Annotated in this window: 52 protein-coding genes, 1 tRNA gene and 5 pseudogenes (1 of these 58 cut by a window edge); 27 read left to right on the forward strand and 31 right to left on the reverse strand. The window is 68.7% G+C overall.

Annotated features, from left to right (window positions below; translation table 11 throughout):
- Positions 1-94: 94 nt before the first annotated feature.
- The 14 genes from ADL01_RS26610 to ADL01_RS26675 form a co-directional block, all read right to left on the reverse strand.
- Positions 95-1,138, reverse strand: a complete 1,044-nt coding sequence (locus ADL01_RS26610) for a YaaC family protein (RefSeq protein ID WP_053744557.1) — start codon at positions 1,136-1,138, stop codon at positions 95-97.
- A 76-nt stretch (positions 1,139-1,214) separates the two neighbouring features.
- Complete coding sequence (locus ADL01_RS26615) at positions 1,215-2,027, reverse strand: hypothetical protein (RefSeq protein WP_053744558.1); 813 nt, start codon at positions 2,025-2,027, stop codon at positions 1,215-1,217.
- Between the two features lie 270 nt (positions 2,028-2,297).
- Complete coding sequence (locus tag ADL01_RS26620; protein ID WP_053744559.1) at positions 2,298-3,467, reverse strand: hypothetical protein; 1,170 nt, start codon at positions 3,465-3,467, stop codon at positions 2,298-2,300.
- 38 nt (positions 3,468-3,505) lie between these two features.
- A complete protein-coding gene (locus ADL01_RS26625) occupies positions 3,506-3,727 on the reverse strand; it encodes a hypothetical protein (protein ID WP_053744560.1) in 222 nt (73 codons plus the stop codon).
- Between the two features lie 128 nt (positions 3,728-3,855).
- The gene (locus ADL01_RS26630; RefSeq protein ID WP_199834931.1) at positions 3,856-4,218 is read right to left on the reverse strand and encodes a glutamate ligase domain-containing protein; all 363 of its coding nucleotides are present in this window, start codon (positions 4,216-4,218) and stop codon (positions 3,856-3,858) included.
- A complete protein-coding gene (locus ADL01_RS26635; RefSeq protein ID WP_053744561.1) occupies positions 4,218-4,739 on the reverse strand; it encodes a C39 family peptidase in 522 nt (173 codons plus the stop codon). The genes ADL01_RS26630 and ADL01_RS26635 overlap by 1 nt, the downstream gene beginning before the upstream one ends.
- 37 nt (positions 4,740-4,776) lie before the next feature.
- Entirely contained in the window at positions 4,777-5,868 is a 1,092-nt protein-coding gene (locus tag ADL01_RS26640; protein WP_053744562.1) for a D-alanine--D-alanine ligase family protein, read from the reverse strand.
- Positions 5,865-6,665: a diaminopimelate epimerase gene (dapF, locus tag ADL01_RS26645; protein WP_053744563.1), complete on the reverse strand. Its 801-nt coding sequence runs from the start codon at positions 6,663-6,665 to the stop codon at positions 5,865-5,867. The genes ADL01_RS26640 and dapF overlap by 4 nt, the downstream gene beginning before the upstream one ends.
- A 60-nt stretch (positions 6,666-6,725) precedes the next feature.
- Positions 6,726-6,971 (reverse strand): hypothetical protein, encoded by a 246-nt coding sequence (locus ADL01_RS26650; protein WP_053744564.1) that lies wholly within the window; start codon positions 6,969-6,971, stop codon positions 6,726-6,728.
- Between the two features lie 83 nt (positions 6,972-7,054).
- Positions 7,055-7,597, reverse strand: a complete 543-nt coding sequence (locus tag ADL01_RS26655) for an NUDIX hydrolase (protein ID WP_053744565.1) — start codon at positions 7,595-7,597, stop codon at positions 7,055-7,057.
- Positions 7,594-7,869, reverse strand: a complete 276-nt coding sequence (locus ADL01_RS26660; RefSeq protein WP_234354801.1) for a hypothetical protein — start codon at positions 7,867-7,869, stop codon at positions 7,594-7,596. The genes ADL01_RS26655 and ADL01_RS26660 overlap by 4 nt, the downstream gene beginning before the upstream one ends.
- Positions 7,870-8,089: 220 nt before the next feature.
- Complete coding sequence (locus ADL01_RS26665) at positions 8,090-8,935, reverse strand: helix-turn-helix domain-containing protein (protein ID WP_053744567.1); 846 nt, start codon at positions 8,933-8,935, stop codon at positions 8,090-8,092.
- Positions 8,936-8,959: 24 nt separating this feature from the next.
- Entirely contained in the window at positions 8,960-9,484 is a 525-nt protein-coding gene (locus ADL01_RS26670; RefSeq protein ID WP_199834933.1) for a DUF6879 family protein, read from the reverse strand.
- Complete coding sequence (locus ADL01_RS26675) at positions 9,462-9,692, reverse strand: hypothetical protein (protein ID WP_053744568.1); 231 nt, start codon at positions 9,690-9,692, stop codon at positions 9,462-9,464. The genes ADL01_RS26670 and ADL01_RS26675 overlap by 23 nt, the downstream gene beginning before the upstream one ends.
- A 422-nt stretch (positions 9,693-10,114) precedes the next feature.
- On the opposite strand from ADL01_RS26675, the gene ADL01_RS26680 reads away from it, so the two are divergent.
- The gene (locus ADL01_RS26680) at positions 10,115-10,801 is read left to right on the forward strand and encodes a DUF317 domain-containing protein (protein WP_078960768.1); all 687 of its coding nucleotides are present in this window, start codon (positions 10,115-10,117) and stop codon (positions 10,799-10,801) included.
- A 112-nt stretch (positions 10,802-10,913) separates the two neighbouring features.
- Here the strand turns inward: ADL01_RS26680 and ADL01_RS26685 are convergent, their stop codons facing one another.
- From ADL01_RS26685 to ADL01_RS26700, 4 genes are all read right to left on the reverse strand, one after another.
- Positions 10,914-12,629, reverse strand: a complete 1,716-nt coding sequence (locus tag ADL01_RS26685) for a relaxase/mobilization nuclease domain-containing protein (protein ID WP_053744570.1) — start codon at positions 12,627-12,629, stop codon at positions 10,914-10,916.
- Positions 12,626-12,967 carry a hypothetical protein gene (locus tag ADL01_RS26690; RefSeq protein WP_053744571.1) on the reverse strand — a complete coding sequence of 114 codons (342 nt, stop codon included), beginning with the start codon at positions 12,965-12,967 and terminating at the stop codon, positions 12,626-12,628. Before ADL01_RS26690 ends, ADL01_RS26685 begins: the two co-directional genes overlap by 4 nt.
- A gap of 1,015 nt (positions 12,968-13,982) precedes the next feature.
- Entirely contained in the window at positions 13,983-14,684 is a 702-nt protein-coding gene (locus tag ADL01_RS42580; RefSeq protein ID WP_078960769.1) for an ATP-binding protein, read from the reverse strand.
- Positions 14,681-15,601 (reverse strand): hypothetical protein, encoded by a 921-nt coding sequence (locus ADL01_RS26700; RefSeq protein WP_053744573.1) that lies wholly within the window; start codon positions 15,599-15,601, stop codon positions 14,681-14,683. Before ADL01_RS26700 ends, ADL01_RS42580 begins: the two co-directional genes overlap by 4 nt.
- 512 nt (positions 15,602-16,113) lie before the next feature.
- Between ADL01_RS26700 and ADL01_RS26705 the strand changes: the two genes are divergently transcribed.
- From ADL01_RS26705 to ADL01_RS26720, 4 genes are all read left to right on the forward strand, one after another.
- Positions 16,114-16,371 carry a helix-turn-helix domain-containing protein gene (locus ADL01_RS26705; RefSeq protein ID WP_053744574.1) on the forward strand — a complete coding sequence of 86 codons (258 nt, stop codon included), beginning with the start codon at positions 16,114-16,116 and terminating at the stop codon, positions 16,369-16,371.
- A 534-nt stretch (positions 16,372-16,905) separates the two neighbouring features.
- The gene (locus tag ADL01_RS26710) at positions 16,906-18,147 is read left to right on the forward strand and encodes a cation:proton antiporter (protein ID WP_053744600.1); all 1,242 of its coding nucleotides are present in this window, start codon (positions 16,906-16,908) and stop codon (positions 18,145-18,147) included.
- The gene (locus ADL01_RS26715; protein ID WP_053744575.1) at positions 18,131-18,589 is read left to right on the forward strand and encodes a CBS domain-containing protein; all 459 of its coding nucleotides are present in this window, start codon (positions 18,131-18,133) and stop codon (positions 18,587-18,589) included. Before ADL01_RS26710 ends, ADL01_RS26715 begins: the two co-directional genes overlap by 17 nt.
- The gene (locus ADL01_RS26720) at positions 18,586-19,884 is read left to right on the forward strand and encodes an SLC13 family permease (protein ID WP_053744576.1); all 1,299 of its coding nucleotides are present in this window, start codon (positions 18,586-18,588) and stop codon (positions 19,882-19,884) included. The genes ADL01_RS26715 and ADL01_RS26720 overlap by 4 nt, the downstream gene beginning before the upstream one ends.
- A 68-nt stretch (positions 19,885-19,952) precedes the next feature.
- Here ADL01_RS26720 and ADL01_RS26725 read toward each other — a convergent pair whose 3' ends face one another.
- Entirely contained in the window at positions 19,953-21,014 is a 1,062-nt protein-coding gene (locus ADL01_RS26725) for a PucR family transcriptional regulator (RefSeq protein WP_053744577.1), read from the reverse strand.
- A 422-nt stretch (positions 21,015-21,436) separates the two neighbouring features.
- Here ADL01_RS26725 and ADL01_RS26730 point away from each other — a divergent pair, with 422 nt between their 5' ends.
- The 4 genes from ADL01_RS26730 to ADL01_RS26745 all read left to right on the forward strand — a co-directional run bounded on the left by ADL01_RS26730 (position 21,437) and on the right by ADL01_RS26745 (position 29,651).
- Positions 21,437-21,871 carry a hypothetical protein gene (locus ADL01_RS26730; RefSeq protein WP_053744578.1) on the forward strand — a complete coding sequence of 145 codons (435 nt, stop codon included), beginning with the start codon at positions 21,437-21,439 and terminating at the stop codon, positions 21,869-21,871.
- Between the two features lie 155 nt (positions 21,872-22,026).
- Complete coding sequence (locus tag ADL01_RS26735; RefSeq protein WP_053744579.1) at positions 22,027-24,072, forward strand: hypothetical protein; 2,046 nt, start codon at positions 22,027-22,029, stop codon at positions 24,070-24,072.
- Between the two features lie 76 nt (positions 24,073-24,148).
- Entirely contained in the window at positions 24,149-29,044 is a 4,896-nt protein-coding gene (locus ADL01_RS26740; protein ID WP_053744580.1) for a DNA repair ATPase, read from the forward strand.
- Between the two features lies 1 nt (position 29,045).
- A complete protein-coding gene (locus ADL01_RS26745; protein WP_234354802.1) occupies positions 29,046-29,651 on the forward strand; it encodes a hypothetical protein in 606 nt (201 codons plus the stop codon).
- A 22-nt stretch (positions 29,652-29,673) separates the two neighbouring features.
- On the opposite strand, the gene ADL01_RS26750 is transcribed toward ADL01_RS26745, so the two are convergent.
- The 3 genes and pseudogenes from ADL01_RS26750 to ADL01_RS26755 form a co-directional block, all read right to left on the reverse strand.
- The gene (locus ADL01_RS26750; RefSeq protein WP_053744582.1) at positions 29,674-30,150 is read right to left on the reverse strand and encodes a CBS domain-containing protein; all 477 of its coding nucleotides are present in this window, start codon (positions 30,148-30,150) and stop codon (positions 29,674-29,676) included.
- Between the two features lie 728 nt (positions 30,151-30,878).
- Positions 30,879-31,016 (reverse strand): annotated as a pseudogene (locus ADL01_RS46655) (cation:proton antiporter); the annotation flags it as partial.
- A 6-nt stretch (positions 31,017-31,022) separates the two neighbouring features.
- Positions 31,023-31,505, reverse strand: coding sequence for a cation:proton antiporter regulatory subunit (locus tag ADL01_RS26755; protein WP_053744583.1), 483 nt, complete (start codon positions 31,503-31,505; stop codon positions 31,023-31,025).
- A gap of 77 nt (positions 31,506-31,582) precedes the next feature.
- Between ADL01_RS26755 and ADL01_RS42590 the strand changes: the two are divergent.
- Positions 31,583-31,822, forward strand: a pseudogene (locus ADL01_RS42590) (flavodoxin family protein); the annotation flags it as partial.
- Positions 31,823-31,993: 171 nt separating this feature from the next.
- On the forward strand, positions 31,994-32,563 hold the full coding sequence (locus ADL01_RS26760; RefSeq protein WP_053744584.1) for a DM13 domain-containing protein: 570 nt from the start codon (positions 31,994-31,996) through the stop codon (positions 32,561-32,563).
- 414 nt (positions 32,564-32,977) lie between these two features.
- Here ADL01_RS26760 and ADL01_RS26765 read toward each other — a convergent pair whose 3' ends face one another.
- The gene (locus tag ADL01_RS26765; protein ID WP_078960771.1) at positions 32,978-34,486 is read right to left on the reverse strand and encodes a SulP family inorganic anion transporter; all 1,509 of its coding nucleotides are present in this window, start codon (positions 34,484-34,486) and stop codon (positions 32,978-32,980) included.
- Positions 34,487-34,908: 422 nt separating this feature from the next.
- Between ADL01_RS26765 and ADL01_RS26770 the strand changes: the two genes are divergently transcribed.
- Both ADL01_RS26770 and ADL01_RS26775 read left to right on the forward strand, forming a co-directional pair.
- Positions 34,909-35,313, forward strand: coding sequence for a MerR family transcriptional regulator (locus ADL01_RS26770; protein ID WP_053744585.1), 405 nt, complete (start codon positions 34,909-34,911; stop codon positions 35,311-35,313).
- A 760-nt stretch (positions 35,314-36,073) separates the two neighbouring features.
- Positions 36,074-37,279: a lactonase family protein gene (locus ADL01_RS26775; RefSeq protein ID WP_078960772.1), complete on the forward strand. Its 1,206-nt coding sequence runs from the start codon at positions 36,074-36,076 to the stop codon at positions 37,277-37,279.
- A 49-nt stretch (positions 37,280-37,328) separates the two neighbouring features.
- Here the strand turns inward: ADL01_RS26775 and ADL01_RS46660 are convergent.
- Positions 37,329-37,846: pseudogene (locus tag ADL01_RS46660) on the reverse strand (nitroreductase family deazaflavin-dependent oxidoreductase).
- 16 nt (positions 37,847-37,862) lie between these two features.
- Here ADL01_RS46660 and ADL01_RS26780 point away from each other — a divergent pair.
- From ADL01_RS26780 to ADL01_RS26790, 3 genes and pseudogenes are all read left to right on the forward strand, one after another.
- Positions 37,863-38,486, forward strand: a pseudogene (locus ADL01_RS26780) (PP2C family protein-serine/threonine phosphatase); the annotation flags it as partial.
- A 52-nt stretch (positions 38,487-38,538) separates the two neighbouring features.
- Positions 38,539-39,075, forward strand: coding sequence for a MarR family winged helix-turn-helix transcriptional regulator (locus ADL01_RS26785; RefSeq protein ID WP_053744586.1), 537 nt, complete (start codon positions 38,539-38,541; stop codon positions 39,073-39,075).
- 216 nt (positions 39,076-39,291) lie between these two features.
- Positions 39,292-40,014, forward strand: coding sequence for a hypothetical protein (locus ADL01_RS26790; RefSeq protein WP_234354803.1), 723 nt, complete (start codon positions 39,292-39,294; stop codon positions 40,012-40,014).
- A 28-nt stretch (positions 40,015-40,042) separates the two neighbouring features.
- On the opposite strand, the gene ADL01_RS26795 is transcribed toward ADL01_RS26790, so the two are convergent.
- Positions 40,043-40,789 carry a DUF4142 domain-containing protein gene (locus tag ADL01_RS26795; protein ID WP_053744588.1) on the reverse strand — a complete coding sequence of 249 codons (747 nt, stop codon included), beginning with the start codon at positions 40,787-40,789 and terminating at the stop codon, positions 40,043-40,045.
- Between the two features lie 293 nt (positions 40,790-41,082).
- A complete protein-coding gene (locus ADL01_RS26800) occupies positions 41,083-42,768 on the reverse strand; it encodes a chloride channel protein (RefSeq protein ID WP_107091003.1) in 1,686 nt (561 codons plus the stop codon).
- Positions 42,769-42,997: 229 nt separating this feature from the next.
- Here ADL01_RS26800 and ADL01_RS47310 point away from each other — a divergent pair, with 229 nt between their 5' ends.
- Positions 42,998-43,123, forward strand: coding sequence for a hypothetical protein (locus ADL01_RS47310; RefSeq protein WP_267889943.1), 126 nt, complete (start codon positions 42,998-43,000; stop codon positions 43,121-43,123).
- A 180-nt stretch (positions 43,124-43,303) separates the two neighbouring features.
- Complete coding sequence (locus ADL01_RS26805) at positions 43,304-45,058, forward strand: copper resistance protein CopC (RefSeq protein ID WP_199834934.1); 1,755 nt, start codon at positions 43,304-43,306, stop codon at positions 45,056-45,058.
- Here ADL01_RS26805 and ADL01_RS45490 read toward each other — a convergent pair.
- Both ADL01_RS45490 and ADL01_RS47890 read right to left on the reverse strand, forming a co-directional pair.
- Entirely contained in the window at positions 45,048-45,479 is a 432-nt protein-coding gene (locus ADL01_RS45490) for a GIY-YIG nuclease family protein (protein WP_053744590.1), read from the reverse strand. The genes ADL01_RS26805 and ADL01_RS45490 overlap by 11 nt on opposite strands.
- 57 nt (positions 45,480-45,536) lie before the next feature.
- A complete protein-coding gene (locus ADL01_RS47890) occupies positions 45,537-45,620 on the reverse strand; it encodes a three-helix bundle dimerization domain-containing protein (protein ID WP_420719740.1) in 84 nt (27 codons plus the stop codon).
- A 42-nt stretch (positions 45,621-45,662) separates the two neighbouring features.
- Here ADL01_RS47890 and ADL01_RS26815 point away from each other — a divergent pair.
- Positions 45,663-45,848 (forward strand): annotated as a pseudogene (locus ADL01_RS26815) (SAM-dependent methyltransferase); the annotation flags it as partial.
- A 689-nt stretch (positions 45,849-46,537) separates the two neighbouring features.
- Here the strand turns inward: ADL01_RS26815 and lgt are convergent.
- Positions 46,538-47,422 (reverse strand): prolipoprotein diacylglyceryl transferase, encoded by an 885-nt coding sequence (gene lgt / locus ADL01_RS26820; protein WP_053744592.1) that lies wholly within the window; start codon positions 47,420-47,422, stop codon positions 46,538-46,540.
- A 300-nt stretch (positions 47,423-47,722) separates the two neighbouring features.
- Here lgt and ADL01_RS44895 point away from each other — a divergent pair, with 300 nt between their 5' ends.
- The 4 genes from ADL01_RS44895 (at position 47,723) to ADL01_RS26835 (ending at position 50,853) form a co-directional block, all read left to right on the forward strand.
- Complete coding sequence (locus ADL01_RS44895) at positions 47,723-47,920, forward strand: hypothetical protein (protein WP_159049636.1); 198 nt, start codon at positions 47,723-47,725, stop codon at positions 47,918-47,920.
- 3 nt (positions 47,921-47,923) lie between these two features.
- Positions 47,924-48,673 (forward strand): CNNM domain-containing protein, encoded by a 750-nt coding sequence (locus ADL01_RS42610; protein ID WP_078960775.1) that lies wholly within the window; start codon positions 47,924-47,926, stop codon positions 48,671-48,673.
- Between the two features lie 468 nt (positions 48,674-49,141).
- The gene (locus tag ADL01_RS26830; RefSeq protein WP_053744593.1) at positions 49,142-49,342 is read left to right on the forward strand and encodes a helix-turn-helix transcriptional regulator; all 201 of its coding nucleotides are present in this window, start codon (positions 49,142-49,144) and stop codon (positions 49,340-49,342) included.
- On the forward strand, positions 49,339-50,853 hold the full coding sequence (locus ADL01_RS26835; RefSeq protein WP_078960776.1) for a tyrosine-type recombinase/integrase: 1,515 nt from the start codon (positions 49,339-49,341) through the stop codon (positions 50,851-50,853). Before ADL01_RS26830 ends, ADL01_RS26835 begins: the two co-directional genes overlap by 4 nt.
- A gap of 77 nt (positions 50,854-50,930) precedes the next feature.
- Here the strand turns inward: ADL01_RS26835 and ADL01_RS44900 are convergent.
- Positions 50,931-51,010 (reverse strand) — tRNA-Arg (locus ADL01_RS44900).
- 296 nt (positions 51,011-51,306) lie between these two features.
- On the opposite strand from ADL01_RS44900, the gene ADL01_RS26840 reads away from it, so the two are divergent.
- The 3 genes from ADL01_RS26840 (at position 51,307) to ADL01_RS26850 (ending at position 53,502) form a co-directional block, all read left to right on the forward strand.
- Positions 51,307-51,870 carry a tyrosine-type recombinase/integrase gene (locus ADL01_RS26840; RefSeq protein ID WP_078960777.1) on the forward strand — a complete coding sequence of 188 codons (564 nt, stop codon included), beginning with the start codon at positions 51,307-51,309 and terminating at the stop codon, positions 51,868-51,870.
- 276 nt (positions 51,871-52,146) lie between these two features.
- Entirely contained in the window at positions 52,147-52,353 is a 207-nt protein-coding gene (locus ADL01_RS26845; RefSeq protein ID WP_053744595.1) for a helix-turn-helix domain-containing protein, read from the forward strand.
- Positions 52,354-52,413: 60 nt separating this feature from the next.
- The gene (locus ADL01_RS26850; protein ID WP_053744596.1) at positions 52,414-53,502 is read left to right on the forward strand and encodes a tyrosine-type recombinase/integrase; all 1,089 of its coding nucleotides are present in this window, start codon (positions 52,414-52,416) and stop codon (positions 53,500-53,502) included.
- 64 nt (positions 53,503-53,566) lie between these two features.
- On the opposite strand, the gene ADL01_RS26855 is transcribed toward ADL01_RS26850, so the two are convergent.
- Positions 53,567-55,003 (reverse strand): hypothetical protein, encoded by a 1,437-nt coding sequence (locus tag ADL01_RS26855; RefSeq protein WP_053744604.1) that lies wholly within the window; start codon positions 55,001-55,003, stop codon positions 53,567-53,569.
- A 612-nt stretch (positions 55,004-55,615) separates the two neighbouring features.
- Here ADL01_RS26855 and ADL01_RS26860 point away from each other — a divergent pair.
- A protein-coding gene (locus ADL01_RS26860; RefSeq protein WP_234354804.1) for a sacsin N-terminal ATP-binding-like domain-containing protein crosses the window boundary here: on the forward strand, positions 55,616-56,860 show its 5' portion. It continues 3,072 nt past the right edge of the window; 1,245 of the gene's 4,317 nt are visible here — the first part of the coding sequence; its start codon is at positions 55,616-55,618; its stop codon lies off the right edge, out of view.

Raw genomic sequence — 56,860 nt, forward strand, 5'->3', positions numbered from 1 at the left:
TGCGCTGGTCATGGTGGAGACGCCTCAGCCAAACCCGGGCCCGCCGCAGCCACTACAAACGCCGAGGCCACATCCTGCAACTGTGATTGCAGTACTAGAAGGCCATCGGCTTGGCGAGCAGCAGAGGTTCTTGATCCAGTCCCTCAAGTACCAGGTGGGGGATGACTTCGAGAGCGATGTCCAGGGCGTACTCCAGAGCTGCGGCGCTGGGGGACTTGTCGACGTCCAGGGCCTCGGACCACTTGCGGGGCTGGTAGCGGGCCAGCATCGAGAAGCCGTACAGGATCAGCCACCGGGACATGAGAGGCGTTGGGGGTGCCTTGGCGGGCTCGAACGACGGTCGTAGGAAGCGGTCGGCGTTGAAGCGGTAGGCGGGGGCCCTGCTGTCGAAAAATCCGGCAATGTCTGCTTTCTCCATGTCCCGTTTGGTCGCCGGCCAGCAGAACTCGACGGAGAAGCGCCGAGAGTGGATCTCGCTGAAGGAGTCCTCCTCGCTGCCCCAGAGCTGTGCGCCGTGGAGGCCCGGGTATTTCGGAAGGAAGGCTGCCAGCCATGCCTTCCTGTCCGTCGGCATTTCCTCGTTCACGCAGACCGCCGCGCGCAGGTACTCGGCTGGGGGAGCGGAGTTGGTCGACCACCTGACCACCTCGCCTTGGACGGATGTCTGGCTGTCGGCGATGAACGTGACCGCCGGATCGCTCGTCATCCCGTCGAGGGGCGCCTCGGTGAGTTCGGGAATCGAGTTCCACAGGGATCCGATGGTGATCGCATCTGTGGTTCGCTCGGAACCTGTGGCGTCGGACACTGCCTGGAAAGCGCCGACCCCGTCGGGCCTGACGGCCACGTGGGGGATGTCCGGTTCCATGTCAAGGATCTTCAGGCCGTGCTTGTTGAATGTCCACGTGTCCGGTACGTGGGCGGCGGTCATCGCCAATCCGGCCTGGACGAGGCCGTAGTACAGGTTGATGGGGCGCGTGGCGGCGGTGACGACCTTCGCCGCGTTCATCTGCTCCTCGAACTGCTGCAGTGCAGCGGCGAACGTCTTCCTTCTGGACGCCGAGTCCTTGAGCTTGGTCTTGTCAGTCAGGCTCGTACGGCGGTGCCGCAGTCCCACCCGAATGGCCGTTGTTCCGTCCATGTCTCGGCTTTCTTCTGTGCAGGTGCGTGCTCTCGGTCTGGTGCGCTGGGGCGGGAATGCTGGGCAGTCTGTCGGGTCAGCGGTGGCAGGTGGCGCGTTCCTCGAAGAGGTCGAAGCCGCGCTGCAGCATTGCGACCGTGCGGTCCGTGGCCCAGAACAGCACCTTGGGGGAGCTGGTGATCTGCGTGAGGTTCACGCGTCCTTGGGTGTCCACGATGTTGCGCTCCAGGACGCTGAGGGTGCCGTGCATGTCGCCGTGTGCCAGTGAGCTGCAACTGCTCCACACGACCTCGGCCTGGTCTGAGCCCATGGGCGTCAAGGCGCCCGCCTCGCGCACGATCTCGGAGTAAGTCGTTGGCTTGAGGGCCTTCTTGGCGTCGGCCGGGGCCGTGCCCGCGGTGACCACAAGGTCCGTCAGCTGCTGCATCCGTACCTCTAGCGGACGCCGGGGCTGCTGCTTGAGGAGGGCGGCCATGCTGTCGGCGTGCTTATGCTCGCCGGCCTGCATGCGGAGCCGCCTTTGCACGCGTACGAGTCGCTGGGCGGGGCCGAGCATCCACACCGCGCGGGCGCTGTTCTCGAAGGCTCCGCGCAGGAGCGAGTACTGCCCGTGCGTGTGGAGCGTGACGGACACCGAGTTGTCCTGCGGGTCGCCCGCGAACGTGGAGCGGAAGCAGTGGAGGTGGTCGACGGCCACGCTTAGGGCGTTCCAGACGTTGTGCGAGACCTGGTAGGGGTCGGTCTTGGCGTCGTCCCCGGCCAGGGCGCTGCCGGGCTGGACCTGCCACTGCTTGGAGTCGGACTGGGTGAGGCTCTCGTACGGCCGGGCGCTGTCCAGCAGCGCCAGGATCCGCCTGAGGAATTGGTCTTCCTCGGTCGTGGTTGTCACGTCCTGAGCGTATGGGCGAAGGTCACGACGGTGCGCGGCATTTACGTGCATCCGTGAACTGTCAATCCAGAGAGGGCAGGGACAGCCTGGCGCCGACGGTGGGTAGGCCACCCCGGCATCCTGGGTGCGTCAGGCCGGCGCGGCGGCCGAAGTCATTTCGGTGCTGCTAACGGCGAGCGCGGCAAGGTACCGCTCGGGGAGGAACGCCCGGTCGTTCAGTCCGAGTTGCCCCAAGGGTTGCTGCGCAGGCTGAGTAACTCGGACGTTCACTTAGAAGGGGCGGTCAGTTTCTACCCCCAGGACGCGGGAGGCGATGAGCCGGTTGGTCAGCTCCACCGTGGACAGGTACCACCAGAAGATCCAGTCGAGGAACGCTTCGTCGTACTCGCGTTGCTGACTGGCATTGCTGTGTCGCAGGTCGAAGCTGTTGGCGATCTGGAACAGGGCGCCTTCGTCCTTTTTGTGGAGGTGCTCTTTGATCAGGGCACGACGTTCCTCAAGGATGCGGGCGAGGTTGAAGATCGCCGATCTCTTGCTCTCAGCCGACGTATCACGCCCTCGGAAGAGCGCGATGGCGTGGCGAACGCCGGCGGTTGTGTCGGGCGGGCTGTCGTTGAGAGCGTGGTGTACCAGTTGGCTGCGAGCATCGTCAGTGACGGCGACCAGACGCCCGAGGTCCTCGCCTTCCGCGGCGAGTTCGTACTCGGTGCCGGCCTCGCGCAGCAGCTGGTTGACCTTCCACCGGTACAGGACGCGTGCCGGGCCGTTGTGGAACTCCGAGTGGTGCCATCCGCAACCGCTGTAGGAGTGGTAGTGCCGTATGCGGGGCCGGCTTACGAGGTCATGGAACACCTCGATCAGCCCGTAGAAGGCATCTTCATCCCACGTCTCCGGCGCCAGAGGCCATAGATCCGGGATGCCCAGGCGCCTTTCGATCGCCTCGGAAGCGTCGGGCAACTCGCTGTGATCGTCGACGCATTCCTCGCCGAACACCTCAACCAGGTAGCCCCTGTCGGCGAACTCGCCGATGAGCCGCGCGAAGTCATGCCGAGTGTCCCGCGCCGTACTCCCGTCGTGGGCGAGCCCGCTGCCGCGGCGCTGCGGCCAGTATGGCCGGGGCGTGGCTGCGAACCTGAGCTCGGTCGCCCGGTTGATGAGCTCCGTGAACCAGTCGTGCTGGTCCATCACGGCCCGTTTGGCGCCCCGGCCGGTGGCGGTGGTTGCCCATGGATCGGCTGTCGGCGCGGTGTGGTCGGGCAGGTCCTCGAAGTCGGCCACTGCGGTTGTGCCGGCCAGGGCCTCCGTCATGAGCCATATCGCCCGGGTCTGCCAGGAGCCCGTGGACCGGAGCAGGCGCTCCCCCTCGGACACGAACAGCGGTGCGGGCCAGAGGAGTTCGTAGTTACTCAGGTCCAGACTCACCGCAACATCATCACCCATCGGGGATGTGTCCCGGCCCTGAGTGATGAATTCCCGCCTCAGTCTCGGATGAGTGCCTGGAACTGTGGACACCCGACGGCACGCCACTCCCTGACGAGGACTTCCCCGGCAACGACCACGACTTCCGCGTGCCACGGCAGACAGTCGTGGCAGGCATGGATCTCGTACGAGTTGCCGTCGTCGTCGAACGCCTTGAGGTCGACGGAGCCGACCGGCGCTCGGTAGGTGACGTTCTGCTGCGGATCGGAGGCTTCTGCCATGTCGGCCAGTATCTACGAGTACTCGGACGGTCCTTCGGGACCGGGATCACGCGCTGGGATTTCGCTGCGCCAGTCCTTGCACCCGACCAGGCCCTGTCCTGGTGCGGCCAGCGAAGCCGACCATCCGCTCACAAGCCCGTGACGGGCTGCCCGGTGAGTGCTTGGGCGACCTGCCACAGCTGTCCGCCGCGAGACGCCTTCACGAGCACGACATCGCCGGGGCGGAGGATGGAGGCCAGGTAGGCGGCGGCGGTGCCGTTGTCGCCGACCATCGCGATGTCCGGTACGCCCGCTGCGCCCGCTGCGAGGGCGAGTTGCTTGGCGAGTGTGTCGCCGACCGCCACGATGAGATCGACGCCGTTCTCGGCTGCCATACGTCCGACCTCGCGGTGGGCTTCCACGGCTTCGTCGCCCAACTCCAGCATCTCTCCGAGTACGGCGATCCTCCGGCCGCCTGTGGCCTCGGTCGTGTCGCCGTCTGTCTCGGGCATCAGGACTCTCCGTTGTTCAAGGGCGCGAAGGCGATCGCGCGGCCGGTGTAGGAAGGGGACAGGCGGCTGAGGGGGACTCGATCGTGTGTCTGGCCCCAGGCCGATGGGTCCCGGATGAAGACCGTTGGGTCGGGGCCGTCCTCGTAGCCGCGGAGGATGACGAGGTGGCCTCCGGAACGTCCGTCGTCGGGGAACTGCTCGGTGACGGACACGATGATGGGTGCGTCGTCGAGGTGGGCGAGTAGGTCTTCTACCGGCACGGGCTCTGCGTTTGCAGGGACGCCCAGGTCGGTGGCCAGGCTCGCGATCCCCGCGTGGAGTGCTCCACGCGGGGTCAGAACCTCGTTCTTGACCGCGAGTTTCAGCAGTTCCGTGACCGTGGGTGCCTCGCGCCCGTAGGCGAGCAGGATCATTCTCAGTGAGGCCAGGCCGCACGCCCGGTTGGACCATTCCACCCTGTCTCCGAGTGCCCAGCCTCCGTGCAGATCCCATTCCGCGGGGGCGATGAGCTGTCGGCACATGGGGACATCGTGGACGCGCGACACAGCGGGCGGGCTCCTACGGTGAGACGGCAGCCTCCCGAGCCCGTGTGGTGCTGGAGAACGCGGGAGTGGGCAGGGGAACATCGTAGGGCGGGCGGGCCAACGCCTCGTGCAGCATCGCCACCACGACATCCGTGTGCGCGAGTCCGACCATCGCGGCGCCCACCACGAAGTTGCTGTCACGGGACATGCCCGGCGTGCTGTTGACCTCCAGCACATACGGCTGGTCGTCCTCGGCGAGGATGAAGTCGACGCGCGCCGAACCACGCAGCCCGAGCCCGTCCCACAGCGTCGTGGCGTACTCGGTGACCTTGGCCAGAACCTCGGGCGGCAACTCGGCGGCCAGCACGGCTGCGGCGCCTCTGGAATCCACGTCGAGCTTCGTGTCGGCGTCGTAGAACTCCGCTTCGGTGGCTTCGGTGGCCAGCGGGGGAAGTACTACGACTGCGCCTCCGGGCAGCTCCAGCAACCCCACGGTCAGCGGTACGCCCGTCAGGTAGTCCTCGACCAGCACGGCTTCGCCTTTTTCGCCGGCAGCCTCCGCCAGCGCCCGGGGGAGGTCTGCCTGTTCGCGGACCAGGCTCATGCCTACGCTGGAGCCGCCGAAGGGTGGCTTGACCATTGCGGCCCGTCCGTTCCAGTGCATCGGGCCGCCGGACCAGACCCACCATCCCGGCGTGGGCACGCCGAGGCTCAGCATCACCCGCTTGCAGAGGATCTTGTCGGCGGACACCGCGGACGCGGCGACTCCGCTGCCGCAGTACGGCACGCGCAGGTAGTCGAGCAGGCCCTGCAGCCTCCCGTCCTCTCCGTACGGCCCGTGAAGGTTGGAGAGGGCTACGTCGTACCCGGCCAACTCCATGATGAAGTCGGGCTCGCACGGGTTCAGCACTTTCCAGCGGGCTCCGATGTCGTCTAGGGCCTCGGACAGGGCGGTCACGGAACGCTGGTCCACGGGGCACTTCGAGTGGTAGAGCCGGTCCTCCGCTGATACCGGCCCATAGACGAGGGCGACGCCCAGGCCCGCTCGGTCGCGCTGCCAGTCGCGAAGGTTCTGGGCGGTCTCTCGCACCGCGAGGGCAGAGTCGGAGTTGAGGAACACAGTCATGCGAGGACCCCTTCGAAGGTGTTGGTGACCGGCCCGCCGACCCAGTGGGTCCGCTTCGGCCGACCGGGATGTGGCCGGACCGTGAGCGGTTCTCCGGCGCGGTTGTGGACGGTGACGGCACGCGCCGATACGAGGCCGCGCAGGGTGGCGATGAAAACGGCCGCGACGGCTCCGCTTCCGCACGACAGGGTTTCCGCCTCGACGCCGCGCTCGTAGGTGCGGATCTTCAGCGTCTGGTTGCCGGCGGCTTGTACGAAGTTGACGTTCGTCCCCAGCGGGGCCAGGTCCGTGTGGTGGCGGACGAGGCGTCCGACGAGCACCGCGTCGATGGCGTCCACGTCGTCCACGACGGCGACGACGTGTTCGGTCCCGGTGTGGACGCTGTCGAACCAGGTCGGCCTGCCGTTGATGACTGTCTGCACGCGTCGGGGATGGACCACGCCGACCTCGGCCGTGACCCACACGGAGTCCTCGCTCACGATCGCCTCGTGCATCACCCCCGCCATGCGGAGACTCATCTCGCGGAAGCCGTGGTCATAGTGCGCGGCCCAGGCCGTACACCGCAGGGCGTTGCCGCACATCGTTGCGATCGAGCCGTCGGCGTTGAAGCAGCCGACTTCGAGGACGACCGGGCTGATGCTGATCAGGCTGCTGATGACAAGGCCGTCCGCACCTACGCCGGTCCGTCTGGCACAGAGGCGTTCCGCCTCCTTCGGCCAGTCTTTCTCGACGTCCGGTGCGGGGTCGGATAACAGGACGAAGTCGTTCCCCGCTCCGTGGATCTTGCGGAAGCGCATGGCAAAGCTCCTCGCTGGGCTGAGGTGACAGTTCTTGTGATGGCCGAACAGGGCCTGAGGTCAGAGGAGTTCGATGGGCCGATAGGTGGTCGTCGGCTTGTTCATGACCCACGGGGAGTGCCCGTCGAAGATCAGAACCCGGTGCCCCGCGGTACCGGCGGACCTCATGTCGCAGACCCGCAGGTACTGCCCGTCGAGGCATACGAAGTCGCCTATGCGGATATCGCCTGGCTGCCTCTGGCCGCCGATGGTGCCGAGGGGAGGAGGGGGCGCAGGAGCCGGATCGGTGGTGCGACGCTCGTACATTCAGCCTCTCCAGATGGCCAGGAGGATCGAACCACCGAGGGCCAAGACGCTTGCCACATAGGCGAGTTGTTGGTCGCGGGGGTTCACCGGGCGCCGACCAGATGGCTGTGGAGACGACTACGGATCGACGGGATACCGATCTCTCCGAGTGGCATCCAGGCCGCCGCGCCCGCTTCGATCACCCCGGGGGCGACGGCCCCGGAGTGGGCCCGGAAGAGATAGCGGAAGCCGATACGGAGGCGGGGGCCATACCTGTGTTGCCCCGCTCTGGTCACGTCGATCAGGAAGGGGCCCTCGCTGTCGGGCTCCGTCCACACCTCGCGGATGCCGACCGCCTCGGCCAACAGGCGCAAGGCTGCTCCGCTGAGCGAGTCGTCCTGTTCCTCTGGCTCCGCCTCCGCGAGGGCGAAGGCCCCTTCGTGCCGCAGAGACAGGACGCAGTTGCGTTCGTCGACGACGACCGCTCCCGTCGTCACCAGAGGGCAGCGCCGGCTATGAGTGCAGGCCCTACGCTGCGCGTGGTCGCGGGCGGCGTCGTACACCGGCATCAGCGCCATCTTCTCGTCAGGGTGCTCGTGGATGTAGTGGGACAGCTCCCGGATGATCTGGTCCTCCCGGATGCTCACGGGGCACCAAGCCCGTGGCGCTGCGTATAGACCCACAGGAGCCTGCGCGTGACGTCGGCGGCATCCCGGAGGTAGATGAAGGCGCCGAAGGAGGGGGTCTCCACGGTCGGGCGATTCCGCAGGTCGATGAGCCGGTACCCCCTGCGGAACAGTTCCCGGACGTCCTCGTCCTGGTCTGCTCCCAGATCCTCGCCGAGGAGGAGGTTGAGGTGCCCGATGATCTCCGGCAGGGACCCGTCCATGTCCTTGCGGGTGGAAGTGGCCATCTGCATGGAAAGGACTGCGTCGGTGCTCTCCGAAATCGTTTCGACGTCGACCGGGAGAACGTCGGGAACCTCGGTTCCTGCGCTGTCGGTTGCTCTCGATGCCTTGCCGATACTTGCCACAGTGATCACCGTTTCGCCCCTTCAGCGCACGTCTTCCAGCCGTGCCGGTAACGCTAGGAAGAGCGACGGGAGGGGCTCTATGAGTGTGCCGGAACTTGCCCGGCGTTCACCCCAGGGATTCGATGGCTGCCGTGATGATTTCGCGTGCCGCCGGGCCATAGACGGCAAGTTCGGCCAGATCCGTGAACGTCTGGGCATACATGGCAAGCTCGTGCTTCTGCGTGACGGCGAGGTGGGCCGAGACGAGTTCGACGTGGACTGTGTGGTCGTCGTACAGGAAGAAGCCCTCGACAGGCCAGAGGCTGGAACGGTCGGCCTCCTCGGGGATGATGCCGAGGCTCACCGAGGGAAGCGCCATAACGCTGAGCAGGTAACCGAGTTGACCGGCCATCACCTCAGTTCCGCCTATGCGCTTTCGGAGTGCCCCCTCTTCCAGGAGGACCGCGAACGTGTGGTTGCCGTACACGATCTGCTGCTTCTCCACGCGTACCTTGACGGCCGCCGGCACGTCATCGATGAGGCCGCGGCGGTCGCGAATGGAGGTGAGCAGCGCGGTGATGTACGAGGCCGTCTGCACGGGACCGGGAATGAGCCACGGCGAGTAAATACGGAAACGCTGCGTGCGTTCCCACAGAGGGACAACGGACTCCTGGGCCTGTTTCAGGCCGGTGCGCTCCAGCCGACGCCACTCGACATACATGCCCTCGATGCCACGGGCCGTCGAGACGAGATCCTCGGCCGCGTCCTCCGCGCCGCAAGCAGTGGCCCACGCACGAAGGTCGCGCTCCGAGGGCGGGCGCGTGCCGCTCTCGAAGCGCGAACACTTCGACTCGTGCCAGCCGAGGCTGCCGGCCAACGCCCGCTTGGTGAGCCCGGCTTCGAGCCGTATTTCGCTCAGGCGTTTGCCCAGGGCCCTGCGGGCTTCCTGAACGCTCGAAGATGGCGATGTCATGTCGCTGCGATGATGCTGTTCGAGTTATCGGGCCGACGGGGTCGGCTGGAACTCTGCGTGCGGTGTCGCCCGCGCCCATACGGCCTCGAAGGCCGACTCGCAGAGCTTTGCGACCTCCGGGTCTTCGGTGAGTTCCATCTCCATGTTCTCGCCTTCGCCGTCGAAGTGGTTGACGAGGACGAGGCTGGAGTCGAAGAGCCAGAAGTCGTTGCCCGGAAGAGCGAGGTCCGTGGCGTTGCGCCGGGAGAGCCAGCGGACGTCCTCGCCGGCGGCGATGTTCAGGCCGTCCGTCACGTCGTACTCGAAGCGGATGTACTCGCTGACGGGCGTCGACACGACGCGGGCCCGGCGGACCTCGACGCCTCGCGAGGTCGCCTCCGTGACGATGCCGTGCCAGTCACCCCAGCGCTCGGCCGGGTCGAGTGCCGTACCGGCCTGCCAGTCGGCGAAGGCCGGGTCCGACTTCATGTAGGCGTCGCGCATCTCCAGATGGACAGCCGTCCGCCGGCAGTCGCGGAACAGCTCCTCAAACGTCGGGGTCCTCATCAGCCTTCTTCACCTCCAGGAAGAACTGCACCATGCGCCGGGGGATCTCCACCACCGACTCATGGCCGGGGATGTCCATCTGCCCGAGGCGCTCGATGTCCTCCACCTTCAACCCCTGCACGAGGTAGCTGTCCTTCTCCTCGTCGAGGTAGATCGTGGGGGAGCCGCCACTGGGACTCTCCGGGTCCTTACCGAGCTTACGCAGGGCCATGATGTCCTCCTCGGATACCGGTAACGATCTCTGTGCCAGAGCTTGCCCGCGACGGGGCGGTGGAGCGAGGAACTTGCCGAAACTTGCCAGGATGTACGGGAGCTGGCCTTGCGCGGCCGAGGCCGGAGTAACGGGCAGCGGACCAACCGCCGCACTCCACGGGTGGCCTGATTCGACTGCCGCCCGTCCTTTCGACGCACACAGACACGTGGGGACGGTTCACTTCGACGGTTACCAGTTCGCCGGAGGCAGACAAGGAAGATCCCGAATGGACTGGATACTCCGCGGAGGTGCATGTCAACGTGGATGACCTTCCGAAACCCCAGGTCAACGAAGGTCGTTGACCCATCCCCGAGCCCACGGAGGCGCTCCTGCACCCGCACCACCCCAGCGATCCTTCCCGTCCCGACTTGTCGGACCCCGTGTACTGGGTCACCCCGCGTCACCTCGCCGGTGACGACGGCGCGCTCGCCGAGCGGATCGGCGACACCTTGGCCGACCTCGACTGGCGCATGTGGCCCACCTCCCGCCACACCCTGCTGTACGTGAGTCCGGACGAGCTGCGCGGCGCCGAGTGGATCCTCGCGGCCTATCCGTTCGAGCTGGGCGGTCTGCCCGTTGCCTGGCAGTTGAATGCCCGTCCGCACGTCGACTCCATGATGACGGAGTGGAACGCGTACTTCACCACCGGCGTCCCGTACGAGGCACTCGCCGATCTCATCGTGGCGATCGACGTCCGCGAGGCGCCCGCCACCGACTTCGAGGGGCCCGAGACGGTCCTCAACGCGCTTGGCGCACAAGGGTGGATCCGCGACGTGGACCGGCCTCGCACCACTGCCACGGATCCTGGGCTCTCCTCCAGCATGTCTCTGGAACCGGTGCCGCCGCTCATACAGGACGCAGACCCGCGCCCGGACCTGGTGGGCTGGCAGGCGTGGGCGGAACCTGTTCTCGGCGCCCCGTACCTGTGGTGCGCCAGCTTCAGCGCCAGCGTTCCGAACGATTTGGTCGCCGCGTTTGCTACTTCGCTTGCCTCACCGGTTTCGGTGCCCCGCCGCGCTGTGCCTGAGAACGCTGTGGGTCGGCTCACGGTCGTCTGCTGCGGCTGACGACCTCTGCCTCAGCGGGGTCGACTGCTCACCAAGGTCCAGGTTGCCTCCTGACCGCCCTGCTCTACCGGTGCCCTCTGTCTCGGCAGAGGGCACCGGCATATGTGCTGCATCACCGTGTCTTGCTGGGCTGGCTGTCTCGGTTCGGGGCGGGCGGGGCAGCGCGCCCGCTGCCCTTGGCCGCAGCGGGGGTGTGTTTGGGCATTGTGGTCGCGTCGGCGGGCAGGTTGGCCAGGTGGCGTAGCCGCCATACCAGTACGTCGCTGATCGAATCGGCGGTGCCCAGTTCCCGTCGTCCGGCAGCCTCGCCCAGCAGTGCAGCCGGGTCGTGGCCAGCGCGCTCGGTATCGGCGAGGGTGGCCGCCAGGGCGTGCCAGCCCGGCTCGGCCAGGATCTGCTCGGCCAGCTCAGGCACGGCCGCCCGCAGACGGGCGGCCTGCTTCTGGCGCAGAGGCTGGGACAGGCGCCGGCCCTGCTGGTACAGCACGCTCAACGGGACGCCGGCAGCGGCCTCGTAGGCGGTGCGCAGGTGTTCGGCGGCCTCGCGGGCTGCGGCGGCCTGCTGGGCGTGCTCCTTCTTCGCGTGCCAGTGGGCGGCGGCGGTGACGAGGAAGAACAACATGTCGATCGCCATCGCGGTGGTGGCGCCGTCTTCTGCGCGGCCGAGTGCCGGCCCGCTGTGGATCAGGTCGCGGGCGGCCTGGCGTAGGGCACGGTCGTGGCCGCGCTCGGCCTGGATGTGGGAGCGGGTGGCCCGCTCGAACACGAAGGCCGCGTCTCGCAGTTCATTGCGGGTGTGTGCGGCGGAGGTCTTGGCGAGCGCGTCCAGGACCTCTCCGGCCGCCGCGATCTGCGCGGCCACCTGGCCGTCCTCACCCTGATCGATGATCAACAGAGCTTGCCATGCTGAGGTGGCAGCACTGCGCCGCGCGGCGGCCGGACCGGGGGACCGGGGGGATGGTGTGCTGTCGCTTTGGATGGAGGCGTCGCTGTCGCCGGAGAAGCGTTTGCGGATGCGGGGCAGGGACAGGTCGGGGGCGAGGGTGGAGCCGGCGTAGAACACGGGCTCCTTGTCGCCGTTGCGGTTGTCCGGGAGGGCGACCTTGTAGCCGAGCAGGTCGCCGGAGGGTGCGGCACGTTTGCGGATCAGTAGGCCGGCGGCGGCCAGCCGGTCGAAGAACTCCTCCTCGCTCATGGCTCCGGCCACTGCCCGCCGTACGGCTTCCCGCAGCTCCTCGCGTGCCGCCTGCTCCCTGCCCTCGCGTTGCGCCTTGTGGCGTTCGGCGCTGGTGGGGGGCTTGGCGGCGGTGCCGTCCCCGGGCGGGACGCGACGCAGCCCGTAGTCGACTTCGATGCGGCGGCATTCGGCTTGGGCGCGGCGGGCCTCGTTGTGGCGGCGGGGTCGGCGGCCGTCGTCGCGGACGAGGGTGGCGATGATGTGGATGTGGTCGTCGGCGTGGCGGACGGCGGCCCACCTGCAGGCTTTCTCGTCGCCGTCGGGGGCGATGCCGGTGGCGGCGACCATGCGGCGGGCGATGGCCGCCCAGTCCTCGTCGGACAGGATCGGGTCCTCGGGAGCGGCCCGCACCGACAGGTGCCACACGTGCTTCTCGGGGCGTTTGCTGGCAGGCAGGGCGTTGACGGGCTGGTCGAGCAGGTGCTCAAGCTGCTGGTAGGTGGCGTTCGGGCCGCGGCCGGGGTCTGGGGTGAGTGGGTCGAAGGCGGCCACCAGGTGCGGGTCGGTGTGCACCTCGTCGGTGCCGGGGCCGTAGAGGTATTTGATGAGCCCGAACGTTTCGCTGCCGCGCTTGTGGATGCTGGGGATCACGCAGGGGCACCGCCGTCACGGTGGGCGAGCAGGGCATCGGCGGCGTCCTCCATACGGCGGGCGGCGCTGCGGACGGCTTTGGCCGAAGGATCCAGGTGGGGTGCGTCGGCGCCGGAGTTGAGGGCCTTGGCGACCTGGTTGAACAGGCCGTGGATGCGGCCCAGGTGCCGGCGGGCGGCGAACAGCTCGTCGATGACCTGCCGTTCGGTGGCGATCTCGGCGGCGGTGCGGTTCAGGTCGCGGGCGGCCTTGTCGACGGCGTAGGCGAGGAAGGCGGCGTTGGACATCTCGCAGTGGGAAGCAGCGTCGGTGAAACGCTTGAACTCGGCGTCGTTCATACGGCAGCTGGGCTGGTGCAGACGCTTGCGTGCTTTTGGCTGACGCGGGCGCTGACGTCTTTTCGAGAAGGATTCGGGCTGACGGTTCCCTCCTGGCTGCGGTCCGCCCTCGGTCGCTGCCTGACGGTCCGGTGCCCCCAGGCGCCGGGCTGTTCCTGCCACCCCTGGGGCGGGAACTCCGGGAGCATTGCTCCCGGTACAACTTGCTGTGCCGTTGTCTGGGGCAGTGGTCGTCTCCTGCGGTGCGGTGGGGCGTTCGTGGTGCTGGTTGTGCACGCTCGGTTCTCCGTGGGGTCTGCGTGATGAGGGGTGCTGGTGCTGTTTTGCCAGGGCGGGCCGTCGTTCCGGGCGGGTGAGGAGCGCGGAACGCGCCGGATCTGCTCTCGGCCGGCCGTCGGAGATGGTCCGACATCGTGGGTCGGCGGGTACGGGCGGGCGGGACTCTTGGGGACCGGTCCCCGAAGCGACGTGATCCACGGTCCCGGGATCGTTGGGGACCGCGCTGCGATGGTCGTTGGGGACGGTCCCCCTGACGTTGAGTCAGGGGGACCGTCCCCGTCCCCGTGTCGCCGCACCAGACGGTCCCCAAGGTGTCAGGGCCGGTCGGGGACCGGTCCCCGAGTTTGGGGACCGCTGCGGGGACCGGCCTCATAGCGCCCTGAGCAGGGGTTTCCCAGAGTGAACCGGCCCCGTCCCGCCACTGTCCATGTCGGTCCCCGACAGCTCTGTCGCAGCGGTCCCCGGCCCCGTCCTTCTCGGTCCCGGTGGACGCTCCTGCGTTGCTCCGCGCGGGACGGTCCCCGTCTCGATCTTGGTCCCGGGGAACGTCGGGGACCGAGGCGCGGTCCCCCATCTGATTGTGTTCGGTCCCCGGTTCGGCGTGGTGCTCGTAGGTACGGTCCCCGTTCGCCGCGTACAACCGACCGGGGACCGACGGATGTCTGACCGGGGTGGTGCCACGTCGCTGTCTGACGATGCGAGGTGGAGGTGGAGGTGGCAAGGATGAGTGGGGCGGTCAGACGGTGGGCGCGGTGCGGCGTCGTCGGTCGGGGCCGGTGAGGACGACGCGTTCGGTCATCTCGGCGAGGCGGGAGGTGACGCGGTCGCCGAGCGCGGTGCGCAGCTCGGGGATCGGCAGGTTGGTGGTGATGAGGGTGGGGAGCATGTGCTCGTACCGGTGGTTGATCAGCCGGTACGTCAGTTCCTCGGTCCACTCGCTGGTCTTGGCCGCGCCGAGGTCGTCCAGGAGCAGCAGCGGGCAGCGGGCCAGCGTCTGGAGGTCGCGTTCGGCGTCGTGGCCGGCGCGGGGGCGCAGGCGGGCGTAGAGGTCGGCGGTGGTGGTGGCTTCCCAGCGCAGGCGGACGCCTCGGCTCAGGAGGGCGCGGACGGCGCCGTACGCCTGGTACGTCTTGCCCGTGCCGGTGGGGCCGGCGATCAGCAGCGACGGTCCTTCGGCGATACCCGGACCGCCGGGCCCGGGGCGCCCTGCTCCGGAGATCTGGTCGGCCCAGGCGGTGATCCGGGGGTGGTCGGCCAGGGCGCGGCGGTAGCGGGCGGGGATGCGGGCGTCCGCGAGTTCCAGGGCGGTGACGGGCTCGGCCGGCGGCTCCCCGGCAGCGGCGGCGGTGGCGTCGATACCGCGGCGGGCCAGGATGCTGTTGAGCCGGTCGGCGAGTGGGCCGACGCACTGGGGTTCGCGGGTGAGGGTGGCGGTCAGAGTTCACCTCCGTAGGCGGCGGCGATGTCGGTGGGGTTGGTCCAGGGCCGGTGCACGGCAGGGGTGTTGGGCGTGGCGTTCATGACCTCGTTCACGAGGCTGGGCAGGGAGCTGGGGTGCATGCCCTTGGCCCGGTGGCGTTCGAGTGCGGCTCGGAGGTGGGCGGGTGAGACGCCCTCGTCGAGCAGCTTGCGCACCTGTCGGCCGAGATGGCCGAGGAAGTCGCCCGGTGGGCGGTGGTGGCACGCGGCGACGTACTCGGTGATGAGTTGCTGCGCCGAGACCGTGTTGGGCGCTGGGGCGCTTGCGCCCCCCGAAGGGGTATTTCCTAGATCCATGATCCTAGGTCCTAGATCCGGGCAGTGAGGCTCCACCGACGGCTCCGGGAGTCCTCCGTGAGTCCTCGCGGAGGATTGCGTGAATCCGTCCTGACCTGCGGATTCGTCATCGGTACCCTGATTCAGTGCGGGCTCGCGCATCTCCGGTGTGCCCTCACGGAGGGCGCCGTGAGATGGCGGTGAGGGCTCCGTGAAGCCGGCCCCGGCTGCGCTCGGATTGGCTCCGGCCGGAACGTCGTGGTGCGGGCAGGCGGGGAGGCGGCTCACGCTGGGCCGGTTGATCTTCTGGTGCTGGTGCCAGGTGACGATGTGCAGGTACCGCTTGTCGTCCGGCCCCGTGTAGCGGCAGATCAGACCGGCGTCGGAGAGCTGGGCGAGGTCCGTCTCGACGCCAGAGGGCCCGTGTTCCGGGCGCAGGACCCACAGCTGTCCGGCGACGATTGCGGCGTGGTCGCGGTGGCGGCCCTGGTCGTCGGCTTGGGTGAGCAGGCCGAGGAAGGTGCGCTCGGCGGTCAGGGTGACGGCGGCCAGGGACTCGGAGACGAAGGCTTCGGGCTTGATGGTGCGGATTCGTGCCAAGAGGGGGCGGTCCTCACTCGGTTGCTGGTGGGCGGGCACCCACGGCTCACCGTCGATCGTGGCGGTACGGGCGTCAGGGGCAGGGGAGTTGGCCGACCGGCGGCGCGGGGCGCGCTGGTGGCCGCTCGCGCTTTCCGGGGGTGTCGTCAACATAGCCACACCCAAGCCGCGCAAGTCCAGCCCCATCCCGCGCAATCTCTTACGGCAGAAGGGCGGCCGAAAAGCAGGCGGTAAAGGACGGTCCCAAAACTGTAGGGCACGATCGGCCGTTGACGAAATAGTTGCCCTGGACGCCGAGCCAGAAGCATCACATCGGGAAGCCGTTGACGTGCCGCCGACGGGGAAGCTACAACACAACACCCCACGTCAGAAGTGCATCGAGAGGTGTGATTCGAGGCCGCGAGCCCGGGGCCGGGGGATGGGAAAACCACCCTTTTCGTTGTCCGGGCGGAGGCAACATAGCCGACGATCCCCGGTTTACCAAACCGGGGAATGCAAGCGAAACTGGAGTCATGGCAGCACGTTCTCTGGAAATGGGTCCGGCAGGAATACGGACCGCCCGCACCATCGAAATCCTCCGTAACGAACGCGGTCTCGCCCAGCGTCAGTTGGCCGACCGAGTCACGGCCATTGGCCGTCCGATGTCCAACACGATGCTGTCCCGAATCGAACGCGCCCAGCGGCGCTGCGACGTCGACGACCTCGTCGTCATCGCAGAGGCCCTTCTCGTCTCGCCCCTCGTGCTCCTGCGCGGGCCGAGTACTTCGTGAAGAGTTCGTCCGAGGACTCGGGTCTCCTCCGTTCAGGAAGACTCCGACGTGCGCTGAGCCAGGTGTCCCGGCAGACCGAAGAAAGTGACGATTCTTGTCCCCTCCTACCTCGAAGCAGTGGTCGAAAGAAATGGGGCAAGGAGGCCGGCCGACCGGGAGTCACCCTCCGGGTGAGCACCTCGGTAGGGCCCCGGCAAGGTGCCCTCGGCGTCAGAGCTGCCGCCCATCGCCACAGCGGGACCGCGCTCCAGACGAGATGTAGGTCCATAGCCGCACCCGCGCAGTGCGGGGCGTCGCCGTAGCAGCGAGAGGGGGCGAAGACGCGCTCCTCGCCCACGCCGGGGACGCCAAGGCCACGCCCAATCACCTGACGGCTGCCTCGTGTTGCCGGGTTCCGGCAACACCCGCGACTCCTTGGTGCCCATCAACGATCTGTCAAAGACGCATCAAGGGAGAGTAAGGTTCCCGTTGGTGTGCCGGGAAGCCTGGTCGGCGAGTAGGGGACAAATCTCTCTTCCGATCGGGGTGGCCGTCATGGTGCTCGTGGTGGTGTTCGGCGCCGCGCTGTTGGTGGCGGTGCTGTTGTCGGGCCTGGCGGCGCGGACGGTGCTCTCCACGTCTTTTCTGTTCCTGGTCGGCGGAGCGCTGGTCAGCGACGGGTTCCTCGGCCTCATCCACATCACGCCGGACAGCGAGATCGTGTCCCTGACGGCCGATCTGGCGCTGTTCGCGGTGCTCTTCACCGACGGCATGCACGTGTCGCTGCCCAAGCTGCGTGCCAACTGGAAGAACCCGGCGCGCGCTCTGGGCCTGGGCATGCCGCTCGCGTTCGTCTTCATGGCCCTGGTGACCCACTACCTGGTGGGGCTGGACTGGACGACGTCGTTCCTGGTCGGCGCCGTCCTGGCACCGACCGACCCGGTGTTCGCGTCGGCGATCGTCGGGCGCGCGGAAGTCCCGGCCAAGTTGCGGCAGTTGCTGAACGTGGAGAGCGGCATCAACGACGGGCTCGCCCTGCCCGTGGTCCTGATGCTGATCGCGGCCGCCGGCCCGACAGCGGACAGCGCGGAAGCCTCCGGCTCCACCATTGCGATGGAACTGCTGCTCGGCCTGGTCTTCGGCGTCGTCCTGCCGCTGCTGGTCAACGGACTCGTCCGCTTCCGGCTGCTGGGCGCGGAGCCCAAACTCCAGCCGCTCCTGCCGCTGGCCACCGGAATCATCCTGTACGCGACCTGCCACCTCACCCACGCCAACCCCTACCTCGCCGCCTTCTCGGCGGGCGCCACTCTGGCCCACGTGTCGCCGGAGGCGAAAACGTCCTTCGAACCGCTCGGCGAGGCGCTGTCGGAGCTGGCGAAGTTCGCGGCGCTCCTGGTGTTCGGCGCGCTGCTGACCCCGCAGTTGTTCGGCGACCTGTCGTTGGGCGGCTACGTGGCGGTGATTCTGGCGATCGTCCTGATCCGTCCGGCCTCGCTGCTCATCTCGCTGCTGGGTACGACGATCTCCCGCAAGGAGAGGCTGGTGGCGGCCTGGTTCGGCCCGAAGGGCTTCGCCTCGGTGGTCTACGGACTCCTGGTCCTTCAGTCCGGCATCCCGCAGGCCGAGGAGGCGTTCACACTCGTCGCGGTCTGTATCGCCTTCTCGATCATCGCCCACAGTTCCACGGACGTTCCGATCGCGCGTGCCTTCGACGTCGACGACCTCGTCGGCATCCCGGACAGGGACCAGCCCGGCACCGTCCCGCCGGAGGAGGGCCGCTTTGACGCTCGCGCGTGACCTGGCCCGCCCCTATCCGACGGTGCGGGTCGACGACGACGCCCAGGAGGCGGCGCGGCTGCTGGTACGCGAACGGTTGCCCGCCCTGCTGGTTCTCGACCAGCTGGAGTGCCCGTACGCGATCGTCCCCGCCGTCCAGCTGCTCGGCGCTCTGGTGCCCGAATACGACTGTCAGGACCTGCTGCCGGCCATGATCGGTGATCGCTTCGACGAGGATGTCCGAGGGGTACTGTCCGGACGGCCCGTGGCCGACTGGCTGCCCCGGCACCGCGTCACACCGGGCCTGGTGGGTCCGGAGGAGTCGCCGTCGGAGGTCGCCGCTCTCATGGCACGCAAGGACTGTCCCGTCGTCGCGGTGATCGAGCGCGACGGCGGTGCGGTCACCCTGCTCGGCGCGATCACCGGGGACGTCTTGTTGGAGCACTTCATCGGAGGACCGTGAACGACTGGCAGAGCTGGGCGGCGGTCGTCGTCTTCGTCGGCGCGTACGCCCTGATCATCAGCGAGAAGATCCACCGTGTCGCCGTCGCCCTCGGCGGTGCCGGGCTGATGCTGGCGATCGGGGCGACCGACGACAAGTCGGCGTTCTACTCCGAGCACAGCGGCATCGACTGGAACGTCATCTTCCTACTCATGGGCATGATGATGATCGTCGGCGTGCTGAAGCAGACCGGCATGTTCGAGTACCTGGCGATCTGGTCGGTGAAGAAGGCCCGGGCGAAACCTTTCCGGGTGATGGCCATGCTGGTCGTGATCACGGCGCTGGTCTCGGCCCTGCTGGACAACGTCACCACAGTGCTGCTGATCGCGCCGGTGACGCTGCTCGTCTGCGAGCGTCTCGCCCTGCCGGCGGTTCCGTTCCTGATCGCCGAGGTCATGGCGTCGAACATCGGCGGCACGGCGACCCTGGTCGGTGATCCGCCCAACATCATCATCGCCAGCCGGGCCGGGCTGACCTTCAACGACTTCCTGGTCCATCTGGCGCCGATCGTGGCCGTCCTGGTGGTCGCCCTCCTCGTGCTGTGCCGGGTGATGTTCCGCAAGTCCTTCGTCTACGACGGGGACCGGGCCGCCGAGATCATGGCGCTTGAGGAGCGTGAGGCCATCAAGGACCCGCGGCTGCTCGTGCAAGGGATCGTGGTCCTGGCGCTCGTGGTCGCGGGCTTCGTCCTGCACCCGGTGCTGCACTACGAGCCCAGCGTCGTCGCCCTGCTCGGCGCCGGGCTGCTCATCGCCGTCTCCACGGCGGAGACCGGAGAGGTGCTGAAGGAGGTGGAGTGGCCCACCCTGGCCTTCTTCGCCGGACTCTTCATCATGATCGGCGGCCTGATCGAGACCGGTGTGATCGAGGAGATCTCCAAGGCCCTGGCCGACGCGATCGGTGACCACGAACTCGGCGGATCCATGACGATGCTCGGCGCCTCCGCGGTCCTGTCCGGCATCGTCGACAACATCCCCTACGTCGCCACCATGGCCCCCATCACCAGCGACCTCGTCCAGAACATGGGCGGCACCGGCGACCACGTCATGTGGTGGGCTCTTGCTCTCGGCGCCGACCTGGGAGGCAACGCCACCGCCATCGGCGCCTCCGCCAACGTCGTCGTCCTCGGCATCGCCGAACGCAACCGCCAGCCCATCTCCTTCTGGCAGTTCACCAAGTACGGCCTGGTCGTCACCGGCGTGACCGTGGCTATCGCGCTCGGCTACGTGTGGCTGCGCTACTTCGCGCTCGGCTGACGCCACCCGAAGCGGGCCGGAGCCCTGTCCCTCACGTGCGAACCGCACCCGTGGTGACTCGTCTGACGTCAGACCTCGTCGTCGGGCCACCCGAGGAGCCGGGCACCGATCACTGCGGTCTGCAGGGTGTAACGGTGGACGGGATCGCCGGGGTCGGCGCCGGTGAGCTTGTGGATGCGCTCCAGGCGATAGGTGAAGGCCCGCACGCTCAGGCTCAGGCGCCGGGCCGCCTCGGCGGCGACGCAGCCGGAGTCGAAGTACGCCGTCAACGTCTCGACGAGGGGACGGGCGCCGCCTCGTGCGCTCAGCAGGGGGCCGAGGGTGTTGTCGACGAGGTCGGCCATGGCCTGCCGGTCGCGGGTCAGCACCGGGTAGACGAGGAGATCGGCCGCGCGCAGTACGGGCTCGTTGATCTGCAGCCGGTCCGCCAGGTCGAGGGCGTTGAGTGCCTCTTCGTAGGAGTGCACGACGCCGCCGGCACCGGGGTGGGGACGTCCGATGGCGACCCGGCCGCCCTCGGTGACCGCGTACGCCTGCTTGGCGAAGAACGTCAGGACGTCGTCCTGGTCCCCGGGAGCGATGCAGACCAGTCGGCCGTCCTTGGTGGTGAGTAGAATGCGCCGCTCGCCGAACCGGCTGACCACGGCCCTCTCCACCTGTCGGGTGGCCGGGTCGGTCTCCTCGACGGGCTTGCCGCCCTGCGCGACGGCGACGGCGTGGGCGCGGGAGAGGAGCAGACCGAAGCGTTCGGCCCGCTCTGCCAGGCGGCCCAGGTCGCTACGGCCGTAGAGCAGGTCGTCGATGAACTCCCGCCGTACGGCCTCCTCCTGTCGAACGGCGAGCTGCTGTGCCCGCTCGTGTCCCTCGGCGAAGGCGTCGATCGCCTGCTCGACGGCGGCGAGCGCGGCTTCACCGGCCGAGGCATACAGGACGGGCCAGTGCTCACGGGCCACGGCCAGGTGCCGACGAACGACGGCCCGCACGCCGAAACCGGCCTCCGCCGCGCGTTCCCCCTGGGTCCGCAGGGATTCCAACTCGTCCCTGGTGAAGCGGCGACCCGTCGCGCACACGTCGGTCAGTATCTGGACATACCCCTCCAGATACTGGTCGGGGACCTTCCGCCCTGTCACACGCCCTCCTGACTTCCTGATGCTTTGCCTACACGTTCCTGACGCATGCTGAGCAAGACTGGCAGATCAGGGGCTGGAGGAGGAGCTCGGCCTCAAGGGCGCTCGCGATTTCCGGGTCCTGGCGAGGTGATGACGGCTGCTGTGGCCGGGGAGCACACACTCACGCCCCTCACCGGAGAGGGTTCCCTGCCGTCTTTTCCAGGCGTCGCTGACGCATCTTCTTGGGAGTGAGCCGCCCCGGATCTGTTTCCGGCCGCGGATGAGCGACACATGGACCGGTGCCCACCGCGTTGTGTCGACCCCTGGCATAAAGAAGGCGTCAAGACTGCCGGAGCACGGCAATGCGCCGCAGGGCATGCCCAGTTCAAGATGATGGAGGCAGCAGTACGGGAATCGGGAGCCGAGCTCAAGGGGGTGGGGACATGGGGCACGTCGTCGACGCCGCCGTGCGGTTTCCCACCGTCTTCCTCACCTCGGCCCTGGTCGTCGCTCTCGGCTTCTGGCTGCTGGTGCTGCTGGGCCGGGCCGACGCGCGCGCCTTCGATGCCGACGCCCCCTGGCTGACCAGGTCTCTTGCCGGAATCCCGGCCGCTGCCGCGGCCTCCGTCGTGGTCTTGAGTGCCTGGCTGGTCAGCCTCACCGGAACGGTCCTGATTGACCTGGCACGCCTGACCGGTCCTGGCGGCGCTGCGGCCCGGGTCGCGTTGCTCGCCGTGTCCACCCTCGTCGCGTGGCCGGTGACACGAAGGTCAGCGGTCCTTCTCGCCAGGTTGTTCCCAGAGCGCTCCGGGTCGTACCGAGGGGCTGCTGCGAGCAGTGCTCCGTATGACCCTGGCAGTCCCCCCGCGCACGGCTGAGCCGTCCACGGGGCCTCACGGCCTAATCGCTCTGGCGCGCCCGCTGGACGCGTGACGCATGTCGTACGCACACCTGACACATCTGCCCGCAGTCGAGCGGGTCACCCGGCTTCGTCGTCGAGGCGCCAACTCCTCGCAGACTTCAAGGATTTCGTATGGATGCCTTCACCGTGGGCGTCGGCGTGCTCATCGCCGCCTGCCTGCTTGTCGCGACCGCTGTGCTGTTCGTCGTCTCCCGGCTGTTCCGCAAGGTGGAGCAGGGCAAGGCGCTGATCGTCTCCAAAGTGCGCAAGGTCGACGTGACCTTCACCGGGCAGGTCGTGCTGCCGGTGCTGCACAAGGCCGAGGTGATGGACATCTCGGTGAAGACCATCGAGATCACGAGGGCCGGCAAGGAGGGGCTGATCTGCCAGGACAACATCCGCGCGGACATCCGGATCTCGTTCTTCGTGAAGGTCAACAAGACCGTCGAGGACGTCATCAAGGTCGCCCAGGCCGTCGGCACCGTGCGCGCGAGCGACCGCGACACGCTGCAGGAGCTGTTCCACGCGAAGTTCTCCGAGGCGCTGAAGACGGTCGGCAAGCAGATGGACTTCACCGACCTGTACACCAAACGCGAGGAACTCCGCTACAAGATCATCGAGTTGATCGGCATCGACCTCAACGGCTACCACCTGGAGGACGCGGCGATCGACTACCTGGAGCAGACGCCGCTCACCCAGCTCGACCCGGCGAACGTCCTGGACGCCCAGGGCATCCGGAAGATCACCGAGCTGACGGCCATCGAGCACGTACGCACCAACGAGGCGCAGCGCACGGAGGAGAAGGAGATCACCCGGCAGAACGTCGACGCCCGCGAGGCCATCCTGGAGCTGGAGCGCCGGCAGGCCGACGCGGAGATCAAGCAGCGGCGGGAGATCGACACCGTACGGGCCCGGGAGGAGGCCGAGACGGCACGGGTGATGGAGGAGGAGCGGCTGCGTGCACAGGGCGCGTTCCTCAGGACCGAGGAGCAGCTCGGTGTGCAGCGGGAGAACCAGGCTCGTGAGGTCGCCGTCGCGGCGAAGAACCGCGAGCGGGTCATCGCCATCGAGAACGAGCGCATCGAGAAGGACCGGCAGCTGGAGGTCATCGCGCGGGAGCGGGAGACGCAGCTGACGCAGATCGCCGCCTCCAAGGAGGTCGAGGCCGAGAAGCGGGAGATCGCCGAGGTCATCCGCGAGCGGGTCGCGGTGGACCGTACGGTCGCCGAGCAGGAGGAGGCCATCAAGAAGCTGCGGGCCGTGGAGGAGGCCGAGCGCGGTCGGCAGACCGTGATCATCGCAGCCGAGGCCCAGGCGCAGGAGAACCTGGTCAAGGACATCAAGGCGGCCGAGGCCGCCGAGCAGGCCGCCGTGCACCGCGCCGCCGAGGAAGTGACCCTGGCCGAGGCCCGGTTGAAGAGCGCCGACCTCGACGCGCAGGCCAAGCTGCGGCTCGCCGAGGGAGTCCAGGCGGAGGCCGCCGCCGAGGGTCTGGCTGCTGTCCAGGTGCGGGACAAGGAGGCCGAGGTCATCGAGAAGGCCGGCCGTGCGGAGGCGGAGGCGGCCGGGGCTCGGATGCGGGCGGAGGCGGAGGGCGCCCGGGCGAAGGCGCTCGCGGAGGCCGAGGGCATCGGCGAGAAGCTGAAGGCGGAGGCGGCCGGTCTGACGGAGAAGGCTGCGGCGATGGCCGCGCTCGACGAGGCGTCCCGCGGCCACGAGGAGTACCGGCTGCGGCTGCAGGCGGAGAAGGAGATCAGGCTCGCCGGACTCGACACGCAGAAGCACGTCGCCGAGGCGCAGGCCACGATCCTCGCCACCGGCCTGGAGAACGCCGACATCAACATCGTCGGCGGGGAGTCGGTCTTCTTCGACCGGCTCGTCAACTCGATCGCGCTCGGCAAGAGCGTCGACGGGTTCGTCCACCATTCCGAGACGGCTCAGGCCCTCGCGGGGCCCTGGCTGGACGGCTCGTCGAGCTTCACCGACGACCTCAGCCGCGTCCTCGGCTCGGTCTCCACGGCGGACGTGCAGAACCTGACCGTCTCTGCCCTGCTGATGAAGTTGATGAAGACGGGCGGAGCCGATTCCGGCGCCCTGGAACAGCTGCTCAGCAAGGCCGGCGAACTGGGTGTCGCCGACGCCTCACTCGCAGCCCTGAACGGCAACGCCAGGGTCTGACAGACCGCGGTCCGGAGCTGCCGCACAGGGGACGGCAGCTCCGGACCGCTTTTTCCGACTTTCCGAGAGGGATCCCATGACCACCGGTCTGGACACCGGCACGTACGAGGTGCTGCGCGACCGCCTCACCGCGCAGGTCGCCGACCTCGCCCGCCGAGCCGAGGCACTCAACGCCCGCCGGACCGAGGAGTTCGGCTCCACCCGGCTGGAACTGAGGAGCACCCAGCGGCTGCGCACCGAGCACAACTGCGTGCCCCGAGACATCGTCGCCGTCGGCGGGGCCCTGCTCTTCGGTCACAACGTCTTCCTCGGCCGGGGGCCCGAGACGGCCGTCGGCGACGTGTTCGCGCTGCACGACCGCGACCTGAACCGGCTCCCCGACGACGCCGTACCCGGCCTGCTGGACGACCCGGCGTTCGTCCGTGAGTTCGACGCGCTCTACCGCTACTACCGGCAGGCCCACCTGCTGCAGCTTCGCCGTGTCGAGGGCAAGTTGCTGGCCGTCTTCCAGACCGGGGAGAAGACCGGAGACATCCGCGTCCTGCGCTGGGCCGTCACCGACGACGGCCAGGTGTCCTTCCTGGACTCGCGCGGGGACCGCGACGAGCATCTCAACGTATTCCCGCCCTCCCACGACTTCGAGTGGACCGTCACCACCCGGGAGGACCACGTTCTCGGCCGCCATCCACACGTCTCCATCGAGGGCGAGGTCTTCGTCGCGACCGTCGGCGGCACCCTCACCGTCAGGGTCGAGAACAACACCGAGACCGCCGAGGGCATTTACGCGGAGCCGGTCGACGAGCCGCTGCAGTCCCTTGCCGACGCCGACATCACGTACGCGCGCGTGGGCGCCCTGATCCTGATCCGTGTGCGTCCCTACAAGGAGGACACCGACCGCCACCTGGTGTTCAACACGCTCACTAGGACGGTCGTCCGCCTGGACAGCATCGGGCAGGCGTGCCGTCGGCTGCCCGAGGACCAGGGCATCGTCTTCCCCGGCGGGTACTGCCTGGCCACAGGCACGTACAAGACCTTCGACGGCGTCGCCGCCCCCTTGGACACGGCAGCCCTGGAGTTCGAGCGAGTGGTCCGCTCGCCCAACGGTGAGGACGTCCTGTTCGCGTTCCACGCGCGCGTGGAGGGACGCAGCCTGCTGCTGCCGTACAACGTGATCCGCAAGGAGGTCGCGACCCCGCTGTCCTGCCACGGCTGGGCGCTCTACGACGACGGCGCGCTCGTCGTGCTGCGCGCCGACAACGACGAACCACAGCGCGTCCACCCCGTTCAGCTCTGGAACTCGCCCTTCGTCTCCGACACCCACGCCGCCGCCCAGCCGGCAGGCACCGGCCCGCTCGCCCGTGTCGGCAACGCCGACCTCGTACGCGGCATCTCCGACTGCCTGTCCATCACCCGCGCCGTCACCGAGACCACCCCTACGAGCGAGGTGTACGAGGCACTGGCCGCCGCCTGCGTCCGGGCGGCGGACTCCTACCACTGGCTGGGCGAGCCCGAACTCGGCGATCTGCACGAGCCGCTCACGCAGGTGCGGGCCACCGCTGAGCAGGTCTTGGCCGAGTTCGAGGCCGTTCAGACCCTCACCCGGCAGGCATCGGACGCGCTCACGGAAGCCGGAGAACGGGTCGCCGCTGTCGTACGGCGTCTGCGCGGCGAGGCCCCGCGCAGCGCCGCCGCCTGGATGACCGGCCTGACCGAACTGCGCCATGCTCAGGGCCACCTGCTCACCCTCAAAGGCATGCGGTACGCCGACACCGGCCGCATCGACGAACTCGCCGCCGAAGCTGAGGCCGACCTCGCCACTTTCGGACAGCGGGCCGTCACCCACCTCGCGCGCGTGGACGCCTTCGCCGGCCACCAGGCCGACATCGAGCAACTCGTCACCGACGCCGAGGCGATCGCCACCGTCGCCGAAGCCGCGCCCGTCACTGCCCGCCTCGACGAACTCGCCGAGGGGCTGCGCACCGTGACCGAGGTCGTCACGGGTCTCGACATCGGCGACGCCACCGTCCGTACGTCCGTCCTGGGACGGATCGCCGAGATCCTCGGCGGCGTCAACCGGGTCCGCGCCCTCCTCGACGGGCGCCGCCGCGCACTCCTCGACCGTGAAGGACGAGCCGGCTTCGCCGCCGAGTTCGCCCTGCTCGGCCAGGCAGTCACCGGCGCGCTCGCCGTCGCGGACAGCCCCGAGGCGTGTGAAGAACAACTCGCCCGTCTGCTTGTCCAGTTGGAGAACCTGGAGTCCCGGTTCGCGGAGTTCGACGACTTCCTCGGCGTCCTCGCGGACAAGCGCGACGAGGTCCACAACGCGTTCGCTGCCCGTAAGCAGACCCTCGCCGATGCTCGTGCCCGCCGCGCCGAACTCCTCGCCGACTCGGCGACCCGGGTACTGCGGACGGTCACCCGTCGCGCCTCCATGCTCGCCGACACGGACGCCGTCACCACGTACTTCACCTCGGACCCCATGGTCGCCAAGGTCCGCCGCGTCGTCGACGAACTGCGCGAACTCGGCGACCAGGTCAGGTCGGAGGAACTCGACGGCCGCCTCAAGGCCGCCCGCCAGGAGGCCCGCCGGTCCCTGCGCGACCGCGCCGACCTCTACACCGACGACGGCCGCACCCTCCGCCTGGGCGCGCACCGCTTCGCGGTCAACACCCAGCCCCTCGACCTCACCCTCGTCCCGCACGGCGAAGGACTGGCCTTCGCCCTGACCGGCACCGACTACCGCTCCCCGGTCACCGCCCCCGACTTCGCCGCCACCCGCCCCTACTGGGACCGGACCCTGCCGTCGGAGTCGCCGGAGGTCTACCGCGCGGAGCACCTCGCCGCCCGTCTGTTGGACGAGCACGGTCCGGCGGCGCTCGCGGACGCCGGCCTGCCCGCCGTTGTGCGGCAGGCGGCGGAGGCGGCATACGACGAGGGGTACGAGCGCGGCGTCCACGACCACGACGCGACCGCGATCCTCGCCGCACTTCTGCGCCTGTACGAGGGCGCCGGTCCGCTCCGCCACGAGCCCGCCGTACGCGCCACCGCCCATCTCTTCTGGGCGCACGGCACGACACCCGAGGAGCGTGAGAGCTGGACCCGGCGAGCGGTATCAATGGCGCGCGCCCGGGACACGTTCGGACCCGCACCGGCGATTGCCGACCTGCGGGCCGAACTGGCCGAGGCGATCGGCACACAGGCGGCGGCCACCTACCTCTTCGAGGAGTTGACGAGCGGCCCCGACGGCTTCGTCATCAGCGCCGGCACCCGCACTCTGCTCGACAAGTTCCGCCGTACGGTGGGCACGTCGGCCTACGACGACGACCTCGCCACAGTCGGCGACCTGGCCGCCCGCAAGCAGCTCGTCGAGGCGTGGCTGTTCTCGTACGTAGCCTCGACCGGCACCGACCCCACCCCCGGCGACCTGGCCGAGGCGGTGGCCGCCGAACTCTGCCCCGACCTGGCCCGCTACGACTCCGACGCGCCGCTGACCGGAACGGTGGAAGGGCTGCTCGGCGTCCACCCCCGCATCACCGACCGGTCCCTGTCCCTCCGCGTCGACGAGTTCCTCGCCCGCACCCACACGTTCCGCACGTACGACGTCCCGGCGCACCGCGCCTACCAGCGCCGCCGAACAGAACTGATGGCCGCCGAACACGACCGGCTCCGCCTGGACGAGTACCGGCCCCGGACCATGTCCGCGTTCGTGCGCAGCAGGCTCATCGACGAGGTCTACCTCCCGCTGATCGGCGACAGCCTCGCCAGGCAACTCGGCACCACGGGCGACACAAAACGCACCGACACCGGCGGCCTGCTGCTGCTCATCTCTCCGCCGGGCTACGGCAAGACGACCCTCATGGAGTACGTCGCCGACCGCCTCGGCCTGATCCTCGTCAAGATCAACGGCCCCGCCCTCGGGCATGCCGTCACCTCCCTCGACCCGGCCGAGGCCCCGAACGCGACGGCCCGCCGAGAGGTCGAGAAGATCAACTTCGCGTTGGAGACGGGCAACAACACCCTCCTCTACCTGGACGACATCCAGCACACCTCGCCCGAGCTCCTGCAGAAGTTCATCCCGCTGTGCGACGCCACCCGCCGCATGGAGGGCGTACTGGACGGGGAGCCGCGCACCCACGACCTGCGCGGCAAACGCTTCGCCGTCTGCATGGCCGGCAACCCCTACACCGAGTCCGGCGCGCGCTTCCGAGTGCCGGACATGCTCGCCAACCGCGCCGACGTCTGGAACCTCGGCGACGTCCTGACCGGCAAACAGGACGCCTTCGCGCTCAGCTTCATCGAGAACGCCCTCACCGCGAACCCGGTCCTCGCCCCGCTCGCCGGCCGCGACCACGCTGACCTCGACCTACTCATCCGCCTTGCGCACGACGACACCACGGCCCGCGCAGACCGGCTCACCCACGCATGCGCGCCCGCCGAGCTGGAGCGGATCCTGGCCGTGCTGCGCCACCTGTTCACGGCCCGCGCGACGGTCATGGCGGTGAACGCCGCGTACATCGCCTCGGCCGCCCAGACCGACGCCACCCGCACCGAGCCGCCCTTCCAGCTCCAGGGCTCCTACCGCAACATGAACAAGATCGCCCAGCGCATCCAGCCCGTGATGAACGACGCGGAACTGGCCGCGTTGATCGACGACCACTACAGGGCCGAGGCTCAGACCCTCACCGTCGGAGCTGAGGCCAACCTGCTGAAGCTGGCCGAACTGCGCGGCACGCTCACCGACGGACAGGCCGCCCGCTGGACCGAGCTGAAGGCGGCGTACGTCCGCGTGCAGACCCTGGGCGGGCCGGACAACGATCCGCTCACCAGGGCGGTCGCCGCCCTCGGGCTGCTCGCCGACCGGATGGCGGCCGTCGAGACAGCGATCAGCCGAGCCGTGGACCCACGGCGTCCGACGGTCAACCCCACGGCCCGGCACGCCGCTCGGCCGGCCCCGGGTGACGGGAAGGCGTGACGTGGAGCGGCCCCGTCCCGCACCGTTGCGGCCGGAGCCGCCCGACGCGGGTACGGCCCGCCGTCGGGCGCGTACGGGCATGTGTCTTCTCATGACGCTGCTGGTGCTGCCCTTCGCCGTCGGCGCCCTGCCCGGGGCCCGCGGGGTGGGCGCGGTGCTGGGAACGGTGACTGTCGTGCTCGCCACCTTGCTGTGGTTCGGGCTGTGCGAGGAATCCACACCGGCCCGTCACTCGGCGACGAGGATCACCGCGCGGACCCTGACAGGTATGCGCTCCGTCGACCTGACTCGCCTCACCGACGTCCGCCTGCTGACGTTCTTCTCGTACGGTTCCGTCCACCACACCCTCCTCGTCCGCGACGCCGACGGGGTGTGGCTCGGCATCACCACCACCGCCGGGCTGAGGGCGGTGCGCAGGGCGCTGGGAAGGCAGCCGAAGGACACGACGCTGCCGCGACCGCGGGTGAGCCGGGCCGCACGCGCCCACCTCGATGGAGGCCGGGCCGGACAGCTCGCCGCCCACACCGTGCTCGTGTTCCTTGCCCTGGTAATCGGTATCTGTCTGTATGTCATCGCGCTGGTGGAGATGGGCGGCGGGCCCGGCTGACCGCGTCCGCACGACACCCCGGTCACGAGCTGCTCGACGTCCCTCCGGCGCCGAGCAGCTCGTGCAGGAGGTGCGAGGCCGTGATGACGCCGAGCAGGTGCGTTCCGGCCTTGTCCTTCGTCGCCACCGCCACCAGCGGGCTGCGCACCCGCGCCATCAGCGCGGCCACCTCCAGCGCGGTGTCGTCCGGGTCGGCGATCGGGGGCGGGTCAGCCTTGCTGGAGAGGCAGTCGCCGACCCGGCGGCCCACCAGTGCCTGGCAGAGCCGGTCGGCGTGTTTCTCGTCGACGACGGCGGCGAGTGTCGGGTCCTCGACGACGTAGGCGGGCACCAGGATCTTGATCATCTGTGAGGCGGGCAGGATCGCCATCGGTTCGCCGTGCTCGTCGAGTACCAGCAGGCCCGGCAGCTTGTGGTCGGCCATCAGCCGGGCCGCGTCCATGGCATCGCTGTTGACGCTCACGGTTTCGTAGTCGACCGCCAGGTCACGAGCGCGCACGGCGGGCTCCTCATCTGCTGGAAAGGTTCCTGCACCCACCGTCCTACGTCATCGGCGAGCGGGCCAGGCGATTGACGCGAAACATACGCGGCGCCACCGGTAGAACCACCGTGCGGGGGGAACAGGCCACGGCCCCGCCGGGGTGACGTCCTCACGGCCGCTCGCCGATAACTTGGTCCGCGGATTGACAACGCGCGGTACCCCGCCGGAACCGGTCGCTGAGCTGTGACCCGGCGATGAGCCCCGCCGCAAACAGCAACAGACCCGCCTCCGCGACAGGCAGCAGGAACATCGCGTCCTCGCCGACCAGCCAGCCCCACCGTCCCAGGGGGACGACCAGCCCCGCCCACCCACCAGCAGGGCGATGCCCCGGATACGGACACCCCAGGGGGTCGTACGACCGCGGACCCGCTTGGGCGCCCAGCTTCCCAACGAGGCAACCGACAGGGCAGTACGAGGGCAGACCGGTCTGCCAGCCACAGCCACAGGAACACGTCCGCATTTGCTCTTCGCGTCGGCCCGGCAACGGAGGGTCGTCCCGCAGCCCGTTGGCCGGGGACCGGCACGCAACGGCGTCCGACCCCGAGGAACCCGGACGGTTCGCAACCGCCCGGGCTCCCACCACTCTCTGTCCCGACGTCAGCCGGCGGTCTCGATCCTGCCGTTGGCTTCGGCGGACGCCGCGGTCTCTGGCTTGGCGACGCCGTTGCGCTGGGCGACGGTCCTCGGCCGTTGACGAAGGCGAAGCCGGCCAGCAGATACAGCGGTATCGGGAAGAACCGGAAGCGGCCCGCGAATCGGCCGAGTAGTCCGAGAACCAGGATGATGCAGCCGAACTCGATCAGGAAAACGGCGGAGGAGTGCACGGTGGGTCACTCCCGCCCGAGTGTCGCGGCGGCCGTCTTCACGCCTTCGCGGGTGCCGATGAGGATGAGGGTGTCACCGCCGGCGAGCCGGAAGTCGGGTGTGGGGGAGGGGATCGCCTCGGCCCGGCGCAGTACGGCGACGATGGAGACGCCGGTTTTGGTACGCATCCGGGTCTCGCCCGGCAGGCACCCGTTCCAGTGCGAGCTGGCCGACAGTTCGATGCGTTCGGCGACGAGGCCCAGGTCGGTGGTGGACAGCAGGTTCGGGGTGTGGCACGCGGGCATCAGTGCGTCGATGAGGGTGGCGCCCTCCTCAGCGGTCAGTCGGGCGGAGAAAGCACAGGCGTCCGGATCATCCTTGCGGTAGGCGCTGATCGCGCGGTGCCCGTCGCGGTGGGGGACCACGGACAGGCGGCGGTTCTCCCGCGTCGTCAGGTCGTAGCGGACCCCGATTCCCGGCAACGTACTGCTGAGGCGTGGCGTGCCCATGGCTGTCCCTCTTCTCTCGGCGTGAGCGATGTTCCTGTGGCTCGCGTACGGGGGACGCTCCACCATCCCGACGCAGGCCGACGCAGGCCGACGCGGGCTGGATCGGGCCGGCGGGGCCCGGGCCTTCGTACCTGGACCCCGGCTCCGGAGGCCCGGAGAACGATTTCATCAACCGCAACACCAGCTTCATGACCTGGAACCTGATGCACCTGGCGGCCCTGCTCAAACACGCCGGAGGAATCCCCGCCCACGGCAACCAGCGCACGGGGTGGGACGCCGGCTGCCGGCCGGGCGCGGACAACCCCGAGCACCGCTGAGCCCGACCGTCCCGCATGCCGGGCGCCGCGTTTCGAACTCCGTCGGCATGTCGAGTGCTGCCAGCAAAGCGACGGTGCGGCGTAAGGATTCCGTCATCACCTGAGGGGTGCGGGACGGCTGTCCGACTCCGTTGAATGGGAGCGAACGAACTCCCAGGAAGCGAGGCAGGGATGGGGCGCGTGCGAAAGGTACTGGCCAGGCCGTTGGTCATCGCGGTGCTGGTGGCCGCGGTCGGCGGGGTCGGCTTCGGGCTGTACTGGTTCCAGCCGTGGAAACTGTGGCAGGACGAGACCGTCGAGGAGGCCCTGCCCGGGGTGGTGGAGACTTCCGCTCCTCCTGCCGCGGCGCCTTCGGAGGAACCCTCCGAGCAGCCCTCGGCCGCCGGCCCACGGACGCTGGCGAGTGGTGAGCTGATCAGCCACGAGCATGCGACATCGGGCACGGTGAAGCTCGTACGGCTGGCTGACGGCTCCCATGTGGTCCGGCTGGAGAACCTGGACACCAGCAACGGGCCGGACCTGCGCGTCTGGCTGACCGACGCGCAGGTGAAGCAGGGGCAGGCCGGGTGGCATGTCTTCGACGACGGGAAGTACGTCAGCCTCGGCAAGCTCAAAGGCAACAGGGGAAGCCAGAACTACGCCCTGCCCCGGGACGTGGATCCGTCGAGCTACAGCAGCGTGACCATCTGGTGCGACCGTTTCGACGTCTCCTTCGGCGCCGCGCAGCTCGCCCGCGTCTGACAGCGGTAGGGATCGGCGGCTGTGGGCAGCGCTGAGCCCAGCTCATCAGCGGTCTGATCCGCGTGGCCACCCCCGTGGCCTGCACGCCGTGACGCGGGGACGACCGCCGAGCCCGCGGGTCGCTGCGCCTGGTGCAATACCCCGCCGTCGCCGCGCTCGCGTCGACGCTCTGCTCGCCGAAGCCGTGTCCGCTGATGAGACGAGTAGGACCTCCCACATCCTGTGGAACTCGTGCGCGATGCCGGCGGTGACCGACCTACAATCCCGCCCCGTCCTTCGCCGACGGGTCCGATCGTCTGGAAACCCAGCTCGCCGACTCGACGAGTTGCCCCCAACGCGGAGAGGGTGAGCCGCCACAACCTCGGAGAGCCGCAGGGTGGTTGCTGTTGCTTCCCCGAGGAGCAGCTGTGTGGGTCAGTGGCTGCCGGTGAGTTCGCCGCTGAGGGTTTTGTGGAGCCGGGCGCTGGGCTCGTTCAGGCCGATGATCTCGACGGTCTTGCCGCGCTGGGAGTACTTGGTCTCGATGGCGTCGAGGGCGGCGACGGAGGAGGCGTCCCAGATATGGGCGGCGGACAGGTCGATGACGACCCTGTCGGGGTCGCCGGTGTAGTCGAAGTGGCCGACGAGGTCGTTGGAGGAGGCGAAGAACAGGGCCCCCGTGACCCGGTAGACGACGGTGGCGTGGTCGGGGTCGGTGACGGCGGTGACCTCGGCGAGGTGGGCGACGCGCTTGGCGAAGATGACCATCGCGGTGACCGAGCCGACGACCACGCCGATGGCGAGGTTGCTGGTGGCGACCACGCACGCGACGCTGATCACCATGACGGTGATCTCCCCGGCCGGCATGCGCTTCAGGGTCTTGGGGGCGATGGAGTGCCAGTCGAAGGTCGCGAACGACACCATGACCATCACCGCGACCAGCGCGGCCATGGGGATGTCGGAGACGACCGGGCCGAACACAACGCACAGCACCATCAGGAACGCGCCGGCCAGGAACGTGGACAGCCGGGTGCGGGCGCCGGAGACCCGTACGTTGATCATGGTCTGGCCGATCATGGCGCAGCCGCCCATGCCGCCGAAGAAGCCGGTGACGATGTTGGCGACGCCCTGACCGATGGACTCGCGGGTCTTGGAGGAGCGGGTGTCGGTGATCTCGTCGACCAGCTTGGCCGTCATCAGCGACTCCATCAGGCCGACCAGTGCCATGGCGAGCGCGTACGGGGCGATGGTGGTGAGCGTGTCCACGGTGAATGGCACGTCCGGCAGGCCGGGCACGGGCAGGGAGGACGGCAGGTCGCCCTTGTCGCCCACGGTCGGCACCGCGATGCCGGCCGCGAGGGTGATGACGGTGAGGATGACGATCGACACCAGCGGGGCCGGGATCACCGTGGTGACCTTCGGGAAGAACACCATCAGTGCCAGCCCGGCGGCGATCAGCGGATAGACCGGCCATGGCACCCCGGTCATCTCCGGTACCTGGGCCATGAAGATGAGGATGGCGAGGGAGTTGACGAATCCGACCATCACGCTGCGCGGCACGAACCGCATCAGCTTCGCCACCCCGAGCGCGCCGAGGACGATCTGGAAGACACCGGCCAGGATGACGGCGGCGACGAGGTAGCCGAAGCCGTGCTCGCGGTTGAGCGGGGCGATGACCAGGGCGACCGCGCCGGTGGCCGCGGAGATCATGGCCGGTCTGCCGCCGACGATGGCGATGGTCACGGCCATCGTGAACGAGGCGAAGAGGCCGATCGCTGGGTCGACTCCGGCGATGATCGAGAACGAGATCGCCTCCGGGATCAGGGCAAGGGCGACCACGAGACCGGCGAGCACCTCGGTGCGCAGCACTTTCGGGTCGGACAGCCAGGTGGGACGTCGGGAACCATGCAGCCACGCGGCCGGGGACAGTGCGGAGGAAGACAAGACGAGAGGAACCTGTCGTGCTCGGGCACACCCGGCATCACACGGGCGCGCAGGAAGGCATGGAGCACCGGGGCGGCGATCCACGAAGTCCGCGAGCGGCGCGGACCGAAGTCAGGGGGCGGCAGCGAAGTGACCTGCGAGAGAGTCCGATGCTGGTTGAGGGCGAAAAGTCACGGCGGACAGGCAACAACGCCGGCGGCACGGACATGCGCACGCGCTCTCCTGCGGACGACGGACGTCGGTCTTCGCCGAGGGCTTCGTCGGCCCCGACACGGTTGATGACCACGGGACGGCATCCCGCTCCACGGGAACGGGCACGGCAGCGAGTCGGCCCGACACCAAGAAAACTCTACCCTAACGTTAGAGTAGAGATCGGCGGCGCCAGCCCACGGCCGCAGTGAGAGACGAGGGAGGGACCCCGCGTGAGCGGCGAGCACATGCAGATCGGTGAGGTCGCCACACGAACCGAACTGTCGCTGCGCACCATCCGGCACTACGAGGACACCGGCCTCGTCATCCCCTCCGCCCGCTCCCAGGGAGGCTTCCGCCTCTACACCGAGTCCGATGTCGCCCGCCTGATGGTCATCCGCCGCATGAAGCCACTCAGCTTCACCCTCGACGAGATGCGCACCCTCCTCGACGCCACCGACCGCCTCGACGCCGGCGAGGAACTGCCACTCGGAGAACGGGAGCAACTGCTGGAACGCATAAGGGGGTTCGAGCGGGCCGCCCAGCAGCGGGTCGCCGATCTGCGTGTGCAGCTGGCCAGGGCGGAGGAGTTCGCGACCACGCTTGCGGAGCGCCTGACGAAAACTCCCACCTCCTGACACAGTCCCGTCGGCTCTTGGGCGCGATGGCTGTTGGCGAGTAGCAACCTGGGTGCTGATCTGCGGCGCACCACCTGTGGTGCGTGACGGGCCGGCCGGTGCCCTGACCCGTGAGCCGGACACCGTGTCGTCGCACAACCAGAACTTCTTGGGCCGGGCGGCGGGCCGTCCTGCTCTTCGGGCGTTCCCATGTCGCCGTGCCTTTGAGTGGTCGCGGTTCCCTCTTCCCCTCGGGTTCTCCGGCCGTGGGACGCAGCCTCGTTGCCGGAGGTGCCGAGTGGATCCGTGGTCGTCGGGGCGCCGTCGGTCTGTTCGGGCTTGCGGTGCTGGGTATGAGCCGTCCACGCTCACGGACTCACCTCCCGGTAGCTCGTCCGCGGCGAGGCTCCGGCATGGCCGGGAGGGCGCACAACTGGCAGGAGGGGAGCCCGCCGACGGCCGGTGTGCCGCCCGTGCCGCGAAACATTGCCGGTATCACTCCTGGGCGCAACGGCAATCGACCATCGGTCGGCTCCCCACTCAATCATTGCATAGTGCAAAATGAAATCGCCAGTCATCCCGGTGCTGGGAAGTCCTCCCATGCGTTCGGTCGGCGTCGGACGAACTGATAGTGACACCCGGTGGATGGTCTGACAGGGGCGGAGACCTTACGAGAGCCTGACGTGGTGGAGTTAGCCCTCGCGTCCCGCCCGTCCCGCAGGCAACTCTGGTGCTGCGCGCCGCCGTTCCGTGGTGGCGGCGGAGGTCCGAGGAGCAACCCATGAGCAGGCACACCAGGCGCAGGTCGTCGCTACAGGCCCAACTGTCCGTTGCCGGAGCCGGGATCATCGCCGTGGTGGCGGCCGCGACCACGGTGAACTTCGCCTCCGCCGGGGAAGTCCAGCGGCCCGGGAGCGCGGCCAAGGCCGACCACGCGGTCTTCGTGCAGGGCAACGAACTCGCCGGCAACACCATCCACGTCTTCGAGCGTGGTGACGACGGCACGCTGGGTGCCGCGGCCCGCTACGCGACCGGTGGCAAAGGAGGGGACCAGGTCGACGCGCCCACCGATTCGCTCGCCTCCCAGGGATCCCTCGTCTACGACGACCGGTCGGGTTTACTGCTGGCGGTCAACGCGGGCAGTAACACCGTGACGTCGTTCCGGGTCCAGGGGCGGAAGCTGACAGACCGTCACATAGTCTCCTCCGGCGGGGACTTCCCCGCGTCGATCGCGGTCTCCGGCGGCCTGGCGTACGTCATGAACGCGGGCGGGAAAGGCAGCGTCCAGGGATTCCGGATCACCGCGAAGGGGCTGGTGCCGCTGAGCGGTTCCTCTCGCTCGCTGGGGCTGGACAACAAGAAGGTGCCGTTGTTCAGCAGCTCGCCCGGCCAGGTCGCGTTCACGCCGGACGGCCGTGCGCTGGTCGTCACGACCAAGTCGGCGAACACCGTCGAGGTCTTCCCGATACGGCACGACGGACGTCCCGCCCATCAGCCGGTGGTCAACGACTCGGCCGGTGGCGTGCCGTTCGCGATCACCTTCGACAAGGGCGGCCGGATGCTGGTGGCCGAGGCCGAGAAGTCGACGGTCACCACGTACAAGGTGCGCGCCGACGGAACCCTCAAGGTCGTCCAGCAGCCGCTGGCCAACGGTCAGAACACGCTGTGCTGGCTGGAGCGGGCCGGCGACTTCTTCTACGGGGGTAACACCGGCAATTCCACGGTCACCGGCTACCGCACGGACCGGCACGGAAAGCTCGCGCTCACCAACGATGTCGGCATCGCCACCCCGCCCTCGGCCATGTCCCAGGGCGTCATCGACCTGGCGGTGACCAAGGACGAGAAGTTCCTGTACGTGCAGAACGCCGTCTCCGGCACGGTCGACGGCTTCCGCGTAGGCAGGAACGGCTCGCTCACCAAGGTCACCACCACCACAGGGCTGCCCGCCTTCGCCGAGTCAGGCATGGAGGGCATCGTCGCGGTGTAAAGAACGCGGCCACCGCGGCCCCACGCCCCGGACGTCCTTGTCCGGGGCGTTACGCGTGTGAGCGGCCGTGCCGACAGTGTCCGGCGGCGTCGAGGCGGACGAAGGGGACGGTTCGCCCCGCCTCGCGGTACGACGCCTCGCGGCCGTCGACGTGAAGCCCCATGTATGCGCACAGGCGGCGGGCCGTCCGGGGACGGCGCCGGGCGTAGTCGGCCGTGACCTCGGCGCCTTCGTCAGGTGTGAGGAAGCGGGCAGTGACGGCGTAACGGCGGGTGCCGATCTGGAGGAGCGTCTTCGGCTGCTCGCGCAGGTTCCCGTACCAGTTGGCCGTCGGCCCGAATCCGGAGGCGACGGTCCAACTCGCGTCGGCCGGGGAGGGGACACCACTTCCAGGACCACCAGGCGGTCGAGGCCGCTGACGCGACCGACGTGGTGCAGCAGGAGCAGCCGTTTCCCGAAGAGGGACCCCAGTCCCGCGCGGAAGAGCAGAATCGGCAGCCGCGCGGCCAGGCGCCGCCACCCGGTGGGGAGTTGGGGGCGGCGAGGTGTGGTGTTTCTGCGCCTCATGGTCGCCTTCCGCGGGTACGAGGTGGTGGCCTCGCCGCACGGCATCCGGGTGATCGTGGGCGATGTGCAGGGCAAGGGCCTGGCCGCGGTGGAGACAGCAGCCGTCGTCCTCGGCGCCTTCAGGGAGGCGGCGCACGACGAGCCGAACCTGGTGGGCCTCGGCGAGCGCCTGGAACGGAGTTTGGCCCGGGAACTGGAGGGCGAGAAATTCGTCACCGCGATCCTCGCCGAGATCGGCGCACGCCACGAGGTCGTCTTCCTCGACTACGGGCACCCGGCCCCGATGGTCGTACGCCAGGACGGAGCCGTCGACTTCCCGCAGCCGCTCGCCTACGCCCTCCCGCTCGGCCTGGGCGTACACGCGGGGGAGGGGCCGAAGCCGTACCGGGTGGCCTTCGCCCCCGGTGAGCAGCTGCTGCTGTACACCGACGGTGTCACCGAGGCCCGCGACGAGGACGGCCGCTTCTACCCCGTCGGCGAGCGCGTGCACCTGCTCAAGGACCCCGACGCACACCGAGCCCTGGAGGCCCTGCGCGCGGACCTTGCCCAGCACGCCGGCGGTCCGCCCCACGACGACGCCGCGATGCTCCTGCTCCGCTATCACGGTCACGGGGAAGGAAAATCTGTTCCCCTTGCGTGAGCGAGTCCCCATGTGTGAGTGAGCAGCGTGTTCGGGGCGGTAGAAAGGACCTATGCCGGAGCGTAAGACCCCTTCGGGGACGATGGATGATGTTGACGTGGTGACCCGCGAGGTGCTGACCGCATCCCGCCTGCTGGTGGCGGTCTCCGCCCGCTCCCTTGCGGAGGTCGAGGAGCGGGTGACGCTGCCGCAGTTCCGCATGCTGGTGGTGTTGTCCACACGCGGGGCCACCAAACTGGTCACACTCGCCGACGTTCTCCAGGTAGCGCCGTCCACCGCGATGCGGATGGTCGACCGGCTGATCGCGGCCGGACTCGCCGACCGGCAGTCCAACCCCGACAATCGTCGCGAGACCCTGCTGCAGCTCACGGACGAGGGACGCCGCACAGTTGTGGACGTCACCGCCCGGCGCCGCGCCGAGATCGCCGCGATCGTCGAACGGCTCACCCCTACGCAACGGCTGGCACTCATGGAGGCCCTCGCAGCCTTCAACGAGGCAGGGGGAGAACCCCTCGCGGAGGCGCTGGACGCCGCGGAACCGCACCCACTGGGCTGGGCGGTCGACGTGTCGGTGGCCCGCGACGCCTGACCCGCCCGGAGCCGCCGCCGGATTCGGGCCCGCTCTCCGCCCGCGGCGCGTTTTGCATAATGCAAGGGAAGCGTGCGGGTGCGGTCTGGCTGCCTGATCCCGGCAACGCAGCCGCGCGTACCTGTCCGGCTGGGAGCAGTGCGGACCGCCCGCCTGTCACGCCAGGATGCGGGGTCATGGCCGGACACGGAAGGACGCTGGGAGGGAGGCACGTGAATGCGCCGAAGGCGGCGACTCCTGCCCGAGCCGGAACGGCACCTGATGACGCATCTGCGGAGCACGGTGTGGGGGCCGGCCGAGTTCGTCGGCCTCCCGCCGCGGTGGCTGGCCGCAGAGGGACTTGTTGCCGGGTGCGTGACAGCGGGGGCGATCGTCGGGGTGACGATCGCCGGTGCCTGGTACGGGATTCCCGGGCTGGCGGACGGTGAGGGCGGCCTGGTCTGTGCCGCCGCGCTCGCCCTCTACCTTCGCGTGATGCGGGCCGGACGGGCACTGATCGCCATCGTCGCCCTGATCGGGGTCTGCCTCGCGTTGCAGGCGCCCCAGGCGGCCGTGGGCCTGGTGCTGGCGGAGCGGGGGCGAGTGGAGTCCGTGGTGGTGACATCGGTCGAGGTTGGACTGGGTGCCGTCCCCGGCCGTGACCGCTATCTCTGTTCGGTGGCCGACCGTGACGGCGTGCCGCTGAAGATCCGTATCTGGCGGGGGTGCGGGCGGGCCACCCGACCTGGCGACGCGCTCGCCGTCGTGTACGACGCGAAGGGGCGCGTGCCGCCGCGCGGCGTGGAGGCCGGAGCGTCGCGGGCGGGGCCCCTGCGCGACCTGGCTGGCTGGGCCGGCACGCTCGTCACCGCGTGCCTGGTCGCGGTCGTACGCTCCCACCGGCTCTCTCATGCCGCATCCCGCCGCCCTGACCAACCGGCCTCAACAGCGGGACCGTGACAGGGCGCACCGGCCGCCCCCTCGCCGATCATCCGGCGGTCGGGCTGGGAGCGGGTGTCGGGGCACTGGTCCGGACGTTGAGGTCCGGGCGCGGTGTGAGGACGACGATGGGGGAGCCGGGCTGGGGCGCCGGCGGGGTGACCTGGTCCTTGGGGAGCTTGGGCGGGGTGGTCTGCTGGAAGTTGACCTGGTCGATGTTGACCAGGCCGGTGTTCTCCAGCACGGTGATGTGGTCCAGGACGGTGTCGTTGGCCAGGTCGGCGAGCCGGCGGACCAGGGTGTTCTGGGTGCTGGCGCGGATCTTGGCGATGGTCGGGAAGATCTGGCCGTGGGTGACTCGCATGATGGCGACAGCGGTGGAGTCGAACTCCCTGCCGCTCTTGGAGTCCACCGTCGCCACGAACTGCTGCTGCTGCGGGCTCGCCAGGTTCGGCAGGGTGACGTTCAGCTCGGGGGCGATCTTCCGGCACATGTCGTCGAGCCCGGCGTGGCCGACGATCAGGTGCTTGCCGGCTTCCCTCATTTCCGGGGTGGTGCCCCGCTGCATCGTCATTTCTCCCAAGGGGTACTCCCACAGTCCGGCCGCGCGCACCTTGACCACGAAGTCGCGGTCGGCCTCGGTCAGCGGCCCGTACTGGGTGTTGGTGATGATCCGAGAGGTGTTCGTCGTGGCGTTCTCTATGCCGAGCATGGCGGGATAGGCGAGGGCGGTGAGGGTCAGACCCAGCGCCCCGAACACGAAGACGCTTCCCAACTTGTTGAGTGAGATGGGCATGGAGACTCCTGACGTGAGCGAGCTGTGTGTCAGGGGGTACGGGCGCGAGGAGGGGAATCTTCATTGCACTAGGTAAATTTTGCAGTGTGCGATGTGATGTGCATCACACGTTGAGCTCTTTGGCGCTGGCGGCGAGGTGAGCGCGCCGTCTCGCCGGAACGTGTGGGTCCAGACGGTGCGGAACGGATCGTGCTTCGACAGTGAATTTCGTCTTGATGTCGCCCGACCGTGCCCGGGCAGGGCGGATGTCGGCCCGGCCGACCATCCGCGATTCCCGCGCGTGTGGCGCGTGACTACGCGGATGACGCTGTATGCGCGGCGCGCAGCGCGCTCTGGTGGCTGAGCCAGCCGACTGGTCGGCCGTGCTCGTTGTCGAGTACGGGCACTCCGGTGCCTGCGGCCGAGAGCAGAGTGTGGAGAGCCTGGGCGAGGGACTGGTCCACCGTCACGGGTGCGGGTGGCTCGGTGAGCTGTGCGACCCGGGTGGGCGCGGTTTCCGGTTGCTCCGAGAGGGCCTCGGCGACTGACTGGGCGCTGATGACGCCGACGTAGTGCCCGGCTTCGTCCACCACGGGGAGCGCGCCATGCCCGGACAGGCTCAGCAGGTGGGCTGCTTCGGACAGTCCGATGGACGACGGCAGGGGCGAGGGGAGGGGCTCCATGACGGCGCCGACGCGCTGGGCGCCGATCCGGGCCCCGGGGGCGGGACCATCGAGGTCGACCCCGCGTCGGCGCAACTTGAGCGTGTAGATGGTGTCGCGTGACAGCAGGCGGCTGACTGTCGTGGCGAGCGCGATCGCCAGCATCAACGGGAGGATGATCGAGTACTCGCCGGTCAGCTCGAAGAGGATCACCACGGCGGTGATCGGCGCGCGGGCCGCGCCCGCGAAGACGGCGCCCATGGCGACCAGCGCGTAGGCGCCCACCGCCCCGGCCGTGCCCGGCAGCAGGTCATGTACGCCGATGCCGTACGCCGCTCCGAGCGTCGCCCCGATGAACAGGCTGGGCGCGAAGACCCCGCCCGAGCCGCCGATGCCGATCGTCAGGCTGGTCGCCACCATCTTGCCCACCAGCAACAGCAGCAGGAAGGCGATGGCGTACCCACCCTCGGTGGCCTTCTCCAGCACCGGATAGCCGACGCCGTACATCTCCGGCAGAACCAGGAGCACGAGACCGAGTGCCAGTCCGCCGACCGCCGGGCGCAGCCACTCCGGCCCGCGCCAGACCCAGTCGCAGGCGTCCTCGACCCAGTACAGGAACCGCGAGAAGCCGACCCCGACCACGGCGGCGACGACGCCCAGGACGGCGAACAGTCCGTACTGGGCGAGATGATCGACATGGAAGTCCGGCAGGTCCAGAAAGGCCACGTCGCCGAAGGCGGCGCGGCCGATCACGCCGGCGGTGACACTGGCCAGCACCGTGGCGCCGAACGCCTCCGTGGAGAAGGAGCCCAGGATCAGTTCCAGGGCGAAGAACACTCCGGCGAGCGGAGCGTTGAAGGTGGCGGCGATGCCGCCTGCCGCACCGCACGCGACCAGCAGCTTCATCTGACCCTCGGTGACCGTGGCGACGCGGCCCAGTGTCGAGCCGAGCGCCGAGCCGATCTGCACGATCGGGCCCTCGCGTCCGACGGAACCTCCGGAGCCGATGGTCAGGGCAGAGGCAAGCGTCTTGACGACCGCGACCTTGGGACTGATCCGCCCGCCGCGCTGGGCGACGGCCAGCATTACTTCGGGAACTCCGTGTCCGCGCGCCTCTCTGGCGAACCGGTTCACCAGCGGCCCGTACAGCAGACCGCCCAGCACGGGGGCGAGAAGAACGAAGTATGGGCCCAGCCATGGCAGGCGCGGATGGCCTGAGCCGGGGGATGCCGCGTAGTCCGCGTGGCCGGAGAAAAGGCGTGTGAACGTCTGGATGCACCAGCGGAAGACCACGGAGCCCGCGTCGGCCCCGGCGCCGACGATCGTCGCGAGGGCCATCAGCGCCCACGATGTGGGGCGCATGCCCACGTATGCCCGTGCGGGTGCGAAGCGCCTCATCGAGGTCGCTGTCGCGGGCTGCCTGTTCTCGGCCGTACGGATGGCACTCATCGCTTCCCTTCCCTTATGTTTGCATGATGCAAAATATGCGAGAGCGGGGAAGGTGCGCCGCGAGCGCCCTGAATTTTTTGCATGATGCAAAACTTTCGCGATGTGGTGAACGTGGCTGATGACGCTTCCGTACCCCCTTGAGAGCGTGGTGGTCCGGGACCGGCAGCTGCCGGATGCCGAGCTGCTCGTGCTGGGCGGCGTGGGGTGGCCACCGGCCGGGCACCGGGCCTTCTCCGGTATCTGACCTGCCCGTGTGCTGTCCGCGCGGCCGGAGCACGGCCCCCAGGTCAGCACGGCGTTCGGATACGTCCGCACGTGTCCGAACGCCTCCGACATCCAAGAGCCGACCCGGAGACATGACGTGGAACGACGACAGGCGCAGCGGGGCGGGCGCGTGGGCAGGACACTGCTGGTGGTGGCCGCCATGCTGGCCGGTGTCCTGCTCGGCGTCGCGACACCGGCCTCGGCACACGCGGTGCTGACCGGCAGCGACCCGAGCGCGGGCATGGTGCTGAAGACAGCGCCGAAGTGGGTGACGGTCTCCTTCACCGAGTCCGTCGCCCTCGCCGAGGGCTCGGTGCGCGTCCTCGACCCGGACAGCCGCCCGGTGACCGCGGGCGACCCCGAGCACGCGGACGGCCAGGCGGACACCGCGCGCGTGCCGTTGACCGGCGACCTGCAGGAGGGCACGTACACCGTCTCCTGGAGAGTGCTGTCGGAGGACAGCCACGCCGTGTCCGGTGCCTTCACCTTCTCCGTCGGAGCGCCCTCGCAGACCCGCGCCGAGGTCGCTGCCGAGCCGGCCGTGGATCCGGCCGTCGACACCCTCTATGGCATCGGCCGCTACGTTGCCTATGGGGGCCTGGCCCTGTTGATCGGCAGCGCCGTGTTCGTCCTGGTGTGCCGGCCCGGGGCCACGGCCGTACGTGTGGTGCGCGGGCCGCTTGCGGCCGGGTGGTGGGCGCTGGCGTTGTCGACGGTTGCGCTGCTGCTGGTACGCGGGCCGTACGCGAGCGGGGACGGACCGGCCGGAGTGTTCGATCCGGGACTGCTGCGGAGCACGGTGGACAGCCGACCGGGCATCGCACTACTGGTCCGCCTGGCTCTGCTCTTGTTGGTGGCCCTGCTCCTCAGGCGCGGCCGGTCCGAGTGGAAAGCCGGCCGGGGCATGGTGGCGGCGGGCGTCGCCCTCTGCCTCGGCCTTGCCGGGACCTGGGCGGCGGCCGAGCACGCTTCCGCGGGGATCCAGGTGCCTGTGGCGATGGTCTCCGCCGTGCTGCACCTGCTCGCCATGTCCGTGTGGCTCGGTGGGCTGACCGCGCTGCTGATGGCGCTGTTCCGGGCACCGGCCGACGACTCGCTCCCGCCCGCCGCGGTGGCACGTTTCTCCCGGCTCGCGCTCGCCTCGGTGGCCGTGTTGGCAGCCACCGGTGTCTACCAGTCCTGGCGCGGACTCGGCTCCTGGGAGGCGTTCACCACCCCCTACGGCAGGACGCTCGCCCTGAAGATCGCAGCCGTGGCACTCATGCTGTTGGCGGCGTCGCACTCGCGCAACTGGACAAGAGGGCTACTGCGGGTGCCCCAGGTGAAACCGGTACTTGTCGCCGTGGGCGTTGGAGACCAGAGCTCTCCGTCCGACCTCACGACGGAGCCTGCCGCTGGGTGCAGCACTGCCGAGCCCAGCCCGGAGGCCCAGCGGCGCGGCCTGCGCAGGTCCGTGCTGGCCGAGGTGGTGATCGGCGTCGTGGTGCTCGCGGTCACCACTGTGCTGACGGGCAGTCGGCCGGGGCGGGCCGCCGCCGAGTCCGCAGCGGCCTCCACAGCCGTCGGGCGGTCGAACGTAACCCTCGCGGTGGTCCCTTTCGACACGGGTGCCCCTGCCGGGAGCGGCAAGGTGCAGGTCACCCTGGAACCGGGCCGGGTCGGCCGCAACGTGGTGGAGGCCGTGGTCTTCGGCGCCGACGGAAGCCTGATCGCTGTCCCCGAACTGCGTCTCACCTTCACCCAGTCCGCGCAGCGCGTCGGCCCGCTCGACGCCGAAATCGTCGACCAGCGCGGCTACTGGGGCAGCGACAGCCTCAATCTCCCGCTCGCCGGGATCTGGACGATGCGGGCCACGGTGCGCGTCTCCGACATCGACCAGGTCACCGTGTCCAAGACCGTGAAAATCACCCCATGAGATCCGGGCGGGGACCACAGCCCGGAGCGAAGGCGGTCGCCGAGCCGCCAGCGGCTGACTGGCACGTGAGGCGCTGCTCGTCCTCGCCGACCAGGACGACACGGTCGGTCCAGGCGGTGCGGTAGCCCTCGGTGGACATCAGCAGTCCGGCCAGGGTGCGGCGCAGGGCGGAGCGGCCGGAGTCCCTCAGGTGGTTGGAGACGATGCGGGACCGCAGCCGCTTGGCCTTGCCCAGGTAGAGAAGCCGCCTCTTGGGGCGGCCGGAGTTGGCTGTACCGGAGAAGGAGGCCAGCACTTCGGCCGGTGCCCACCAGGCATACAGGCCCGCCGTGGTGGGCAGGTCGGTGATCGCGGTGTCCAGGGTGTGTGGCGCGGAGAGCAGGTCGGTTTCGGCCTGCCGGACGATGACGTCGTCGAGCATGGACGCACCCTAGGCCGGACCGAACCGGTCTGTCCGGGTTTCAGGTGGCGCGGGCGTTCAGCCGGTGTGCTCGCACAGGACGCGGCGGGCCCTGCGTTCCACGAGCACGGGCGCATAGCTGCGAACGGGCACGGTATCCAGGGGCGCAGGCTATGGCGATCGCGGCCTCGATCTCGTCGGTGTGTGGGTGTCGCCGTGCGAGGTCTTGAGGTACTCGGTGACGTGCTGGAGTACGAGGCAAGCCGCCCTTCGTACCCTCCGGTTCTCTTCGACTTCGTCGAGGAGTTCCTGTGCCGTTCGTTGAAAGGTGCCCGCGCCGCCGATATCGGCGCGGGCAGGGGAATCGCGACCGCGCTCCTGCATGAGCGGCGGATCGGGTTCGCCCGTACGAGGTCCTGCTCGATCGCCCACAGGTAGAACTGGTTGACCGTGGAGACCTCTCGATCCCAGGTCCCGTCCTCCACGCGGGGTCCGTGCTCGTCCCGTCGATGCCACCACTCGTACGCGGCCCGATCGTCCATGGTCGCGTCGCGCCAACCGCACCCTCCCCGTGCAGTCCACAGGAAGTCGAAGTAGGTCCGCAGGTCTCGGGCATGCGCGGCCTGTGTGTTCCAAAGGGAAGACGCGAGCCAGACGGAAAAGCAGCGGTTCAACGCAATGTCGTACGCGCCCGCCGGGCTGATCAGAAACGGCTGCCCCTCGGGTACGCCCCGTTCGTCCAACCGTTGATCAAGGTCGGCGAACAGCTCGCTGAACTCCCGGATGAACGGCGTCTCATCACGCGGCCGTGGTAGGTCCCGGCGCGTGAAGTGCAACATCCATCCTGAGAGCGACATGGCGCCGGACAATATCCCGTGGACAGCTCAACAGCGCATGAATCAAGGCACGGCGTTGCGGGTGAGGGCGTGGGCCCAGTAGAGCAGCGCGGCGAAGGTCGGCTCCACCCACAGCCGGGGCCGCGTGACCCGCCGCAGCCGGGGGCAGTAGCGGGCCGATGCGCCATCCCGTGTACGGCCGCTCGGCCGCGGCCCGTGATGCCTCTGCGTCCGGGACGGCCGTCACGACCGCTTCTTGCCGGATGCCTGGGCGGGCTCCGGCACCCCTTCTTCACCCTCCTCGCCCGGGTACGGTGCGTCGTCGCCCGGGCGAGGACGGCGGGTGACGATCAGGTACACCAGCGCGCCGGTGAACAGCACCAGGGAAACCCAGTCGTTCAGCCGCAGGCCCAGGAAGTGGTTGGCGTGGTCGATGCGCAGTGCCTCGATCCAGGCCCGCCCGGCGGTGTAGGCGAGGACGTAGCAGGCGAACAGCCGGCCCCTGCGCAGCCGGTGGTGCCCGCGGCGGTCGAGGAACAGGAGTAGCGCCATCACGCCCAGGTTCCACAGCGACTCGTACAGGAAGGTGGGGTGGTACAGGGCGATGTCCGGGCTGTCGGCGGGTCGGTTCACGGGGTCGATGTACAGCGCCCACGGCAGATCGGTGGGGCGGCCGTACAGCTCCTGGTTGAAGTAGTTGCCCCAACGGCCGATCGCCTGCGCCAGCACCAGGCCAGGCGCGACGGCGTCGGCGAAGTCGGCGAGCTTGATGCCGCGGCGGCGGCAGCCCAGCCAGGCGCCCACCGCGCCGAGCGCGACTGCGCCGGGGATGCCCAGGCCGCCGTCCCAGATGTACAGGGCGCGGATGGGCTGCTTGCCGGCGGTGAAGTACAACTCCGGGTCGGTGATCACGTGGTAGAGGCGTCCGCCGAGCACCCCGAACGGCACCGCCCAGATCGCGATGTCCGCTATGTCCTCCCGGCGGCCACCCCTTGCCTCCCAGCGGCGGCCGGTCAGCCACACGGCAGTGAAGATGCCTGCCAGGATGCACAGCGCGTACGCGCGGATGGGCACCGGTCCGAGGTGCCACACGCCCTGGGACGGGCTGGGCAGATACGCCAGATTCATGAGCTCGACCGTTCTACATGTGCGATGCCAGCCGCGGGGCCGGGGGAAGACCGGCCCGACAATACATTCGGACACCGAAATATCAGGGTGGCGGCGAGGACGGCTATGACGACGATGAGGATGACGGCCAATTCACTCAGTCCGAACATGGAGTCCTGTCCTTGGGGAGGGCTAGCGGGCGGGGCGGTCGGTGGGACGAGTGCCCGTGGGGGTGGGATACCTCTCCGCCGTACTGGGGGATGGGTCCTCGGTGACGTGTCGACGCAGGTGGGGCACGATCCCCCGGTCTGACAGAGCCTGATGCCAGGACAGCCGGGCCTGCTCCACCCGCTCAGCGGTCGGCGGGCCACTGCGCTCACGTACCGCTGTCCGCAGCAGAGCCGCGAGGGCCACGAGAGTGCTCAGCGCCGCGACGAGTGCCGGCACCACGCCGACCGCGTCCGCATCGTCGCACCGGCCGACGCACGACCCGTCCAGGTCGCGGAGGAGGCTCGATGACCCTTGCAGCTCACCATCGGAGCCCTGACCCTGCTGACCAACGCCTTCTTCGTCGGCGGCGAGTTCGCCCTGATCTCCGTGCGCCGCAGCCAGATCGAGCCGCGCGCCCAGGAAGGCAACAAGCGGGCCCGCATGGCCCTGTGGGGTCTTCAGTACCTGCCCGCGATGATGGCGACGGCCCAGCTCGGCATCACCGCCTCCTCGCTCGTGCTCGGCGCGGTCGCCGAACTGGCCATCGCGCACCTGCTGGAACCCGCCTTTGACGCGGTCCACCTCCCGGAGGGCCTGGTGCACCCGGTCGCCTTCGTGCTCGCGCTGCTGCTGTACGTGTACGCCGTGGTCGGCTGGGCCTTCTTCGCGGACGACGACCCCGAGCACTACGGCTCCATCGGCCGCGCGGTACTCACCCTCTTCCTCCTCATGACCCTGGACGGCCTCGGCGACGCGGTCCGCGGCGGCCTGGAGATCTCCCGCTGGAGCATCCTCTACCACGCCTCCTACGTCCTCCTCTCCTCCTTCGTCCTGGTCAACGTCCTCGTCGGCGTCGTACTCACCTCACTGGAGGAAGCCCGGGAAATGGAGGAACGGGAGGCCGGTCCGCCTGCGGCACCCGACGATCCCGATCGCGCGGTACTGCACGCCCCTATCGCCAAGGCGAGGCAGGCGCTCGACGAGTTGGAGGAGTGCCTGAGCGGTTCACCGGCCTCACGCCCGCGCGGGGCAGAGGAACGGGCGCCGACGCCTTTACCGTGAGGGGCACTTCGCGAGGGTTTCCTTTCCTCGGCTCTGGCACATGGAGGATTCGTCCGCTCCGTACAAGTCCAACATTTCGCCGAGAAAGCCTATAGCCCACGGTGAACAAATCGTGTGCGGGTTCATAAACGGCAAGCCCAGATCGCCAGTTGGCGACATAGTGCAGGAAGTCGGCAGGACGAAGCAGGGCGCCAGGAATGCTGCGGTGGTGCGCCCGCCGCATCCTCCTGTACGGCGATACGCCGTCCCTGGGCAGGGGAGGGGGCCTGTCGGGCAGGCGCGGAACATAGCAGCGGATCGCCGGTTGGCCAAACCGGCGATTCTCCGGACAGTTGTGGTGCCGATCGAGATCGAGCCTGCTCGCGGATCTACGCCGCTGCGGGCTCGTAATTCTGCAGTTCCGCCTGCCTTTTCGTACCCACCTGGCGCAAGCGCAGGACTCCCCGCCCTCTGTCCAAGGAACACCGTTTGACGTCCCCGCCCCGCCGCCCCACCGACAAGCTCACGGTCGACGAGTTCTGTGCCGACCTCCGCATTTCCCGCTCCACGTTCTACGACTGGCGCAAGAAGGGCCGAGCCCCGCGCTGCATACGCATCCCCAACGGCGCCCTGCGCATCCGCCGCAGTGACTACGAGAACTGGCTGACCGACTGCGAGGACCACGCGTGAGCAGTCGGTCCTTCAAGGTCCGCTTCTACGACACGGAGGTCTACAAGGGGAAGCGCAAGACCACCTACACCGTTCGTTGGTCCGTCAACGGCAACCGCCGAGGCCGTAGCTTCGAGACGAGGGCACTCTCGGAGTCGTTTCGCGCGACACTGCTCGTCGCCGCCAACAACGGCGAACCCTTCGACTCGGACACCGGACTGCCGGTCTCCCAGGTCGCGCCGGCGGCCGAGCTCACCTGGTACGAGTTCGCCCTCCAGTACATCGACGCGAAGTGGCCCCGCATCTCGGCGAACAACCGGAAGAACACCGCCAAGGCACTCACCAAGGCCACGCTCGCCCTCCTGCGCGTCGAACTCCCAGACCGCTTCGACCCGGTCGACGTGCGCCGGGCCCTGCGCGAGTACGCCTTCAACAAGCTGAGGCGCGACGAGGCCCCACCTGAGGTCCGCACGATCCTGTCCTGGGTCGGCCGCAACTCCCTGCCCATGACGGCCTGGGAGGACACCAAGCACCTCGACGCCGTCCTGCGAGCGCTCGACACGCTTCTGGACGGCACTCCGGCCGCTGCCAGCTCGGTCAGACGTGAGCGGCGGATCCTCAACGTGGCGATCAAGTACGCCGTCCGCCAGAAAATCCTCACCGACAACCCGCTGCCCACAGGCAAGGACGAGGACACAGCACCCAAGGTCGCCGAGGCCGTCGACAAGCGGTCCCTGCTCAACCCTGGCCAAGTCGCCGCGCTCCTCGTCTGGATCGGCGACCGTCCTCGCACCGGCCACCGACTCCACGCGTTCTTCGCCACGCTCTACTACGCGGGTCTGCGCCCTGAGGAGGCCGTCGCGCTGCGGGTCGGCGATGCCATGCTGCCCGCTGAGAGCTGGGGGCAACTGCTCGTCCACACCGCCGAGCCCGAGGTCGGCAGTCAGTGGACCGACGACGGTCAGGTCCACGAGACCCGCCACCTCAAGGGTCGCGCCGAAGGCGACACCCGCGTCGTCCCCGCCCACCCTGCTCTGGTCGCCACCCTGCGAGACCTGATCAAGGCGGACGGCCTGAAGCCCGGCGACCTCTTCTTCCCCGGGGAGAAAGGCGGCCTGCTGGCCGGGTCGGTCTTCCGGCGTGCCTGGAACAAGGCCCGTGTGGCCGTCCTGCCCGAGCACGAGTGCAACTCGCCGACAGGCAAGCGCGTGTACGACCTGCGGCACACCTGCCTGACCACCTGGCTGAATAACGGCGTCCCGCCGGCCCAGGCCGCCGATTGGGCCGGCAACAGCGTGCCGGTCCTTCTTGCTACGTATGCCCGGTGCATCACCGGCCAGCTCGCCGCGCTCCAGGAACGCATCGAAGGTCCTCAGCGGCTCCCGCCGGTCTCTCCTGAGCAGAGAGACCGAACCCAGAACTTCGGGAAGTTTTCGGGAAGAACACCTGCCAAGAGCCGTGCCGAACCGGTCCCGACCGGACTGCCGCCCTCGCCACCAGGGAGTCGGCCCGGCCTTGGGGCACCGAGATAGCGTGCCCGCTAACACGCCTCTGACCAGCAAAAACGCCCTCCCAGAGGGAGGGCGGAAAGACGATGTGGGTAGGGCGCCCCCGGCAGGACTCGAACCTGCGGCCAAGCGCTTAGAAGATGCTTGCTCTGTTCTTCGGTGGCGGCTGCCAGGGTGAGCCTGCTGATCGTGGCGCTCCCCCCTGCTGCTGGCGTCGTGCTGATTCGCCGACGGCAGACACGTTAAGTGCGGAACGGACTGGAATAGCGCGGCGAAGCAAGCAAACCTAGAGCGGTCCGGAGAAGCGCGATGACGCCCTCTGCCCCTGCACGCATCTCGGCGCAGGGAGCGGGGAGCCGGGGGCAACATAGCCGACGATCGCCGGTTAGCCAAACCGGCGATTCCACAGACCATTGAACGTGTCGCGCTGATCCCCGCGTGCTGCATTCAGTCACTTTCGCTGAGGAGCTCAAAGCCGTGGACGTCGAAGTCATGGAAGAAGAATGGATACTTTCTCCGGAGCAGGTTCGATCGCTACTCAAGTCGATTCACGGAAACGCCGATTCCAATCGTTCGGTGCACCCCTTCATGCGCACCGTGGCCGAGCAGGCTCTGCTCCCGCGTGAGGCTCGCGTGCTGCGTGTGAGTGACGTGACGCTCCCCGAGGGCGACGAGGGTAAGTTGACGGCCCGTCGCAATGGGAAGGCGAGGGAAATACCCCTCCAGCCGCAGTTCGTCGAGTTCCTCCGTGAGTGGATCAGTGACGCTGGTCTGCAGGAAAACGACCTGCTGTTTCCCAGTACGCGAGGCAAGCCGCTCACGGCGCCCGACTACAAGCAGATCTGGGAGCAGGCCCAGGAGGCCGTGCTGCCACGGGACGAGCTGTACTGGTGGCGCCTGGGGGAGCCCATCACTATCCTCCGTGATTCCTGCCTGGTGAAGTGGCTGACGGCGGGCATCTCCCCGGTCACGGTTGCGGAGTGGGCCGGCAAGACTCCGACGTGGCTTGCACTGCGCTATCCGCACTGCGCCCGCGCGTAGATGCCGAAAATAGCCCCGCACCACTTGGCCGCGATGTTGGCCCTTCCGGACGTGCCCAAGTAGTAGTTCTCGCTCCGCGTTCTGGCAGACGCCCGAGCGCGGGTGCCACAGTTTTTCGTTCATGAGCGTTGCCGAACCGCACCCAATCGGCGCCTCAACTGAGTTACCCACGCTCCGTGGCTCGGTCCCACTGCCCCGACGGAGCTGAATGGGTTCGCCCCTGGACCGGCTGCCGACCGCGCCGGGCGCCTCTACCTCACCATCAAGGACCAACCCATGCCTGCCCGCCTGCTGTCCATCCCCGCCGTCGCTGCTGCCCTGGACGTCGACCGCCGAACTGTCTACCGCTTCATCGCCGCCGGCGACTTGCCCGTAATCGACCTCCGTACCGGTCCCGGGCGCTCCCGCGTGCGGGTCCCGGCTGCCGGTCTCGACGAATTCATCAGCCGCCGCACGGTCGTACCGCCGGCAGCCCGCCGCTGACTCTGGTCGTTGCGGCCCCGTCATCGTTGAACAAGGAGTAGTGCCTCGTACCTCCGTAAGTTGAAGTCAGGCAAGTGGCAGGCGACCGTACGCAACCGGGCAGGAGACCGGTTCAGCGAGTCCTTTCCCCTCAAGGCGCAGGCACGTGCCTGGGGTATCGAGCTGGAGACCCAGTTCGCCCGAGGGGGACTGCGGGATCCGCGGGTCGGCGAAATGTTGTTCCGCGAGTGGCACGACCGCTGGTGGAACGCCCGCATCGTCGAACCCCATACGCTGCGCGGCGATGCCTCCAACATCAAGAACCATGTGCTGCCCTACTGGGCTGACTGGGAGATGCGGGCCATCACCCGTATGGACGTCCAGAGTTGGATCCGCGCCCTGGTCGAGAAGGGTGCAGGGGCTGCCGCCATCGGGCGTGCCTACGACCTGACGTCCTCTATCCTGCGCGCGGCCGTCGACGACGACGTGATCGCGTTGAGCCCTTGCCGCAGCATCGACCTGCCTACGATCGCGGTCAAGCCGCCGCAGTGGTTCACGCTCGATCAGGCGCAGAGCATGCTCGACGAACTGCCCACCGCGTGGCGGACGATGTGTCTGCTCGGCTTCTACACCGGACTGCGCTGGGGTGAACTTTCCGGATTGCACCGCCATCGCATCGACCAGCGCCGCTCGCGCCTGTTCGTAGTGGAGGTCAACACCAAGAGCGGTATCAAGGAATATCCCAAGAGCTCCAAGAGCCGCAGGGAAGTCCCGCTGCCGCCCCATGTCCTGGAGGTCCTCGAACGCCATATCCGTCGGCTCGACCGGGACGCCGTGGTGTTCACCACGATCACCAAGGGCCGTGCCGGACGCCTCCTCGACGACGGCAACTGGCGCCGGCAGACATGGTGGCCCACCGTCGAAGGCGCCCACTACTTCGACGATGACGGCGAGCAGCGCCTCGTGCCGCACTACCCGCCGCACTCCATGCGCCACACCTGCGCCTCGTGGCTGGTCCAGAAGGGAGTCTCGCTCTACGAGGTCCAGCACCTCCTCGGTCACGAAAGTTTCCAGACCACCCAGCGCTACGCCCACCTGCAACCGGACGCGCACAAGGCCGTCCTCGGTGCCTGGGAACGCTTGGACGCTCCGCTGACCATCGCGGCATGAACGTTCTTTCACCCTGTCCGAAGAGGACAGGGCGAAGGCGTTTGCGCGTGTAGGGATGCCAGGGTCACGGGCGTTGGTCAGCCGGAGTGTCCTCGGGGAGCGTCCAGCGGCCTTCGGTGTTGAACGGCCAGGTGTGGGAGTAGGCATCGACCTTCAGCAGGTCGCGCAGGGCTTCGCGACTGGCCGGCGGATCCGGCGGAGCGCGCAACGGACCCCGAAGCGGGTCGAGCTGTGCCGCATATGTCTCAGCCCATTTCAGCCATTCCAGCTCGTCCGCCGGAACAGACGCGTCGTCGGCTCGGGCGCTGGCCGCCTGGCAGAAAGCACGGATCTCCACGGCTTGCTTCCACGCCCGTACCTGCTCGATCAGAACAGTCGCCCGGTGCTGCTCGACCTGCTGCTCGCGCGCCTGCGCAACGGCTGCGTACCACCGGCGCCGTTGCTCTGCTTCACGGAGTTCCTTCTCGTGCTGTTGGCGCTCGGCTTCCGCCGCGCGGTGTTCGAGATTCTGTAGCAGGTGCCCCAGCCGGGACTCCACTGTCCAGCGAGCCCCGTCGCTGTACGAGTACGAATGCTGGTACCAGGATCCGGCGGGCGCGCCGAGGGCGAGGCGCCCGTTGAACTTCTCGTCGTATTTGGGTAGACGCGTCCAGGGATTGCGCTGCTGCTGGCGGATCTCCTGTGTGGTCGGTTCGTGCGGGACTTTGGCCGTCCGTTCCGTGAGGACGAGCGGGAACGCCCTGCCGTCGATGACGATGGCCAGTGTGTGCACGGCATCACCGTGTTGGAGGTCGGTCTGGGCCTCCACGGTGTAGCCGCGGTTCTCGGCTTCGGTAAGGAGCGCGTGCATGATCCGCAGGGCGCGGTCGGCGAGCGGGCGTGACACGTACATGGGGATGACCTCGGGTCTGCCACGCGTGTCGACCACGATCTGCGACCTGCCGAGCGCTTTGCGCGTCGCGCGGACCAACCGGTGAGGGCGATCCAGGCTCTCGGGTACTTCAATGGCCGGTACTGGAGGAGGCTGAGCTGCCCTCTCGGCTACCTCGTCGACCAACGTGAAGACGCAGTCGCCGCGTTGCCGACCGGACCAGCGGAGTTTGTGCCCCTCCGGCACGTGACCGTGGTGGAGCGCGTCGTAGTAAGCCGCCCGCCACCGCCCTCGGGTCTGTGGCGCGGGATCAGAAAGAGTGATCTTCCCTGAGGCGGATCGCAGCCGGGAGATGAGCTGGGCTCCATCGGCAGGGGCTCGCGCGGCTTGACCGGCGTCCGTTTCCAAACGCTTCTTCGCTGCCTGTACCTCCTGAGGATGCTTGCCGTGCTTGAGGTAGTAGCGGCCGTCCGCTGTGACTACCGCGATGTGCCCGCTGCCACGCCAGGTCCTCTTGATCAGCCCGCGCTTCTCCAGTGCCGAAGCCGTGTGAATGCCGGCGGGCGGAACAGTCAAGGCACCGGAAGCAGCCGCGATCTCTCGAAGCATGGCGGCCTGCGCCTCCGTCAAGGCGTACTTCACAACTCGCGACTCCGCTCGACTCAGAATGTGAAGGTTCATCATGGTATGCGGCAAGACGGTGAGCGGCCCGCCCGTGCCGCCCGTCTGGGTGTCCCGGCAAGAGCGAGCAAGTGGGTCGTGCTTCTGGGGCGGACCCGGCCGGGTTATCCAGTTTCCTGTTGCCTCCACAGCGTCAGCGGACGCTCTCCTTGTGGTCGCGTGCCGCCATGCCCTTGGATCGCTACCTTGCGATGCCCGGGTTCGGATGTACGGCGCCAATTGCTTTGTTCGGTATGCGCTGATAGCGCCGGGCTCATTACGCTGTGTCGCGGGGGAGTGTCGAGGCAAGCGGGGGCGGGGATGGGCACGGGGCATGCGGTACATCTGATGACCGCGGTGGAGAAAGCGGTGACATCTGCCGATGAGCTCTTTTCCCGGGAGGGCATGCCGGAGGGGGGTGTTGTACCGGAACCGGAAGGCGATGCGGCGACCGAAGCGGCGGTTCGGCGCCTGGGGACCCGGTTCGCGGAACTGCCCGGTCAGGTAAGGCACGTACTCGGACGTACACGGGATCACGCAGGCAACCTGTCGACCGACCGTCTTCAGGGCCTGTCGGAGATCGTGCAGAATGCGGAGGACCTCGGCGCAACCGATGTACGCATTCTGGCGAGGGAACAAGAACTCCTCGTCGCTCACAACGGCAGCCCGGTCCAACTGCCAGATGTGCTGGCACTGGCGATGCCGTGGTTGACCAGCAAGGCGGAGAAGGCCGAATCAACGGGCAGGTTCGGGATCGGACTGATGACACTCCAGTCCCTCTCCCCGTATCTGGAGGTGCGTTGCGGGCACTATCGGGTCCGCATCGGCGATCCCGACATCTCGCTGGCCCAACCATTCCAGGTGCCCGGCTGGTTCGCGGGAGACGCCTGGACGGTTCTGCGGGTTCCTTTGGACTCCGGTGTGCTGAGCACGGACGAGGTGGAGACGTGGCTCGCAGAGTGGGCCGACAGCGCGCTGCTCTTCCTCGACAGCGTCGGCAGCGTCACGCTCCTGGACGAGCAGGGCGCTGTCCGGCACCGGCTGGCGCTCGACCGGGAGGCCGGCGAGACGTTCGAGGCCGAGGTCGGCGGGTGGAGCGTCGAGGTGGAAGCCGGTGAGGCGCACGCCGGGGACGGTTCCCGGTGGCTGGTGTGCCGTACGACTGTTCCCAGCCCGCCCGGAGTCACACGGGCCCACAAGGCCGTCGGAACTACCACCACACTCGCCGTAGCCCTTCCGATGGGGTCCAATGACCGTGGACGGGTCTACGCCGGGCTGCCCGTTGAGGACATTGGTCTGGCCCTCTGCGTGAGCGCCCAGTTCGATCCGATCGCCAGCCGTCAGGCCCTCGACGACACGCCGTGGAACCGCGCACTGAACGAACTGGTGGCCGACCTGTGGACGGCCGCCGTCCTGCGGCAGTTCCTGCGGGATCCGTCACGGACGTGGCTCGCCGTGCCGCTGCCTCGGGATGCGCGTGACTCCCGTGGTCCGGTTGCCGAACTGGAACGGCTGCTACTCGACCGCGCCAGGACGCAGGTGTCCCGCAGTCTCGCCCTGGACATCGAGGGGCAGTGGCCACTCGCCTTGGAGGATCTGGCGGTGGAGGACGAGACACTTGTCGGCGTCGTCACCGAAGAGGAGATCTACCGCGTGGCGGAGCGGGCTGCCGTCCTGCCTGGGGCGGCAAGGGACGAGGACGGCCGGTGGCGTGAGGTGCTGTCGGACTGGGAGGAGCACGACGGCGCGGTCCCCAGGACGGTGGACTTGTACGACGCGCTTGGCCTCCTCGACGACGAGACGCGGTCACCGCAGGCGACCGTCCTC

Origin of the sequence: Streptomyces sp. NRRL WC-3618 (genome assembly GCF_001280005.1) — a bacterium.
In the GTDB taxonomy this organism is placed as follows: domain Bacteria; phylum Actinomycetota; class Actinomycetes; order Streptomycetales; family Streptomycetaceae; genus Streptomyces.

Excerpts from the sequence above, each read along its gene's own strand:
- ADL01_RS26790 (WP_234354803.1), top strand. The coding sequence starts at position 39,292 with ATGCGCCGAAGGCGGCGACTCCTGCCCGAGCCGGAACGGCACCTGATG.
- ADL01_RS26705 (WP_053744574.1), top strand. The coding sequence starts at position 16,114 with ATGGCAGCACGTTCTCTGGAAATGGGTCCGGCAGGAATACGGACCGCC.
- ADL01_RS26740 (WP_053744580.1), top strand. The coding sequence starts at position 24,149 with ATGACCACCGGTCTGGACACCGGCACGTACGAGGTGCTGCGCGACCGC.
- ADL01_RS26755 (WP_053744583.1), bottom strand. The coding sequence starts at position 31,505 with ATGGGCACGCCACGCCTCAGCAGTACGTTGCCGGGAATCGGGGTCCGC.
- ADL01_RS26625 (WP_053744560.1), bottom strand. The coding sequence starts at position 3,727 with ATGGCAGAAGCCTCCGATCCGCAGCAGAACGTCACCTACCGAGCGCCG.
- dapF (WP_053744563.1), bottom strand. The coding sequence starts at position 6,665 with ATGCGCTTCCGCAAGATCCACGGAGCGGGGAACGACTTCGTCCTGTTA.
- ADL01_RS26710 (WP_053744600.1), top strand. The coding sequence starts at position 16,906 with ATGGTGCTCGTGGTGGTGTTCGGCGCCGCGCTGTTGGTGGCGGTGCTG.
- ADL01_RS26735 (WP_053744579.1), top strand. The coding sequence starts at position 22,027 with ATGGATGCCTTCACCGTGGGCGTCGGCGTGCTCATCGCCGCCTGCCTG.
- ADL01_RS26805 (WP_199834934.1), top strand. The coding sequence starts at position 43,304 with ATGCTGGCCGGTGTCCTGCTCGGCGTCGCGACACCGGCCTCGGCACAC.
- lgt (WP_053744592.1), bottom strand. The coding sequence starts at position 47,422 with ATGAATCTGGCGTATCTGCCCAGCCCGTCCCAGGGCGTGTGGCACCTC.
- ADL01_RS26630 (WP_199834931.1), bottom strand. The coding sequence starts at position 4,218 with ATGCCCGAGACAGACGGCGACACGACCGAGGCCACAGGCGGCCGGAGG.
- ADL01_RS26675 (WP_053744568.1), bottom strand. The coding sequence starts at position 9,692 with ATGGCCCTGCGTAAGCTCGGTAAGGACCCGGAGAGTCCCAGTGGCGGC.
- ADL01_RS47310 (WP_267889943.1), top strand. The coding sequence starts at position 42,998 with ATGACGCTTCCGTACCCCCTTGAGAGCGTGGTGGTCCGGGACCGGCAG.
- ADL01_RS45490 (WP_053744590.1), bottom strand. The coding sequence starts at position 45,479 with ATGCTCGACGACGTCATCGTCCGGCAGGCCGAAACCGACCTGCTCTCC.
- ADL01_RS26775 (WP_078960772.1), top strand. The coding sequence starts at position 36,074 with ATGAGCAGGCACACCAGGCGCAGGTCGTCGCTACAGGCCCAACTGTCC.
- ADL01_RS26650 (WP_053744564.1), bottom strand. The coding sequence starts at position 6,971 with ATGTACGAGCGTCGCACCACCGATCCGGCTCCTGCGCCCCCTCCTCCC.
- ADL01_RS26640 (WP_053744562.1), bottom strand. The coding sequence starts at position 5,868 with ATGACTGTGTTCCTCAACTCCGACTCTGCCCTCGCGGTGCGAGAGACC.
- ADL01_RS26660 (WP_234354801.1), bottom strand. The coding sequence starts at position 7,869 with ATGCAGATGGCCACTTCCACCCGCAAGGACATGGACGGGTCCCTGCCG.
- ADL01_RS26785 (WP_053744586.1), top strand. The coding sequence starts at position 38,539 with ATGCCGGAGCGTAAGACCCCTTCGGGGACGATGGATGATGTTGACGTG.
- ADL01_RS44895 (WP_159049636.1), top strand. The coding sequence starts at position 47,723 with ATGCCAGGACAGCCGGGCCTGCTCCACCCGCTCAGCGGTCGGCGGGCC.
- ADL01_RS26795 (WP_053744588.1), bottom strand. The coding sequence starts at position 40,789 with ATGCCCATCTCACTCAACAAGTTGGGAAGCGTCTTCGTGTTCGGGGCG.
- ADL01_RS26760 (WP_053744584.1), top strand. The coding sequence starts at position 31,994 with ATGGGGCGCGTGCGAAAGGTACTGGCCAGGCCGTTGGTCATCGCGGTG.
- ADL01_RS26845 (WP_053744595.1), top strand. The coding sequence starts at position 52,147 with ATGCCTGCCCGCCTGCTGTCCATCCCCGCCGTCGCTGCTGCCCTGGAC.
- ADL01_RS26690 (WP_053744571.1), bottom strand. The coding sequence starts at position 12,967 with ATGAACGACGCCGAGTTCAAGCGTTTCACCGACGCTGCTTCCCACTGC.
- ADL01_RS26665 (WP_053744567.1), bottom strand. The coding sequence starts at position 8,935 with ATGACATCGCCATCTTCGAGCGTTCAGGAAGCCCGCAGGGCCCTGGGC.
- ADL01_RS26620 (WP_053744559.1), bottom strand. The coding sequence starts at position 3,467 with ATGGGTGATGATGTTGCGGTGAGTCTGGACCTGAGTAACTACGAACTC.
- ADL01_RS26730 (WP_053744578.1), top strand. The coding sequence starts at position 21,437 with ATGGGGCACGTCGTCGACGCCGCCGTGCGGTTTCCCACCGTCTTCCTC.
- ADL01_RS26635 (WP_053744561.1), bottom strand. The coding sequence starts at position 4,739 with ATGTGCCGACAGCTCATCGCCCCCGCGGAATGGGATCTGCACGGAGGC.
- ADL01_RS26610 (WP_053744557.1), bottom strand. The coding sequence starts at position 1,138 with ATGGACGGAACAACGGCCATTCGGGTGGGACTGCGGCACCGCCGTACG.
- ADL01_RS26800 (WP_107091003.1), bottom strand. The coding sequence starts at position 42,768 with ATGGCCCTCGCGACGATCGTCGGCGCCGGGGCCGACGCGGGCTCCGTG.